This window comes from Bacillus sp. RC251 (assembly GCF_044908765.1).
GTDB lineage: Bacteria > Bacillota > Bacilli > Bacillales > Bacillaceae_G > Bacillus_A > Bacillus_A wiedmannii.
Map to the genome: position 1 here is coordinate 115,343 of NZ_JBIYDP010000002.1, position 57,671 is coordinate 173,013.

62 protein-coding genes, 1 pseudogene and 3 other annotated features (2 of these 66 running past the window's edge) are annotated in these 57,671 nt (G+C 36.0%); of the genes and pseudogenes, 48 read left to right on the forward strand and 15 right to left on the reverse strand.

What is annotated here, in order from left to right; all coding sequences use genetic code 11:
* Positions 1-107: the start of a replication-associated recombination protein A gene (locus ABH961_RS10435; RefSeq protein ID WP_098847181.1), read on the reverse strand. The gene continues 1,180 nt to the left of window position 1, outside the view; only the first 107 of its 1,287 coding nucleotides appear in the window; its start codon is at positions 105-107; its stop codon lies off the left edge, out of view.
* A 292-nt stretch (positions 108-399) separates the two neighbouring features.
* Between ABH961_RS10435 and cymR the strand changes: the two genes are divergently transcribed.
* The 7 genes from cymR to ABH961_RS10470 all read left to right on the forward strand — a co-directional run bounded on the left by cymR (position 400) and on the right by ABH961_RS10470 (position 6,795).
* Complete coding sequence (gene cymR, locus ABH961_RS10440) at positions 400-816, forward strand: cysteine metabolism transcriptional regulator CymR (protein WP_000704116.1); 417 nt, start codon at positions 400-402, stop codon at positions 814-816.
* 35 nt (positions 817-851) lie between these two features.
* On the forward strand, positions 852-1,997 hold the full coding sequence (locus ABH961_RS10445; protein ID WP_404519374.1) for a cysteine desulfurase family protein: 1,146 nt from the start codon (positions 852-854) through the stop codon (positions 1,995-1,997).
* A 16-nt stretch (positions 1,998-2,013) separates the two neighbouring features.
* The gene (mnmA, locus tag ABH961_RS10450) at positions 2,014-3,129 is read left to right on the forward strand and encodes a tRNA 2-thiouridine(34) synthase MnmA (RefSeq protein WP_001038022.1); all 1,116 of its coding nucleotides are present in this window, start codon (positions 2,014-2,016) and stop codon (positions 3,127-3,129) included.
* A gap of 110 nt (positions 3,130-3,239) precedes the next feature.
* The gene (locus ABH961_RS10455; protein WP_098079989.1) at positions 3,240-3,899 is read left to right on the forward strand and encodes a tetratricopeptide repeat protein; all 660 of its coding nucleotides are present in this window, start codon (positions 3,240-3,242) and stop codon (positions 3,897-3,899) included.
* Between the two features lie 96 nt (positions 3,900-3,995).
* Positions 3,996-6,332 carry an SF1B family DNA helicase RecD2 gene (gene recD2 / locus ABH961_RS10460; RefSeq protein WP_048541427.1) on the forward strand — a complete coding sequence of 779 codons (2,337 nt, stop codon included), beginning with the start codon at positions 3,996-3,998 and terminating at the stop codon, positions 6,330-6,332.
* Between the two features lie 127 nt (positions 6,333-6,459).
* Positions 6,460-6,648: a hypothetical protein gene (locus tag ABH961_RS10465; RefSeq protein ID WP_000469281.1), complete on the forward strand. Its 189-nt coding sequence runs from the start codon at positions 6,460-6,462 to the stop codon at positions 6,646-6,648.
* An 18-nt stretch (positions 6,649-6,666) separates the two neighbouring features.
* A complete protein-coding gene (locus ABH961_RS10470) occupies positions 6,667-6,795 on the forward strand; it encodes a YrzQ family protein (RefSeq protein ID WP_001053553.1) in 129 nt (42 codons plus the stop codon).
* 35 nt (positions 6,796-6,830) lie between these two features.
* Here ABH961_RS10470 and ABH961_RS10475 read toward each other — a convergent pair whose 3' ends face one another.
* Complete coding sequence (locus ABH961_RS10475; protein WP_000242555.1) at positions 6,831-7,043, reverse strand: hypothetical protein; 213 nt, start codon at positions 7,041-7,043, stop codon at positions 6,831-6,833.
* Positions 7,044-7,219: 176 nt separating this feature from the next.
* Here ABH961_RS10475 and ABH961_RS10480 point away from each other — a divergent pair, with 176 nt between their 5' ends.
* Positions 7,220-8,287, forward strand: coding sequence for an AI-2E family transporter (locus tag ABH961_RS10480; protein ID WP_048541428.1), 1,068 nt, complete (start codon positions 7,220-7,222; stop codon positions 8,285-8,287).
* A gap of 38 nt (positions 8,288-8,325) precedes the next feature.
* Here ABH961_RS10480 and ABH961_RS10485 read toward each other — a convergent pair whose 3' ends face one another.
* The gene (locus tag ABH961_RS10485) at positions 8,326-8,670 is read right to left on the reverse strand and encodes a PH domain-containing protein (RefSeq protein WP_048541430.1); all 345 of its coding nucleotides are present in this window, start codon (positions 8,668-8,670) and stop codon (positions 8,326-8,328) included.
* Positions 8,671-8,879: 209 nt separating this feature from the next.
* Positions 8,880-9,099, forward strand: a binding site (T-box leader).
* Positions 9,100-9,139: 40 nt separating this feature from the next.
* Here ABH961_RS10485 and alaS point away from each other — a divergent pair.
* From alaS to ABH961_RS10545, 12 genes are all read left to right on the forward strand, one after another.
* Entirely contained in the window at positions 9,140-11,782 is a 2,643-nt protein-coding gene (alaS, locus tag ABH961_RS10490) for an alanine--tRNA ligase (protein WP_404519376.1), read from the forward strand.
* Positions 11,783-11,858: 76 nt separating this feature from the next.
* Positions 11,859-12,125: an IreB family regulatory phosphoprotein gene (locus ABH961_RS10495; RefSeq protein WP_000348590.1), complete on the forward strand. Its 267-nt coding sequence runs from the start codon at positions 11,859-11,861 to the stop codon at positions 12,123-12,125.
* A gap of 3 nt (positions 12,126-12,128) precedes the next feature.
* Positions 12,129-12,542, forward strand: a complete 414-nt coding sequence (ruvX, locus tag ABH961_RS10500) for a Holliday junction resolvase RuvX (RefSeq protein ID WP_001221204.1) — start codon at positions 12,129-12,131, stop codon at positions 12,540-12,542.
* 12 nt (positions 12,543-12,554) lie between these two features.
* Complete coding sequence (locus ABH961_RS10505; protein WP_000392246.1) at positions 12,555-12,833, forward strand: DUF1292 domain-containing protein; 279 nt, start codon at positions 12,555-12,557, stop codon at positions 12,831-12,833.
* Between the two features lie 221 nt (positions 12,834-13,054).
* A complete protein-coding gene (gene mltG / locus ABH961_RS10510) occupies positions 13,055-14,125 on the forward strand; it encodes an endolytic transglycosylase MltG (RefSeq protein WP_087985288.1) in 1,071 nt (356 codons plus the stop codon).
* Between the two features lie 202 nt (positions 14,126-14,327).
* Positions 14,328-14,969 (forward strand): O-methyltransferase, encoded by a 642-nt coding sequence (locus ABH961_RS10515; RefSeq protein ID WP_046956307.1) that lies wholly within the window; start codon positions 14,328-14,330, stop codon positions 14,967-14,969.
* Between the two features lie 7 nt (positions 14,970-14,976).
* Positions 14,977-15,906, forward strand: a complete 930-nt coding sequence (locus tag ABH961_RS10520) for a peptidase U32 family protein (RefSeq protein ID WP_000742789.1) — start codon at positions 14,977-14,979, stop codon at positions 15,904-15,906.
* Positions 15,907-15,924: 18 nt separating this feature from the next.
* Positions 15,925-17,205: a peptidase U32 family protein gene (locus ABH961_RS10525; protein WP_000217969.1), complete on the forward strand. Its 1,281-nt coding sequence runs from the start codon at positions 15,925-15,927 to the stop codon at positions 17,203-17,205.
* 18 nt (positions 17,206-17,223) lie between these two features.
* Complete coding sequence (gene udk, locus ABH961_RS10530) at positions 17,224-17,862, forward strand: uridine kinase (protein WP_000537082.1); 639 nt, start codon at positions 17,224-17,226, stop codon at positions 17,860-17,862.
* Positions 17,863-18,141: 279 nt separating this feature from the next.
* Complete coding sequence (gene greA, locus ABH961_RS10535; protein ID WP_000179964.1) at positions 18,142-18,618, forward strand: transcription elongation factor GreA; 477 nt, start codon at positions 18,142-18,144, stop codon at positions 18,616-18,618.
* A 91-nt stretch (positions 18,619-18,709) separates the two neighbouring features.
* Positions 18,710-20,464 (forward strand): peptidoglycan D,D-transpeptidase FtsI family protein, encoded by a 1,755-nt coding sequence (locus tag ABH961_RS10540; RefSeq protein WP_098079987.1) that lies wholly within the window; start codon positions 18,710-18,712, stop codon positions 20,462-20,464.
* Positions 20,465-20,580: 116 nt separating this feature from the next.
* Positions 20,581-21,231 (forward strand): YrrS family protein, encoded by a 651-nt coding sequence (locus ABH961_RS10545; protein WP_000897090.1) that lies wholly within the window; start codon positions 20,581-20,583, stop codon positions 21,229-21,231.
* 35 nt (positions 21,232-21,266) lie between these two features.
* On the opposite strand, the gene ABH961_RS10550 is transcribed toward ABH961_RS10545, so the two are convergent.
* On the reverse strand, positions 21,267-21,482 hold the full coding sequence (locus ABH961_RS10550) for a YrzA family protein (protein WP_098079985.1): 216 nt from the start codon (positions 21,480-21,482) through the stop codon (positions 21,267-21,269).
* Between the two features lie 136 nt (positions 21,483-21,618).
* Here ABH961_RS10550 and ABH961_RS10555 point away from each other — a divergent pair, with 136 nt between their 5' ends.
* The 13 genes from ABH961_RS10555 (at position 21,619) to ABH961_RS10615 (ending at position 33,450) form a co-directional block, all read left to right on the forward strand.
* Complete coding sequence (locus ABH961_RS10555; RefSeq protein WP_098079983.1) at positions 21,619-22,257, forward strand: class I SAM-dependent DNA methyltransferase; 639 nt, start codon at positions 21,619-21,621, stop codon at positions 22,255-22,257.
* 14 nt (positions 22,258-22,271) lie between these two features.
* Complete coding sequence (gene mtnN, locus ABH961_RS10560; RefSeq protein ID WP_061677219.1) at positions 22,272-22,967, forward strand: 5'-methylthioadenosine/S-adenosylhomocysteine nucleosidase; 696 nt, start codon at positions 22,272-22,274, stop codon at positions 22,965-22,967.
* 82 nt (positions 22,968-23,049) lie between these two features.
* The gene (locus tag ABH961_RS10565; protein WP_404519378.1) at positions 23,050-23,973 is read left to right on the forward strand and encodes an O-acetylserine dependent cystathionine beta-synthase; all 924 of its coding nucleotides are present in this window, start codon (positions 23,050-23,052) and stop codon (positions 23,971-23,973) included.
* Between the two features lie 3 nt (positions 23,974-23,976).
* Complete coding sequence (locus ABH961_RS10570) at positions 23,977-25,110, forward strand: bifunctional cystathionine gamma-lyase/homocysteine desulfhydrase (RefSeq protein WP_098079979.1); 1,134 nt, start codon at positions 23,977-23,979, stop codon at positions 25,108-25,110.
* Between the two features lie 260 nt (positions 25,111-25,370).
* A complete protein-coding gene (adhE, locus tag ABH961_RS10575; RefSeq protein ID WP_098079977.1) occupies positions 25,371-27,974 on the forward strand; it encodes a bifunctional acetaldehyde-CoA/alcohol dehydrogenase in 2,604 nt (867 codons plus the stop codon).
* Between the two features lie 126 nt (positions 27,975-28,100).
* Positions 28,101-28,328, forward strand: coding sequence for a YrhC family protein (locus ABH961_RS10580; protein WP_000661459.1), 228 nt, complete (start codon positions 28,101-28,103; stop codon positions 28,326-28,328).
* A 155-nt stretch (positions 28,329-28,483) separates the two neighbouring features.
* Positions 28,484-29,431 (forward strand): ABC transporter substrate-binding protein, encoded by a 948-nt coding sequence (locus tag ABH961_RS10585; RefSeq protein ID WP_048541454.1) that lies wholly within the window; start codon positions 28,484-28,486, stop codon positions 29,429-29,431.
* 5 nt (positions 29,432-29,436) lie between these two features.
* Complete coding sequence (locus ABH961_RS10590) at positions 29,437-30,465, forward strand: FecCD family ABC transporter permease (RefSeq protein ID WP_048541456.1); 1,029 nt, start codon at positions 29,437-29,439, stop codon at positions 30,463-30,465.
* Positions 30,452-31,270, forward strand: a complete 819-nt coding sequence (locus ABH961_RS10595; RefSeq protein WP_098079975.1) for an ABC transporter ATP-binding protein — start codon at positions 30,452-30,454, stop codon at positions 31,268-31,270. Before ABH961_RS10590 ends, ABH961_RS10595 begins: the two co-directional genes overlap by 14 nt.
* The gene (locus ABH961_RS10600) at positions 31,237-31,632 is read left to right on the forward strand and encodes an ankyrin repeat domain-containing protein (RefSeq protein ID WP_087985284.1); all 396 of its coding nucleotides are present in this window, start codon (positions 31,237-31,239) and stop codon (positions 31,630-31,632) included. Before ABH961_RS10595 ends, ABH961_RS10600 begins: the two co-directional genes overlap by 34 nt.
* Before the next feature lie 309 nt (positions 31,633-31,941).
* Positions 31,942-32,448: a GNAT family N-acetyltransferase gene (locus ABH961_RS10605; protein WP_404519382.1), complete on the forward strand. Its 507-nt coding sequence runs from the start codon at positions 31,942-31,944 to the stop codon at positions 32,446-32,448.
* A gap of 56 nt (positions 32,449-32,504) precedes the next feature.
* Complete coding sequence (locus ABH961_RS10610) at positions 32,505-32,963, forward strand: GNAT family N-acetyltransferase (RefSeq protein ID WP_404519383.1); 459 nt, start codon at positions 32,505-32,507, stop codon at positions 32,961-32,963.
* A 109-nt stretch (positions 32,964-33,072) separates the two neighbouring features.
* A complete protein-coding gene (locus tag ABH961_RS10615; RefSeq protein ID WP_001101451.1) occupies positions 33,073-33,450 on the forward strand; it encodes a hotdog family protein in 378 nt (125 codons plus the stop codon).
* A gap of 33 nt (positions 33,451-33,483) precedes the next feature.
* On the opposite strand, the gene ABH961_RS10620 is transcribed toward ABH961_RS10615, so the two are convergent.
* Positions 33,484-34,029 carry a helix-turn-helix domain-containing protein gene (locus tag ABH961_RS10620; protein WP_001020697.1) on the reverse strand — a complete coding sequence of 182 codons (546 nt, stop codon included), beginning with the start codon at positions 34,027-34,029 and terminating at the stop codon, positions 33,484-33,486.
* 156 nt (positions 34,030-34,185) lie between these two features.
* Between ABH961_RS10620 and ABH961_RS10625 the strand changes: the two genes are divergently transcribed.
* Positions 34,186-34,590, forward strand: a complete 405-nt coding sequence (locus tag ABH961_RS10625; RefSeq protein WP_001071551.1) for a DoxX family protein — start codon at positions 34,186-34,188, stop codon at positions 34,588-34,590.
* A gap of 21 nt (positions 34,591-34,611) precedes the next feature.
* Complete coding sequence (locus ABH961_RS10630; protein ID WP_000009827.1) at positions 34,612-35,469, forward strand: VOC family protein; 858 nt, start codon at positions 34,612-34,614, stop codon at positions 35,467-35,469.
* 17 nt (positions 35,470-35,486) lie between these two features.
* Here the strand turns inward: ABH961_RS10630 and ABH961_RS10635 are convergent, their stop codons facing one another.
* The 3 genes from ABH961_RS10635 to ABH961_RS10645 all read right to left on the reverse strand — a co-directional run bounded on the left by ABH961_RS10635 (position 35,487) and on the right by ABH961_RS10645 (position 41,023).
* The gene (locus tag ABH961_RS10635) at positions 35,487-35,801 is read right to left on the reverse strand and encodes a 4a-hydroxytetrahydrobiopterin dehydratase (protein WP_046957588.1); all 315 of its coding nucleotides are present in this window, start codon (positions 35,799-35,801) and stop codon (positions 35,487-35,489) included.
* Positions 35,782-37,536: an aromatic amino acid hydroxylase gene (locus ABH961_RS10640; protein ID WP_098077922.1), complete on the reverse strand. Its 1,755-nt coding sequence runs from the start codon at positions 37,534-37,536 to the stop codon at positions 35,782-35,784. Before ABH961_RS10640 ends, ABH961_RS10635 begins: the two co-directional genes overlap by 20 nt.
* Before the next feature lie 162 nt (positions 37,537-37,698).
* Positions 37,699-37,926: a binding site (T-box leader), on the reverse strand.
* Positions 37,927-37,977: 51 nt separating this feature from the next.
* Positions 37,978-38,206: a binding site (T-box leader), on the reverse strand.
* A 69-nt stretch (positions 38,207-38,275) separates the two neighbouring features.
* Entirely contained in the window at positions 38,276-41,023 is a 2,748-nt protein-coding gene (locus tag ABH961_RS10645) for a S8 family serine peptidase (RefSeq protein ID WP_098642263.1), read from the reverse strand.
* 295 nt (positions 41,024-41,318) lie between these two features.
* On the opposite strand from ABH961_RS10645, the gene ABH961_RS10650 reads away from it, so the two are divergent.
* Positions 41,319-42,557, forward strand: a complete 1,239-nt coding sequence (locus tag ABH961_RS10650; protein ID WP_048541470.1) for a TolB family protein — start codon at positions 41,319-41,321, stop codon at positions 42,555-42,557.
* Positions 42,558-42,598: 41 nt separating this feature from the next.
* Here the strand turns inward: ABH961_RS10650 and ABH961_RS10655 are convergent, their stop codons facing one another.
* Together ABH961_RS10655 and ABH961_RS10660 are read right to left on the reverse strand one after the other, a co-directional pair.
* Positions 42,599-42,721 (reverse strand): DUF4023 domain-containing protein, encoded by a 123-nt coding sequence (locus ABH961_RS10655; RefSeq protein ID WP_000071861.1) that lies wholly within the window; start codon positions 42,719-42,721, stop codon positions 42,599-42,601.
* 69 nt (positions 42,722-42,790) lie between these two features.
* Positions 42,791-43,129, reverse strand: a complete 339-nt coding sequence (locus ABH961_RS10660; RefSeq protein WP_000871130.1) for a hypothetical protein — start codon at positions 43,127-43,129, stop codon at positions 42,791-42,793.
* Between the two features lie 171 nt (positions 43,130-43,300).
* Here ABH961_RS10660 and ABH961_RS10665 point away from each other — a divergent pair, with 171 nt between their 5' ends.
* From ABH961_RS10665 to ABH961_RS10675, 3 genes and pseudogenes are all read left to right on the forward strand, one after another.
* A complete protein-coding gene (locus tag ABH961_RS10665; RefSeq protein WP_240514593.1) occupies positions 43,301-43,903 on the forward strand; it encodes a histidine phosphatase family protein in 603 nt (200 codons plus the stop codon).
* A gap of 18 nt (positions 43,904-43,921) precedes the next feature.
* Positions 43,922-44,610: pseudogene (locus ABH961_RS10670) on the forward strand (delta-aminolevulinic acid dehydratase).
* 263 nt (positions 44,611-44,873) lie between these two features.
* Positions 44,874-45,374, forward strand: a complete 501-nt coding sequence (locus ABH961_RS10675; protein WP_048541475.1) for a DoxX family protein — start codon at positions 44,874-44,876, stop codon at positions 45,372-45,374.
* Between the two features lie 41 nt (positions 45,375-45,415).
* Here the strand turns inward: ABH961_RS10675 and ABH961_RS10680 are convergent, their stop codons facing one another.
* Positions 45,416-46,294, reverse strand: a complete 879-nt coding sequence (locus ABH961_RS10680; RefSeq protein WP_048541477.1) for an alpha/beta fold hydrolase — start codon at positions 46,292-46,294, stop codon at positions 45,416-45,418.
* A 15-nt stretch (positions 46,295-46,309) separates the two neighbouring features.
* A complete protein-coding gene (locus tag ABH961_RS10685; RefSeq protein WP_048541479.1) occupies positions 46,310-47,143 on the reverse strand; it encodes a GNAT family N-acetyltransferase in 834 nt (277 codons plus the stop codon).
* Positions 47,144-47,404: 261 nt separating this feature from the next.
* On the opposite strand from ABH961_RS10685, the gene ABH961_RS10690 reads away from it, so the two are divergent.
* Together ABH961_RS10690 and ABH961_RS10695 are read left to right on the forward strand one after the other, a co-directional pair.
* Positions 47,405-48,790: an alkaline phosphatase gene (locus ABH961_RS10690; RefSeq protein ID WP_000714921.1), complete on the forward strand. Its 1,386-nt coding sequence runs from the start codon at positions 47,405-47,407 to the stop codon at positions 48,788-48,790.
* A 55-nt stretch (positions 48,791-48,845) separates the two neighbouring features.
* Entirely contained in the window at positions 48,846-49,313 is a 468-nt protein-coding gene (locus tag ABH961_RS10695) for a hypothetical protein (protein ID WP_048541481.1), read from the forward strand.
* A gap of 75 nt (positions 49,314-49,388) precedes the next feature.
* On the opposite strand, the gene ABH961_RS10700 is transcribed toward ABH961_RS10695, so the two are convergent.
* Positions 49,389-50,039, reverse strand: a complete 651-nt coding sequence (locus ABH961_RS10700; protein WP_000456212.1) for a GTP pyrophosphokinase — start codon at positions 50,037-50,039, stop codon at positions 49,389-49,391.
* A gap of 348 nt (positions 50,040-50,387) precedes the next feature.
* Here ABH961_RS10700 and ABH961_RS10705 point away from each other — a divergent pair, with 348 nt between their 5' ends.
* The 3 genes from ABH961_RS10705 (at position 50,388) to ABH961_RS10715 (ending at position 52,888) form a co-directional block, all read left to right on the forward strand.
* On the forward strand, positions 50,388-51,011 hold the full coding sequence (locus ABH961_RS10705; RefSeq protein ID WP_098642267.1) for a nitroreductase family protein: 624 nt from the start codon (positions 50,388-50,390) through the stop codon (positions 51,009-51,011).
* A 144-nt stretch (positions 51,012-51,155) separates the two neighbouring features.
* Positions 51,156-51,305, forward strand: coding sequence for a 50S ribosomal protein L33 (rpmG, locus tag ABH961_RS10710; protein ID WP_001265617.1), 150 nt, complete (start codon positions 51,156-51,158; stop codon positions 51,303-51,305).
* 89 nt (positions 51,306-51,394) lie between these two features.
* Positions 51,395-52,888: a YcdB/YcdC domain-containing protein gene (locus tag ABH961_RS10715; protein WP_098642268.1), complete on the forward strand. Its 1,494-nt coding sequence runs from the start codon at positions 51,395-51,397 to the stop codon at positions 52,886-52,888.
* A 43-nt stretch (positions 52,889-52,931) separates the two neighbouring features.
* Here ABH961_RS10715 and ABH961_RS10720 read toward each other — a convergent pair whose 3' ends face one another.
* Entirely contained in the window at positions 52,932-53,819 is an 888-nt protein-coding gene (locus ABH961_RS10720; RefSeq protein WP_141519960.1) for a hypothetical protein, read from the reverse strand.
* A 181-nt stretch (positions 53,820-54,000) separates the two neighbouring features.
* On the opposite strand from ABH961_RS10720, the gene sigK reads away from it, so the two are divergent.
* Together sigK and ABH961_RS10730 are read left to right on the forward strand one after the other, a co-directional pair.
* The gene (gene sigK, locus ABH961_RS10725) at positions 54,001-54,714 is read left to right on the forward strand and encodes an RNA polymerase sporulation sigma factor SigK (protein WP_000051382.1); all 714 of its coding nucleotides are present in this window, start codon (positions 54,001-54,003) and stop codon (positions 54,712-54,714) included.
* A gap of 290 nt (positions 54,715-55,004) precedes the next feature.
* Entirely contained in the window at positions 55,005-55,793 is a 789-nt protein-coding gene (locus ABH961_RS10730) for a phosphatidylserine decarboxylase (protein WP_001255007.1), read from the forward strand.
* Positions 55,794-55,941: 148 nt separating this feature from the next.
* Here ABH961_RS10730 and sda read toward each other — a convergent pair whose 3' ends face one another.
* Entirely contained in the window at positions 55,942-56,097 is a 156-nt protein-coding gene (gene sda, locus ABH961_RS10735) for a sporulation histidine kinase inhibitor Sda (protein ID WP_000853283.1), read from the reverse strand.
* Positions 56,098-56,344: 247 nt separating this feature from the next.
* Between sda and ABH961_RS10740 the strand changes: the two genes are divergently transcribed.
* Entirely contained in the window at positions 56,345-56,857 is a 513-nt protein-coding gene (locus ABH961_RS10740) for a YqeG family HAD IIIA-type phosphatase (RefSeq protein WP_048541490.1), read from the forward strand.
* 3 nt (positions 56,858-56,860) lie between these two features.
* A protein-coding gene (yqeH, locus tag ABH961_RS10745) for a ribosome biogenesis GTPase YqeH (protein ID WP_048541493.1) crosses the window boundary here: on the forward strand, positions 56,861-57,671 show its 5' portion. It continues 296 nt past the right edge of the window; the window shows 811 of its 1,107 coding nt (coding positions 1-811); its start codon is at positions 56,861-56,863; its stop codon lies beyond the right edge, outside the window.

Below are 57,671 nucleotides of genomic sequence, written 5' to 3' on the forward strand. Positions count from 1 at the left end.
GCTTGGACCATTCGCCATAAAATTTTTCCTTCACCAACTAAATGTTGTTGTCCGATAATTTCTTGAATATTTGTAGGGCGCATTCGATGTGCGAGTGGCTGTTTCATTTTTACCGTCTCCCTTAATGTATAATCTCTTTCTATCGTATCATTTTTTTTAGTGGAATTTGAAATAGGATGCTGTTTTGTGGAAAAAATGAATATAAATATTTTCATTTTTCTTTCAATTGTAATAATTTCCGAGTTTTTCAATGTGATTTTATGTTATCATTTTGATACACAAGTTGAAATTTCTTATAATACTATATTATGCTATAATTTCATAGGATTTTAAATTGTGTTCTTTTATAAATAAGATATAACCAATAGAAGTGAAAATTTGAAAAGAGGTGCAAAATAGATGAAGATTTCAACGAAAGGCCGCTACGGCTTAACAATTATGATCGATCTTGCAAAAAAGTTTGGTGAAGGTCCAATTTCCTTAAAATCAATTGCGCAGGCACATGATTTATCGGAACATTACTTAGAGCAATTAATTTCACCACTTCGTAACGCTCGTCTAGTAAAGAGTACGCGCGGGGCATATGGCGGATATGTATTGTCTGATCAGCCAGCTAACATTACAGCTGGGGATGTAATCCGTGTATTAGAGGGTCCGATTAGTGTTGTAGAAATGATAGAAGAAGAGGAACCGGCACAACGCCAATTATGGATGCGTGTTCGTGATGCGGTGCAAGAAGTGTTAGATAGTACAACGTTAGAAGATTTAGTACGTTATGAGGAAGAAAATCACGGGGGCTATATGTTTTACATTTAATTCCTTGTGAAACGATTTGGAAAGAAGGAGATTTAATGGAACGCATTTACTTAGATCATGCTGCGACATCTCCGACTCACCCAGAAGTGGTCGAAAAGATGATTCCATATATGACAGAAACATTCGGAAATCCGTCTAGTATTCACTTTTATGGACGTCAAACGCGCCATGCAGTAGATGAGGCGAGACGCGCGTGTGCACGTAGCATTCATGCGAATCCGAATGAAATTATATTTACGAGCGGTGGTACAGAAGCTGATAATTTAGCACTTATCGGTGTAGCGCGTGCAAACCGTCATAAAGGTAACCATATTATAACGACGCAAATTGAACATCATGCAATTTTGCATACGTGTGAACTGTTAGAGCGTGAAGGGTTTGAAGTGACATATTTACCTGTCGATGAAACAGGACGCGTTCAAGTTTCTGACATAAAAAAGACATTAACAGAAGAGACAATTCTCGTATCTGTTATGTTTGGGAATAATGAAGTTGGGACGATGCAGCCAATTGCGGAAATAGGTAAGTTGTTAAAAGAGCATCAAGCTTATTTCCATACAGATGCGGTACAGGCATACGGTTTAGTAGAAATAGATGTGAAAGAGTTTGGTATTGATTTATTATCAATTTCAGCTCATAAAATTAACGGGCCAAAAGGTGTCGGGTTCCTATACGCTGGTGCAAATGTGAAATTTGAACCGTTATTAATAGGCGGGGAGCAAGAAAGAAAACGCCGTGCTGGTACTGAAAATGTACCGAGTATTGCCGGGCTTCAGCATGCGATTTTGTTAGCTGAAAAAACTCGTGAGCAAAAAAATGCCCAATATGAAGAGTTTAAAGATATAATGGTATCTGTCTTCAAAAATGAAGGCATTACTTTCGAGGTAAACGGAAACTTAGAATATCGCTTACCACATGTGTTTAATATTAGTTTTACAGGAATGAACATTGAACCGTTTCTTGTGAACTTAGATTTAGCTGGCATTGCAGTATCAAGTGGTTCGGCTTGTACAGCTGGTTCGATTGATCCATCACATGTATTAGTAGCGATGTTCGGAAAAGACTCCGATCAAATACGTTCATCCGTACGCTTTAGCTTCGGACTTGGAAATACGAAAGAGCAAATTGAGAAAGCGGCGTACGAAACAGTGAAAATCGTGAAGCGATTAACACAAAATTAGCATGGGAGGTGACATGATGAACAAACTACCTCAAGAAACACGCGTTGTCATCGGGATGTCCGGTGGCGTCGATTCATCTGTAGCAGCTCTTTTATTAAAAGAGCAAGGTTATGATGTAATCGGAATTTTTATGAAAAACTGGGATGATACAGATGAGAATGGTGTCTGCACAGCAACAGAAGATTACAATGATGTAATTGAAGTGTGTAACCAAATTGGCATTCCGTATTATGCAGTAAACTTTGAAAAACAATACTGGGATAAAGTATTTACGTACTTCTTAGATGAGTACCGAGCTGGTCGTACACCAAACCCAGATGTAATGTGTAACAAAGAAATTAAATTTAAAGCATTTTTAGAGCATGCGATTGCGCTTGGTGCTGATTATGTAGCGACAGGTCATTATGCACGCGTTGCTTATATGGACGGCGAATATAAAATGCTTCGCGGCGTTGATGATAATAAAGACCAAACGTATTTCTTGAATCAATTAAGCCAAGAGCAATTATCAAAAACAATGTTCCCATTAGGTGAATTAAAGAAACCGCAAATTCGTGAAATGGCGACAGAAGCTGGTTTAGCGACAGCGGCGAAGAAAGATAGTACTGGTATTTGCTTTATCGGTGAGCGTAACTTTAAAGATTTCTTAAGCAACTATTTACCAGCGCAACCAGGTGTGATGCAAACATTATCTGGTGAAGTGAAAGGAAAACATGACGGTTTAATGTACTATACAATTGGACAACGTCATGGTCTTGGTATTGGTGGTAACGGTGATCCGTGGTTTGCTGTTGGGAAAAACTTGAAAGAAAACATTTTATATGTTGATCAAGGATTCCATAACGAACTTCTATATGGTGATGAAGTTATTGCTACGAATATCGGCTGGGTAAGTAATGAAGCGAAAGAAAAAGAATTTAAGTGCACAGCGAAATTCCGTTATCGTCAAGAAGACAATAAAGTAACGGTTCAAATCGTTGATGAAAATACAGTTCGTATTCTTTGTGATGAGCCAATTCGTGCAATTACACCAGGACAAGCAGTTGTTTTCTATGATGGAGATGAGTGCTTAGGCGGTGCTACAATTGATGAAGTATATCGTAGTGGTAAGAAATTGGATTATTTAGGATAAAATGAGAAGCCTCTGCCGATTAGCGGTTAGAGGTTTCTTTTACATAAAGCGAATTTTCGTTCGCTTGGAAAATACATTCTTTGTTATAATTTGTTGTAGAGGTGAAGGACATGTCAAACAAACTTGAAACAGGTATTCAATATATGCAAGAAGGAAACTGGGAAGAAGCTGCTAAAAATTTCACAGAAGCAATCGAAGAAAATCCGAAAGATGCGCTTGGATACATTAATTTTGCGAACTTATTAGATGTACTAGGTGATAGTGAAAGAGCAATTTTATTTTATAAACGTGCAGTAGAATTAGATGATAAATCTGCAGCTGCTTATTATGGATTAGGAAATGTATATTACGGTCAAGAGCAATTTGCAGAGGCAAAGGCTGTATTTGAACAAGCGATGCAAGCGGGATTACAATCAGCTGATGTAACATTTATGTTAGGTATTACACATGTGCAGCTTGGAAATGATCGTCTTGCACTTCCATTTTTACAAAGAGCAACAGAATTAGATGAAAACGATGTAGAAGCTGTGTTCCAGTGCGGACTTTGCTTTGCACGTTTAGAACATATTCAAGAGGCGAAACCTTATTTTGAAAAGGTATTAGAAATGGATGAAGAGCATGCAGATGCGTATTATAATTTAGGTGTTGCGTACGTATTTGAAGAAAATAACGAGAAGGCTCTTACTTTATTTAAGAAAGCAACTGAAATTCAGCCAGATCACTTTTTAGCTGGTAATGGTGTTCGTTTATTGGAGCAAGAAGCTGAATAAGATGAAAATATAGTTTAATGGGTAGTTATCCCTCATCTAAATAGGTGGGGGATGTACTGCTCATTAAAGTGAAACGAACCGGAAAGGAGAGGAAAGATGGGAAATCAACATGCAATGGATTTGTTTGAGGAAGATAAAAAGTTTATAAAAGCGCAAGTTCTTCATACCATTTTCCACAACGAAGAAAACCTCTATTCCGTTGTCAGTATGAAAGTCATTGAGACGAATGAAACGTACGACGAAAAAAAAGTGATGATAAACGGTCATTTTCCCCGCATGCATGAAGATGAAGTGTTTACATTGACAGGGCATTTTAAAGACCATCCGAAGTATGGGAAACAATATTTAGTTGAAACATTTAAGAAAGAGTTACCGCAAACAAAAGCTGGTATGGTGCAATATTTAGCGAGTGATTTATTTAAAGGGATAGGAAAGCGTACAGCTGAAAAAATTGTGGATCATCTTGGGGAACATGCCATCTCTAAAATTATGGATGATCCGGATGCGTTAAATGGTGTTGTCAATAAGCAAAAAGCTCAAGAAATATATGAGACAATTGTTGAACATCAAGGACTAGAGAAAGTAATGAGTTTTTTAAATGGTTACGGTTTTGGAACGAAGCTTTCTATTAAGATTTACCAGCAATATAAAGAGATGACATTAGAAGTGATTCGTAATAATCCGTATAAGCTTATTGAAGAAGTGGACGGGATTGGATTTGGAAGAGCGGATGATATAGGACGTGCGTTAGGTATATCGGGTAATCATAATGACCGTGTACGTGCGGGTTGTTTTTATACGTTAGAGAATGTTTCATTGCAACTTGGTCATGTTTATATGGGGAAAAATCAACTTGTAAGAGAAACGATGTCACTTTTAAATAATCAAGAAGGAAGAGTGACCGAGGAAGACATTGTAGCTTGCGTTGAAATGATGCAAAGTGAAGGGAAAGTTATCATAGAAGAAGAACGAGTGTATTTAGCATCGTTATTCTACTCTGAAAAAGGTGTTGTAAAGTCTATTCGCAGGCTTATGAATCAGGAGGAAACACCTTCATTTCCTGAAGCAGAAGTGTTAAAGACGTTAGGTCAAATTGAAGAACAACTGAATGTACAGTATGCACCGTTTCAGCAAGAAGCGATTCAAACGGCACTTCATAAACCGATGATGTTATTGACAGGTGGACCAGGAACAGGGAAAACAACAGTTATTAAAGGAATTGTTGAAATGTATGCGTCACTTCACGGCCTATCGTTAAATCCGAATGAATACAGTGACGATAATCCATTTCCGATATTATTAACGGCCCCAACAGGAAGAGCAGCGAAGCGAATGAGTGAATCAACAGGGCTTCCAGCTTGTACAATTCACCGTTTACTTGGCTGGACCCCAGAAGGGTCTTTCCAGCGTAATGAAACGGATCCGGTACAAGGGAAATTGCTTATTATTGATGAATTTTCAATGGTTGATATTTGGCTTGCAAATCAGCTGTTTAAATCATTGCCGACTAACATTCAAGTTATCGTTGTAGGTGATGAAGATCAATTACCATCTGTAGGACCTGGACAAGTGTTGAAAGATTTATTGAATGCAGGTGCAGTTCCAACAGTGAAGCTTACTGAAATTTATCGTCAAGCGGAAGGCTCATCTGTTATTCAACTTGCCCATGCGATAAAAAATGGAACGCTCCCACCAGATTTAGCGCAAAATCAAAAAGATCGTTCATTTATCGGCTGTACAGGAGCTCAAATTGTTGAGGTTGTTAAGAAGGTTTGTGAAAATGCTAAGACAAAAGGGTTTAGCGCAAGAGATGTACAAGTACTGGCCCCGATGTATCGTGGCCCTGCCGGTATTAATGTACTAAACGAAGCGTTGCAAGAAGTGTTTAATCCGAAAAGGGAAAAGAGTAAAGAAATTGCTTACGGTGATGTTGTATACCGAAGAGGCGATAAAGTACTGCAACTCGTTAATCAACCGGAGAGCCAAGTGTTTAATGGTGATATCGGAGAAATTGTTTCGGTGTTTTATGCGAAAGAGAACGTTGAACAACAAGATATGATTATCGTTTCATTTGATGGAATTGAGGTAACGTATACAAAGCCAGACTTAAATCAAATTACACATGCCTATTGCTGCTCGATTCATAAATCGCAAGGTAGTGAGTTTCCGATTGTGATTATGCCGATAGTGAAAAGTTACAATCGTATGTTACGTCGTAATTTAATTTACACTGGTATTACAAGAAGTAAAAAGTTCCTCATTATTTGCGGTGAGGAAGCAGCTTTCCAATCTGGTGTAAATCGCCTTGATGATGCAATGCGTCAAACGACTTTAGCGAATCGTTTGCAAGAATCACAAGGAGAAGTACAGATGGTGACAGTTAATGGCGAAGAAATGGACGTGGAAAACATTTCACCGTATGATTTCATGTAACAAGGTGAAATTATATAGTGAAACTTTCAAACGTATAACGTTGAAAGGCTCCAGCAATGTATAAATGAATGCGGTTTGGACATAATGGCGAATAGAATCTGGGAGACTGTAAGGAGATGAAAGCCATATGTTCATTTGTCCAAATTGCAAAGGGAAAGACATTGGAAAAATAGGTGTCAACCAATTTTATTGCTGGAATTGTTATATCGAATTATCGGTTTCAAAAGGGAAAATCCATACGCATCAAGTAGAGGAAGATGGTTCATTAAGCTCTCTTGATGATTTATTTGATGAGAACGAAAGAACAATCGGATAACGAAAAGGGGGATTTACTTTGAATCTACGCAATTCATTAATCGCATTAGGTGTTGGAGCGGCAGCATATCAATATGCTCGCAAGCAAGATGTATTTTCAAAACGCAATATGAAAAAAGCACGTAAGATGATTAAATCTTATTTATAAGCGCAAAAAACTCCCTTCATGATAAGGGAGTTTTTTTATGCACTTGTATGTAAATATAAAAGTCCAATTTCAGAGAAGAGATAAGATAGGCCGTAACATCCAACGCCAAGCATTCCGTAATGAAATAACTGCTTCGCCCTTTCTTTTCGCGAGGAACGAATAAAGAAACCTTTCCAAATCCCAAACCCGATACAAACCCATTCAAGAATCATAAAAAGTGCTGATAATACGAGCATAAATAAAACCATTATTAGCCCTCCTGATTATATTGTTTCATGCTGCATTCTCAGGGGTGGTTGTCCTTGTTATGTTATGTATATGTATGTCTTTACAAAACAGTATGGTCTGCACGAAAAGATTTTAAAACTTTTGCACATAACCTACCCTGTTTATTTTCAAAATAAAGGTGGAGGAGGTTTTTCGTGTGAAGAATCTTAAAATCATTTGGATATATCGTTTAGGGTTATTGTTACTTGTATTTCTTTGTTTACTTGTCTTTTTAAAAATTAAGCCGCTATGGGCACCGATTATTTTTGTATTTAAAGTGGCAATTACACCGTTTCTTATTGCATGCTTTATTGCGTATTTATTACATCCTTTAATTGAAAAAATTCATAAAGAAGGGATGCCACGTACACTTGCTATCTTGCTTATTTACATCCTTTTCTTTGGCGGAATTGGTTATGGGATTTATAAAGGAACGCCAGTTGTTATTAAACAGTTACAAGAGATTAATGAACAATTTCCGCAGTTTACAAAAATGTATGATTCTTGGATGGATGGCGTCACAGAACAAACAGCAAATTTCCCATCATTTATTCATGAAAAGGTGAAACAAATTTTTGTTGGTGTAGAAACGAAGATACAATCACTTTTAAATAAAGTGATGAGTACGGCTCGTGGCGTACTGGATTCGTTGCTTATTATTTTCTTAATACCGTTCATTGTATTTTACATATTAAAAGATTACGGTGAATTTTATCACATCTTTTGGAAACTAGTCCCAAGTAAGTGGCGTAGTACAGGGCAAATGCTGGCGAAAGAAATTGATAAGTCACTCGGAAGTTATATTCGAGGACAGTTGTTTGTTTGCTTAGTATTAGGGGGAGTATCTGTTCTTTCCTTTTGGTTTATCGGTATGAAATATCCACTATTACTCGGCATTATTATTGGGGTAACGGATATAATCCCGTACTTCGGTCCTATTTTAGGGGCGATTCCGACATTGATGATTGCGGCAACGGTATCAACGAGTTTACTCATTAAGGCGGGAATTACGATTGCTATTTTGCAGTTTTTAGAAAGTAACATTTTATCACCTTACATCGTTGGTAAGTCACTTCGTATGCATCCTGTTATTATTATGCTTGCATTACTAGTTGGAGGAGAGATAGCTGGGATTGTAGGATTACTAATATCAGTTCCAATTTTAGCGGTTATTCGTACAGTGATTGTTCATGTAAGACCTCTTTGGAAAAAAGAAGATGTGTAATATGAAAGCCCTCAACTTATAAAAGTAGAGGGCTTTCATTATGTAGAGAGTTGCTCGTGTATTTGTTGAACGAGAGAGCTTACATCATTTGTTTGAATATGCTTTATTTTTTTCCATTCATTATCGTACATAAATATAATTTGATTGCTGAAAAGCCGCTTTTGCTCTTTTAGATTAGAAATGTTTGCAAAAGAGTACTCTTCAAATATTGGGTTCTTACTTACATCTGGTCCATAAAAGAAGAGCCGTTTGTTCGTTAAAATTAACAGTCCTGGTCTTGCAACGGAACGATAAATAAATATATCTAATGAACATGCAGTGTAAAATAATATCGTTTCGTCAGTCGTTAATATGTTTTTAGCCTTGTTCAATAAAGTTGTCATTTTGCTCACTCCTTTATTATTGATAATTTAATTATAACAAAAAAAATATTCTGAAAAAAATATAGAGGTAGTACAATTTATTAATAAATGCATAATATATTGAAAGGCTGTTAAGAATGAATAGTAGAATAACTATGGTTAATGCAATATAAATGATTATCTACATTGACAAACTTAAGAGAATTCTATTATATTTAGTCATATAATACATTAAATCAATGACGGAAAAAGTACGTTACAGTCCATTTATAGAGAGAAGCTTCCATATGGCTGAAAGAAGCTTTAAATGAAGGGTAACAGAAAGCTAATCCTGAGAGCAGCTAATCACTGCCGTCTTGCCACGTTACGGCACCATGAGGTGATGAATTGATTGTTATAATAATCAATTCATAATTAGGGTGGTATCGCGAGTTAACTCTCGTCCCTTTTATAGGGGCGGGAGTTTTTTATATTTAAGGAGGAAAATACAATGAAACAACTAACAGGCGCACAAATTCGTCAAATGTTTTTAGACTTTTTCCAAGAAAAAGGACATGCAGTAGAACCTAGTGCATCACTAGTTCCGCATGAAGATCCATCTCTGTTATGGATTAACAGTGGTGTAGCGACATTAAAAAAATATTTTGATGGACGTGTAATCCCGCAAAATCCACGTATTACAAATGCCCAAAAATCAATTCGTACAAACGATATTGAAAATGTAGGGAAAACAGCTCGTCACCATACATTCTTTGAAATGTTAGGAAACTTCTCAATCGGTGATTACTTTAAAGAAGAAGCAATTACTTGGGCTTGGGAATTCTTAACGAGCGACAAATGGATCGGATTCGATAAAGAATTACTATCAGTTACAATCCATCCAGAAGATGAAGAAGCATTCACAATTTGGAATGAAAAAATGGGTGTTCCAAAAGAGCGCATCATCCGTTTAGAAGAAAACTTCTGGGATATCGGTGAAGGACCAAGCGGACCGAATACAGAGATTTTCTATGACCGCGGAGAAGCTTATGGTAATGACTTTAGTGACCCAGAATTATATCCAGGCGGAGAAAACGAGCGTTACTTAGAAGTATGGAACCTTGTATTCTCTCAATTTAACCATAATCCAGACGGTTCATATACACCGCTTCCTAAGAAAAACATCGATACAGGGATGGGTCTAGAGCGTATGACATCTATCGTTCAAGATGTACCTACAAACTTTGATACAGACTTATTCATGCCGATGATTGGCGCAACAGAATCAATTTCTGGTGAGAAGTATCGTAATGGTGACTTAGAAAAAGATATGGCGTTTAAAGTAATTGCTGACCATATCCGTACAGTAACATTTGCTGTAGGTGACGGTGCTCTTCCATCTAACGAAGGCCGTGGTTATGTATTACGTCGTTTATTACGCCGCGCGGTTCGTTATTCGAAAAAATTAAACATCAACCGTCCATTCATGTTTGAATTAGTGCCGGTTGTTGGAGAGGTAATGAAAGACTTCTACCCAGAAGTACTTGAAAAGAAAGATTTCATAGCAAAAGTTGTGAAAAATGAAGAAGAGCGTTTCCATGAAACACTTCATGATGGGGAAGCAATTTTAGCTGAAGTTATCACAAAAGCAAAAGAAGAAAAAACAACTGTTATTTCTGGAGTAGATGCGTTCCGTCTATATGACACATATGGTTTCCCGATTGAATTAACAGAAGAATATGCAGAAGAAGCTGGTATGACAGTTGATCAGGAAGGCTTTGAAAGTGAAATGGAAAAACAACGTGAGCGCGCACGTGCTGCTCGTCAAGACGTTGATTCTATGCAAGTTCAAGGCGGTGTCCTTGGAGAAGTGAAAGTAGCGAGCGAGTTCGTTGGTTACGGTACAGTTGCAACAGAAAGTAACGTTGTTGCACTTGTGAAAAACGGCGAATACACAGATAGCTTACAAGCTGGTGAAGAAGGGCAATTAATGCTTGATGTAACACCATTCTATGCTGAGAGCGGTGGGCAAATTGCAGACCGTGGTTACCTTCTTGCTGACGGCGTGAAAGTACTTGTAAAAGACGTACAAAAAGCACCAAATGGTCAAAACTTACACAAAGTTGTTGTTGAAGAAGGTACATTAACGAAAGATGCGGCTGTGAAAGCTATTATCGACACGAAAAACCGTAGTAGCGTTGTGAAAAACCATACAGCAACTCACTTACTACACCAAGCATTAAAAGACGTACTTGGAACGCATGTTAACCAAGCAGGTTCTCTTGTAACTTCTGAACGTTTACGCTTTGATTTCTCTCACTTCGGTCAAGTACAAGCTGACGAATTAGAAAAAATTGAGCGTATCGTAAACGAGAAAATTTGGGAAAGTATTGATGTTGAGATTTCTCAAAAAGCAATTGAAAAAGCGAAAGAAATGGGCGCAATGGCATTATTCGGTGAAAAATACGGTGATGTTGTACGCGTTGTACAAGTAGGCGATTATAGCTTAGAGCTTTGCGGTGGTTGTCACGTTGATAACACAGCTTCAATTGGTATTTTCAAAATCGTTGCTGAGTCTGGTATCGGTGCAGGAACGCGTCGTATTGAAGCAGTAACTGGTAAATCTGCATACGAATTAATGAACGATCAAGTAGGTTTATTAAAAGAAGCAGCAGGAAAAATGAAAACAAACCCGAAAGATATTTTAACAAGAGTGGATGGTTTATTTGCTGAAGTAAAACAACTTCAAAAAGAAAACGAATCTCTTGCTGCAAAATTAAGCAATATTGAAGCTGGAAACTTAACTGATTCAGTAATGACAGTTGATGGCGTAAACGTATTAGCAGCGAAGGTAAACGTTGCAGATATGAACAACTTACGTACGATGATGGATGACCTGAAAAATAAATTAGAGTCTGCAGTTGTCGTATTAGCGTCTGTAAATGATGATAAAGTAAACATCTTAGCTGGCGTAACGAAAGATTTAATTAGCCAAGGTTACCATGCTGGTAAACTTGTGAAAGAAGTAGCTTCTCGTTGTGGCGGCGGTGGTGGTGGCCGTCCTGACATGGCTCAAGCAGGCGGTAAAAACCCAGCGCAAGTTGAGGAAGCTTTAGCATTTGTACAAGAGTACGTTAAATCTGTTTCAAAATAAAGAGATAGTAGTGTACAATGGTAGGGAGAGGAGAAGTTCTTCTCCCTATACTTACTATATAAGTGAGGTGCTTGAAATGGACGGTTTTGATAAAACAATGAAGTTTAGCATTCAAGATGAAAAACAGAGTGTCCATGTAAATGATGTACTTTTAACTGTGTATGATGCACTTCAAGAAAAAGGCTATAATCCGATTAACCAAATCGTCGGTTATTTATTAAGTGGAGACCCAGCATACATACCTCGCCATAAAGATGCACGAAGCATTATTCGCAAGCTTGAACGTGATGAGTTAATTGAAGAGCTTGTGAAATCGTACTTGAAACATCATCGTGAGGAGTAGTTTATGCGGATATTAGGTTTAGATGTAGGTACAAAAACAGTCGGAGTTGCAATGAGCGACGAAATGGGCTGGACAGCGCAAGGGCTGGAAACAATCAGGATTAACGAAGAACGAGGTCACTTTGGTTTTGATCGTATTTCTGAGTTAGTAAAGCAGTACAATGTGGACAAAATAGTAGTAGGTTTACCTAAAAATATGAATGGTACAATTGGCCCACGTGGTGAAGCGTGCCAGCAATTTGCAGAAAACCTGCGAAATCTGTTACAATTAGAAGTTGTAATGTGGGACGAGCGTTTGTCAACGATGGCAGCGGAACGTCTGCTCATTTCAGCTGATGTGAGTCGTAAGAAGCGAAAACAGGTAATTGATAAGATGGCTGCAGTCGTAATCTTACAAGGATTTTTAGATAGTAAATAAGAGGTGACCAAAATGGAAGAAAATCAAATTACAATTGTAGACGAAAAAGGTAACGAACATTTATGTGAAATTATTTTCACTTTTGATGCTGAAAAATTTGGCAAAAAATCATACGTAGTCTTCTCTCCAATCGGTGAAGTAGACGAAGATGGAGACCAAATTTATGATGCAATGGCTTATGAGCAAAATGAAGAAGAGGGCGGAAGTTTACTTCCAATCGAATCTGAAGAAGAGTGGGAAATGGTACAAGAAATGTTCAACACTCTAGCTGATGAGCAAGAAGCTGAATAATAAGTACTGAAAAGGTGGACGACATATAGTCCACCTTTTTTTATATGTAAAATGAAAGATTTTTTGTCGAAACCGTGTAATCCTTTGTAGTATAATGAGACGGATTGTAGAAAAATAAAATGTCTATCTAAAAAAAAGATAAATAAATTTATTGTGTTTTTATATCGTGTTGTATAGAAAGATATACATACGGTCTACAATTTAATTAAGGAGGAAGAGTGTTGATAGAGAATCAAGTGAAAAAAAAGCGTAGACGTCTTTTTTTATTTTCGATTATTGCACTGCTTTTAGTTTGTGGTTCAGTCTATGCGTATATTTCATCCGCATTAGGACCAGTTGATAGCGGGAATAAAAAAGAGATTGAAGTAGAAATTCCAAAAGGATCATCTACTAGTAAAATTGGTGAGATTTTAGAAGAAAAAGGTGCTGTGAAAAACGGTACAGTTTTTAGTTTTTATACAAAGGCTAAATCTAAAAATTTACAAGCGGGTACATATTTATTAAATCCTTCAATGAGTGCCTCAGATGTTATTGAACAAATGTCATCTGGTAATGTACATCGTCCAGCTCTTTATAAAGTGACGATAAAAGAAGGTGCACAAGTAACTGAAATTGCAGAAACGGTTGCAAACGAATTAAAGTGGAATAAAGATGATGTCGTACGTCAATTAAACGATAAAGCATTTATTCAAAAAATGCAGCAAAAGTATCCGAAGTTGTTAACGGATAAAATCTTTGATAGCAATATTAAATATCCATTAGAAGGTTATTTATATCCTGCGACGTACTCTTTCTATAAAAAAGATACGACGTTAGAAGAAATTGTAATTCCAATGCTTGAGAAAACGAATGCAATCATTGTTCAAAACGAGGCAAAAATGAAAGCGAAAAACTGGGATGTTCATCAGCTTTTAACATTGTCTTCACTTATTGAAGAAGAGGCAACAGGCTTTACAGATCGTCAAAAAATCTCTAGTGTCTTTTATAATCGTTTGGAAAAAGGTATGCCCCTGCAAACTGATCCAACGGTATTATATGCACTTGGAAAGCATAAACAACGTGTATTATACGAAGATTTAAAGGTAAACTCACCGTACAATACGTATGTTGTGAAAGGATTGCCGGTTGGTCCGATCGCAAACTCTGGTAAACATTCAGTGGAAGCGGCGTTAGAGCCTGCACAAACAGATTATTATTATTTCTTAGCTGCACCAACTGGTGAAGTGTACTATGCGAAAACATTGGAAGAGCATAATGCATTAAAGCAAAAATATATTACGAAAAAACAGTGAAATGGGGAGGGATAGCGAAAAATGTCGCACATCCCTCTTTTTTGTGGTAAAATATATCGGGTTAAAAACTGGCAGAAGAATCGTTTTTAATATCAAAACGGGACGTACAAGCTAAGGATGAAGCTGGCTTGTATTTTTATTGCATTCTATGTGTGAAAAGACGTCATAGAGGCACTTCTCCATGTAAATAAGGAGGACCATTATGGAGGATGCAGTTAACGAGTACCTATTATCATTTATTGATCCGAAAGATAAATTAATTCTTGAAATGGAAGATTATGCAAAAGAAAATCATGTGCCGATTATGGATCGACTTGGAATGGAATTTATGTTGCAATTTTTACGTTTAATTGGACCAAAAAGCATTTTAGAGCTTGGTACAGCAATTGGTTATTCTAGTATTCGTATGATGCAAGCTATTCCAAATTCTCGTATTGTGACAGTTGAACGCAATCGCGAGCGATATGAAAAAGCACTTGAATATATAGAACGTTCATCAGTTAAAGAGCGTATTTCTGTTATTTACGGTGATGCGTTAGAAACAGGTGAGCAAGTAGAAGAACATGGAACGTTTGACGTTATTTTTATTGATGCAGCAAAAGGACAATATCGTCGCTTTTTTGACTTATATGAACCGTTATTAAACCCTGGTGGCGTAATTATTTCAGATAATGTTATGTACCATGGCCTTGTAACGACAAAAGAGAAAATTGAAAACAGACGTACACGTGGTTTAATCCGTCGTATTAAGACGTACAATGAATGGCTTATGAACCATGAAGGATATGATACAACGATTTTCCCAATTGGTGATGGAGTAGCTGTTAGTAAAAAGAGAGGGTGACCAAGGTATGAAGAAACCTGAATTGTTAGTAACGCCAAAAGCAGTAGTGGATATCGAACCTCTTGCGAAAGCAGGAGCAGATGCGGTAATGATCGGTGAGCAAAAGTTCGGTTTACGTTTAGCAGGGGAATTTTCACGTGAAGATGTGAAACAAGCTGTGAAGATTGCGCATGAAAATGGTGTGAAAGTATACGTAGCAATGAACGCTATGTTCCACAATGATAAAGTAGACGAATTAACAGATTATGTTGCATTTTTAAACGAAGTAAGTGTAGATGCAATTGTTTTCGGAGACCCAGCAGTATTAATGGCGGTCCGAGAGGTAGCGCCAAATATGCAATTGCACTGGAATACAGAAACAACAGCAACAAACTGGTTTACTTGTAACTACTGGGGACAAAGAGGAGCAAAACGCGCTGTATTAGCTCGTGAGCTTAGCTTAGATGAGATTGTTGAATTAAAAGAAAATGCTGAAGTGGAACTTGAAGTACAAATTCACGGTATGACTTGTATGTTCCAATCGAAGCGTTCCTTAGTAGGAAACTACTTTGAGTATCAAGGACGTAATCTTGACATTGAAAAGAAAAAATATGAAGAGAATATGTTCTTATATGACCCAGAGCGTAACAATAAATATCCAATTTATGAAGATGAAAATGGTACTCACATTATGAGTCCAAACGATATTTGTTTCATCGATGAGTTAGAAGAACTAATTGACGCTGAAGTCGCTAGCTTAAAAGTTGATGGTGTACTAAAAAGCTCTGCATACATTATTGAGGTAACGAAGAAATATCGTAAAGCAATTGATTTATGTGTAGAAGATCGTGATGCGTATTATGACGTGAAAGACGATTTATATAAAGAGATAGAAGAAATGCAACCAGTAAATCGTCCGTTAGATACAGGATTCTTCTTTAAAGAGACGGTTTACTAAACGAGGAGGGTGTAGGAAATGACTGTACAAGAAATTTCACGAGTAATCGATGGCAAACGCGTTATTGTGAAGAAACCTGAACTGTTAATCCCTGCGGGTAACTTAGAAAAATTAAAAGTAGCTATCCATTATGGGGCAGATGCTGTATATTTAGGTGGACAAGAATTTGGTCTTCGTTCGAATGCAGGTAACTTTACACTGGAAGAAATGGCAGAAGGTGTTGAATTTGCAAAGAAATATGGAGCAAAAATATATGTAACAACAAATATCTTTGCACATAATGAAAATATGGACGGGCTAGAGGAATATTTAAAAGGGATTGAAAAAGCTGGCGTAACGGGAATTATCGTTGCTGATCCGCTTATTATTGAGACTTGTAAACGTGTAGCGCCTTCTGTTGAAGTGCATTTAAGTACACAACAATCACTATCCAACTGGAAAGCAGCACAGTATTGGAAAGAAGAAGGTTTACATCGTCTTGTATTAGCTCGTGAAGCAAGCTATGAAGAAATGAAAGAAATTAAAGAAAAAGTGGATATTGAAATTGAAGCATTCGTCCATGGTGCAATGTGTATCGCATATTCAGGCCGATGTACGTTAAGTAACCATATGACAGCACGTGACTCTAACCGTGGTGGTTGTTGTCAATCTTGCCGTTGGGACTATGATTTAGTTCAAACAGTATCACAACATAAAGATGCAAAAGAGCTTCCTCTATTCCAAGAAGAAGATGCTCACTTTGCAATGAGTCCAAAAGATTTAAATTTAATTTTATCAATTCCGAAAATGATTGAAATTGGAATTGATAGCTTAAAAGTTGAAGGACGTATGAAATCAATCCATTACGTAGCAACTGTAGCAACGGTATACCGTAAAGTAATTGATGCGTATTGTGCGGATCCGGATAATTTTGAGTTTAAACAAGAATGGTTAGATGAGCTTGATAAATGTGCAAATCGTGATACAGCTCCCGCATTCTTTGAAGGGGTTCCAGGACATCAAGAGCAAATGTTTGGAAATCATAGTAAGAAAACAACGTATGATTTCGCTGGTTTAGTGTTAGATTATAATGAAGAAACAGGCATCGTAACGATTGAGCAACGTAATCATTTCAAACCAGGACATGAAGTGGAGTTCTTTGGGCCAGAAATAGAAAACTTTACGCAGACGGTGGAGAAAATTTGGGATGAGGATGGAAACGAATTAGATGCAGCGAGACATCCGCTGCAAATCGTGAAATTCAAAGTGGATCAACCAGTGTATGTGAATAATATGATGCGCAAAAGCATACTTCAATAAGAAAGAGTTGATAGTCGAATGGGGACGAATAAGCCTGTTGTAATTGGAATTGCTGGTGGTTCGGGATCAGGTAAAACGAGTGTAACGAAAGCGATTTTTGACCATTTTAAAGGTCATTCTATTTTAATCTTAGAGCAAGATTATTATTACAAAGATCAAAGCCATTTACCAATGGAAGAGCGTTTAAAAACAAATTATGATCATCCGCTTGCGTTTGATAATGATCTGTTAATTGAACATTTGCAGCAGTTACTTGCATATGAGCAAATTGATAAGCCTGTATATGACTATACATTGCATACGCGTTCAGAAGAAGTTATTCCAGTTGAGCCGAAAGATGTAATCATTTTAGAAGGAATTCTTATTTTAGAAGACCCACGTCTTTGTGAGTTAATGGACATTAAGCTATTCGTTGATACAGATGCAGATCTTCGTATTTTACGCCGCATGCAGCGTGATATTAAGGAACGCGGCCGTACGATGGATTCAGTTATTGATCAATACGTAAGTGTTGTACGTCCAATGCACAATCAATTTATTGAGCCTTCTAAGAAATTTGCGGATATTATTATCCCTGAAGGTGGACAAAACCATGTTGCAATTGATATTATGGTGACAAAAATTGCAACAATTCTTGAACAAAAAGTAAATTTGTAATAGCATAGTAAAAGATATACGATAGGAAGGGATTTTTTCCCTTCCTATCGAATACAATGAAACATGCAACCTCATCTATATATAGGTGAGGGCATATTTATATCAACTTTCCATACATATCTTCTTTATATAAAGAGGAATTGGGAATACGGGGTTGTATGTGACAACTCCGCTAGTACAGGCGTGCTAGAAACCTCCGCTATACATATAAGTGGGGGAGTTTTCATATGGAACTCCTCTTTTTTTTCGGGGGATTGGTATATAAAAGGAGTGGAAAATATGGCAACAGAAAAAACATACCCTATGACGCAAGAGGGTAAGCAAAAGCTAGAGAACGAACTTGAAGATTTAAAAACGGTAAAACGTAAAGAGGTTGTAGAGCGAATTAAGATTGCACGTAGCTTCGGAGATCTTTCTGAGAACTCTGAGTACGATGCAGCGAAAGATGAGCAAGCGTTCGTAGAAGGACGTATTACACAATTAGAAAACATGATTCGTAACGCAGTTATCATCACAGATAACGGCGAAGAGTCTACAGTTGTTACATTAGGTAAAACAGTAACATTTAAAGAGTTACCAGGTGGAGATGAAGAATCTTACACAATCGTAGGTAGCGCAGAAGCAGATCCATTTGAAGGAAGAATTTCTAACGATTCTCCAATTGCAAAAAGCTTATTAGGTAAGCAAATTGGTGAGAAGGTAGCAATCCAAACTCCAGGTGGAGAAATGCAAGTAGAGATTATCTCTGTAAAATAATAAAAAATCACTCGTGTAAAAGCGAGTGATTTTTTTATTTGTATAAAAGATGAAACACTCCGTCCAAACTATAATAGACGAGGTGTTTTTTATGAAAATAAAACGGAGAATTACAATTGTTTTAATTTGTTTTATATGTATCATGTTTATTTTACTTTGTCGTTTAATTCAAATACAAATTATAGATACAGAATCATTTACAGATCGTAAGATAAATTTAATTGAAAAAAGTGTTACACAACGGACGCAGTCCATTACGGTAGATGATGGACGAGGCCATTTTATAGATCGGAACGGTAAGGAAATAGGTGAGAAAAAGTATCCTGTTTTAATTATTTTTCCATTTCTACAAATAAAAAATGACATGTTAGAGAAAATTGCGCATATCATTGGTGTGTCGAGACAAGAGATTGAAAGTCAAATGAAAGACAAGAAAAGTGCATTTATCATGCAAAGGGGAAATGGTCCATTTCGCTTGGCACGAGAGCAGATGGAGAAGATAAATCAATTAAATGTATTAGGTATTGTAGCAGCTGAAGTTCGTTTACGACAAACTGGCAGGGTGAATCATTTAATTGGCGATGTGGGGGAGAATGAACGAGAATTTCAAAAACGATACGGAGAAGTAAGAAAAATTTCAAGGCAAACGCCAATTGGTATTTCAGGATTGCAGCAATCATTTGATGAATTTCTTTTGACCGATGGAGAGGCAAAAGTATTGTATCAAGTGGACCGACAAGGGGAACCGATTTTTGGAAAACAAGCAAAATATACTGCTCCTGGAAATCCGTTTTATCCAGTGACGATTCAAACAACTTTACATAACAGGTTACAGCAAAAAGCAGAAGAAGTGCTTGAAGCAAGCGAAATAAAGAAGGGGGGATTAGTATTACTTGATGTAAAGACAAATGAAATTTTAGCGATGGTCAGTAAACCATCTGTGCAGGTGAAGGATGAGCGTTTATATACAACTACACTTGAAAATCAAATGTTGACACCACATTTTCCTGGTTCTGTTTTTAAAACAATAGTTGCAGCGGCAGTGATTGATCAAAATGAAAATGTGTTTAATCGTACATTTAATTGTAATCAAGATTTATATGGTGAAGACCACCCACAGGTTATGATGGGTACACTTAGTTTTAAAGAGAGCTTTGCTAGAAGCTGTAACAGGACATTTTCAGAGTTAGGTAATGAGCTAATACAAAAGGATAAGATGGTGTTAGAAACTTACGTAGCGGCGTTAGGAGCCGCTAGTAAGGTTGGATGGAAAGATTCTGTATTTCATACAACTCATTTTGAGCAAATGCCAGAGGAGAAGAGGGTTACGATTTGGGGTAGTGAAGGAAATAAGAATAGTAAAAAGGCGGTAGCGCAAACAGCAATTGGACAGAAAGATGTACGTATGTCACCTCTAGCGATTGCAAATATGATGGCGACGATTGCTAGAGGTGGAGAAAAGATGGAAGTGAAAGCTGTGGAAAAAATAATGTATAAAAATGGAACGGACTTCTATACATTTGAAGACCATACATTAGGTGGAAAACAGCTTTCCTATGAAACGGTGAAAACATTACAAGAGTTATTAAGGGGCGTTGTAACAACGGAGAAAGGAACAGGAGCAGCATTCAGGTCGTTACCACTAAGTGTTGCCGGAAAATCTGGGACAGCGCAAACAGGAAAAGGGATGAAAGTGAATCGTTGGTTTGCAGGTTATTTTCCATATGAAAATCCAAGATATGCTTTAGTTGTCGTGGATATAGAAACGAATAGCAATGTAAATAAAGTTACACCTATTTTCAAAGCTATCGTAGAATCAATCTATCGATTAGAGAATGAAAAGTAATCTTGCAATTCATAGTGAAATGTTTTCATTTCGTGAAAATATTATTGTAAATGTTCAACCTTTCTAGATTTAATGTTACAATAGCAAGTATGAAAAACTGCATGGAGGTTTGAAGAATGGCAGGAGGATCTAGATTCCAACAGAAACAACAAAAACGTCGTCAAAACGGTGTTTTAAATATTGCAATTGCAATTGTATTAATATTAGTAGCTATTGTATCATATCAATTGTTTGTTCCTGAAAGAAAAGAGCAAGCGTCTTCTAGTGATAAAAAAGTAGCTCAGCAAACAACAAAAGAGAATAAAGCTGAGAAAGCTAAAGGCAAAGAAGAGACGAAGAAGAACGAGCAAGATAAGACAGAGGCTAAGAAGCAGGAAGAAGAAGAGAAGCAAAAGGCTGAGGAAGAACAGAAAAAAGCTGAAGAAGAAGCGAAAGCTAACGAGAAAGCACCAGCTGAAAAAACACAGTCACAGGCAACAGATGCTTATACGAAATCTTCTTGGAAGCCAGTAGGTACAGAGCAAGGTGCAACACCTGCGATGACGTTTAAAAAAGGTACAGCAGATTGGAATGAGATGAATCAAGCGATTTCAGCTGCAATTGACGTTCCAGTAAATCAATTAGTTATCCATAGAATTGGAAATAACGGTAAGAATAAAGCTTACGGTAACGTACAAGATAAACAATCAGGTAAAAAATATTATGTGAATATTGATTGGGTAGAAAATGAGGGCTGGAAACCAGTACTTGTTCAAACTCTAAACTAAAAAAGAGAGGCTCCTTAAGAGCTTCTCTTTTTTAGTTAGCGTAATTTCTTTAATTTAAAATGAACAACCGCGCTATAATATGGTCTTTTGCTTTCGGGATCCATAACCGTTTGATGCGAGATGTGATGAACTTCAAGCATAAGTGCTTTATTATTATCGATTTGTTCGCTAATTTTTCGTTCCAAAGAAGCTAAGTCTCCTGCTTCGAAAAACTCTACTTTATCTTCTAACATTTCAAAGGTAAATGACACGAAGACGACCCCTCTCCTATGTAATCAACTATAGTGTAACAAAGAAAAGAAGGAAATACCATGTACATTTCAATTGACATTTTTAGCAAGAGGGCATATCATACTGATAAAACCGATAAGAAAAAGGGGAATTTTTATGGGGACAGAATTTAATGGTTTATTTGATGAGTGGGCTCATACGTACGACTCATTCGTACAAGGCGAAGATATACAATATAAAGAAGTTTTCGCTCGTTATGAGGATATTCTAGAGGATGTAGTTAACAAGTCATTTGGTAATGTATTAGAATTTGGTGTTGGTACTGGAAATTTAACAAGTAAATTATTACTTGCTGGCCACATAGTTTACGGTATAGAACCGTCACGTGAAATGCGCATGATTGCAAAAGAGAAATTGCCGCAAGAGTTTTCGATTACAGAAGGTGATTTTCTTTCGTTTGAAGTTCCAAATTCAATTGATACCATTGTAAGCACCTATGCATTTCATCATTTAACAGATGATGAAAAAAATGTAGCGATTGCGAACTATAGTCAATTGCTAAACAAAGGTGGTAAAATAGTGTTTGCTGATACGATATTTGCAGATCAAGATGCATATGATAAAACTGTTGAAACAGCAAAACAAAGAGGTTTCCATCAGTTAGCGAACGATTTGCAAACGGAATATTATACACGTATTCCAATCATGCAGTCTATTTTTGAAAACAATGGCTTCCATGTAACGTTTACGAGATTAAATCATTTCGTTTGGGTAATGGAGGCAACTAAGCAATAGAAAGAGGGATTAGATTGAGAATTGCTGTAATTGGAGCAATGGAAGAAGAAGTACGTATTTTACGTGACAAATTAGAACAAGCAGAAACAGAAACGGTTGCGGGTTGTGAATTTACGAAAGGACAATTAGCAGGACATGAAGTAATCTTGTTAAAGTCTGGTATTGGTAAAGTAAATGCAGCGATGTCAACGACAATTTTATTAGAAAGATATAAGCCTGAAAAAGTAATTAATACTGGTTCAGCTGGTGGCTTCCATCATTCTCTAAACGTTGGAGATGTAGTTATTTCAACAGAAGTTCGTCATCATGACGTAGATGTAACAGTATTTAACTATGAGTATGGTCAAGTACCAGGAATGCCGCCTGGATTTAAAGCTGATGAAGCATTAGTTGCATTAGCTGAGAAATGTATGCAGGCAGAAGAAAATATTCAAGTTGTAAAAGGTATGATTGCAACAGGTGATTCATTTATGAGTGATCCGAACCGCGTTGCAGCAATCCGTGATAAATTTGAAGACCTTTATGCAGTAGAAATGGAAGCAGCAGCTGTTGCACAAGTATGCCACCAATATGAAGTTCCGTTTGTTATTATTCGTGCACTTTCTGATATTGCTGGTAAAGAATCAAATGTTTCATTTGATCAATTTTTAGATCAAGCAGCTCTTCATTCTACAAACTTTATCGTAAAAGTATTAGAAGAGTTAAAGTAATGTAACAAAAAGGCAACTGTCTCATATAAAGAAAATACATACAGTTGCCTTTTCTTTATTGGCAAATAAGGGGGAGAACACGATGAATGTATATCGTGGAGTTCATGAGTTGATTGGTCATACACCAATTGTAGAAATTACTCGTTTTTCACTTCCAGAAGGGGTCCGTTTATTTGCAAAGCTTGAATTTTATAACCCAGGTGGAAGCGTTAAGGACCGTTTAGGAAGAGAATTAATCGAAGATGCGCTAGAAAAAGGGCTTGTTACCCAGGGTGGAACAATTATTGAACCAACTGCTGGAAATACTGGTATTGGACTGGCACTTGCAGCGTTACAACATGATTTACGCGTTATTGTTTGTGTACCAGAGAAATTTAGTATTGAAAAACAAGAATTAATGAAAGCACTAGGCGCAACGGTCGTGCATACACCGACTGAGCAAGGAATGACCGGCGCAATTGCAAAAGCAAAAGAATTAGTAAATGAAATACCGAATTCATACTCTCCAAGTCAGTTTGCGAATGAAGCAAACCCGCGTGCTTATTTCAAAACACTAGGTCCTGAACTTTGGTCGGCACTTAACGGAGAGATTAACATATTTGTTGCAGGAGCAGGAACTGGTGGTACATTCATGGGGACTGCATCTTATTTGAAAGAAAAAAATGTAGATATAAAAACGGTTATTGTGGAACCAGAAGGATCCATTTTAAATGGTGGTAAAGCTGGTTCGCATGAAACAGAAGGGATCGGCCTTGAATTCATCCCGCCATTTTTGAAAACATCTTATTTTGATGGAATTCATACAATTTCTGATCGAAATGCATTTTTACGAGTAAAGGAATTAGCGCAAAAAGAAGGACTGCTTGTTGGGAGCTCTTCAGGAGCAGCATTTCATGCAAGTTTACTTGAAGCAGAGCAAGCGGCACCAGGTACAAATATTGTAACGATTTTTCCTGATAGTAGTGAGCGTTATTTAAGTAAAGACATATACAAAGGATGGGAATAAAAAATGAGAGCAAAGACAAAGTTAATTCATGGTATTCGCATAGGAGAACCTTCAACTGGATCTGTAAATGTACCGATTTATCAAACAAGTACGTACAAACAAGAAGCAGTTGGTAAGCATCAAGGATATGAATATTCACGTACAGGCAACCCAACACGTGCAGCTTTAGAAGAAATGATTGCAGTATTAGAAAACGGTCATGCTGGTTTTGCATTTGGTTCAGGAATGGCTGCTATTACAGCTACAATTATGTTGTTCTCAAAAGGTGACCACGTTATTTTAACAGATGATGTGTATGGTGGAACGTACCGCGTTATCACGAAAGTATTAAATCGCTTCGGTATTGAGCATACATTTGTAGATACAACCAACTTAGAGGAAGTTATAGAAGCAATTCGTCCGAATACGAAAGCGATTTATGTGGAAACACCAACGAACCCATTACTGAAAATTACTGATATTAAGAAAATATCTACTCTTGCTAAAGAGAAAGATTTATTAACAATTATCGATAACACATTCATGACGCCATATTGGCAGTCGCCGATTACTTTAGGAGCAGACATTGTACTTCATAGTGCAACGAAATATTTAGGAGGTCATAGTGACGTAGTTGCAGGCCTAGTAGTTGTAAATAGCCCGCAATTAGCAGAAGACCTTCACTTTGTACAAAACTCAACAGGAGGCATTCTTGGCCCACAAGATAGCTTCTTACTACTTCGTGGTTTAAAAACATTAGGAATTCGAATGGAAGAGCATGAAACGAATTCACGCGCAATTGCCGAGTTTTTAAATAACCATCCAAAAGTAAATAAAGTATATTACCCAGGTCTTGCATCACATCAAAACCATGAACTAGCGACAGAACAAGCAAATGGATTTGGTGCTATTATCTCATTTGATGTAGATAGCGAAGAAACATTAAATAAAGTACTTGAGAAATTACAATACTTTACACTTGCTGAAAGTTTAGGAGCAGTAGAAAGTTTAATTTCTATTCCATCTCAAATGACACATGCATCAATCCCAGCAGATCGTCGTAAAGAGCTAGGAATTACAGATACATTAATTCGAATTTCTGTCGGTATTGAAGATGGTGAAGATTTAATTGAAGATTTAGCACAAGCACTAGCATAATAAAAATGCACTGCTCATATAGGCAGTGCATTTTTATTACATCACTTTTGTGAAATGTTTCACAAAATAGACATACACAAATGAAATTATTTCATGTATATTAAATTCATGAAATGTTAATCACGAACAAACTTGTGAAACGTTTCACAAACAATGAGGTTCATGTAGGAAAGCAACTCTATTTTTTTTGCGCTAATCGGGACTTATTATGACCTATAGGGTCTTATTTAGTCCATAATAGCAGAATAGGAGGAATTTACATGGTAGTCAAAGAGAAAGTTGTAAATGAAATGCAGGAAGTAAAAGAGATGATTGATACGTTAGTGAATAACGGTCGAAAGGCTTTACAAGCATTAGAAAGTTTTACACAAGAGCAAATTGACAACATTGTTCACGAAATGGCATTAGCAGGTGTGGATCAACATATGCCACTTGCAAAGTTGGCTGTTGAAGAAACAGGTCGTGGTGTATATGAAGATAAATGTATTAAAAATATTTTTGCTACTGAATATATTTGGCATAGCATAAAAAAAGATAAAACAGTAGGGATTATCCACGAAGATCCTCATGAAGAAATAATAGAAATTGCGGAACCTGTCGGTGTAGTAGCTGGGGTAACGCCAGTAACGAATCCAACGTCGACAACAATGTTTAAAGCATTGATCGCGATAAAAACGAGAAATCCAATTATTTTCGCATTTCATCCTTCAGCACAAAGCTGTTCCATTGCAGCAGCGAAAACAGTATATGACGCTGCGGTGAAGGCCGGGGCACCAAAACATTGTATTCAGTGGATTGAAAGACCTTCTGTCGAAGCAACGAAACAATTAATGAACCATGAAGGGGTTGCACTTGTTTTGGCCACTGGAGGAGCAGGTATGGTGAAATCAGCTTATTCTACTGGAAAACCAGCGCTAGGTGTAGGTCCTGGTAATGTACCATGCTATATAGAGAAATCAGCGCATATAAAACGAGCTGTTAATGATTTAATTTTATCAAAAACATTTGATAACGGTATGATTTGTGCATCAGAACAAGCAATCATTGTAGATAAGGAAATTTATGATGATGTGAAAAAAGAAATGATTGCAAACAATTGTTACTTTGTAACAGAAGAAGAGAGAAGAAAATTAGAAAAGCTTGTTATTAATGAAAATACATGTGCAGTCAATAGTGATATTGTAGGGAAATCAGCACAGTACATTGCCGCATTAGTTGGAATTACTGTGCCTGAAAATACAAAAATGCTTGTAGCTGAAATACAAGGTATCGGAGCAGCATATCCACTATCTCGTGAGAAACTGAGTCCAGTATTAGCTTGTGTAAAAGCAAATTCACTAGAAGAGGGACTTACATATTGCGAAGACATGTTAGACCTCGGTGGTTTAGGACATTCAGCAGTCATTCATTCTACAAATAAAGAAGTACAAAAACAATTTGGATTACGTATGAAAGCTTGCCGTCTTATTGTAAACGCCCCTTCATCACAAGGTGGAATCGGTGACATATATAATGGATTTATTCCATCACTTACGCTTGGTTGCGGCTCGTATGGGAAAAACTCAGTTTCTCAAAACGTAACAGCGACGCATTTATTAAATATAAAAAGGTTGGCAAATAGAAAAAAGAATATGCAGTGGTTTAAATTACCACCAAAAATTTATTTTGAAAAACATGCGACAGCATATTTAGCAAATATGCCTAACATTTCACACGCATTTATTGTAACGGATCCAGGAATGGTTGAGCACGGATATGTAGATACGGTTACGCATTATTTACGTAAACATGCAAATGATGTAAAAGTCGAAGTTTTCTTTGAGGTCGAGCCAGATCCATCAGATGAAACTGTGTTTAAAGGTGCGGAAATGATGAGAAGTTTTAAGCCAGATGTAATTATCGCACTTGGTGGTGGTTCAGCTATGGATGCAGCGAAAGGGATGTGGCTTTTCTATGAGCACCCAGAAACAACATTCTATGGAATTAAACAGAAGTTTTTAGATATAAGAAAACGTACATGTAAATATCCGGAATTAGGAAGTAAGGCGCAGTTTGTTGCCATTCCAACAACATCAGGAACAGGATCAGAAGTGACACCATTTGCGGTTATTACAGATAAGAAAAATAATATAAAGTATCCGCTCGCGGATTATGAATTAACACCAGATGTAGCAATTGTTGATCCACAGTTTGTAATGACAGTACCACCACATGTAACAGCAGACACTGGGATGGACGTATTAACGCATGCAATCGAGGCGTATGTGTCTGTTCTAGCAAATGACTATACAGATGGATTAGCATTAAAGGCCATTGATCTCGTATTTAAATATTTACCAAGAGCATTTAAAGATGGAAATGACGAAGAAGCACGAGAAAAAATGCATAATGCTTCTGCAATCGCAGGGATGGCATTTGCAAATGCTTTCCTAGGCATTAATCACAGCTTAGCACATAAAATTGGACCAGAATTTCACATTCCGCATGGGCGTGCGAATGCAATTCTTATGCCGCACGTAGTTCGCTATAATGCTATTAAGCCAAGAAAACACGCATTGTTCCCAAAATATGAGCACTTTGTAGCTGATGAACGCTATGCACATATCGCGAGAATGCTCGGGCTTCCAGCAGGCTCGACAGCAGAAGGTGTGGAATCACTCGTCCAAGCAATTATTGAGCTTGGAAAAAGCTTAAATATAAATATGAGTATTGCAGGACAAGGAGTTGCTAAAGACCAATTTGAAGAGGTTGTTGGATTATTAGCAGAAAGAGCTTTTGAAGATCAATGTACAACAGCTAATCCAAAATTACCTCTCATTTCAGAGCTGAAAGAAATTTATATGGAAGCATATAAAGGTGAGTAATGGTTATGAAAGGGTCGCAATAAAGCGGCTCTTTTTCTTTTGGAAAACATCTCCCAGAATGGCTGTATTTACTGGTCTTTAAGTTTAATAGAATATGATACAGTGAAATGGAGGAGTGAGAATATAATGAAAGAATTACAAGGGAAAATAGAAGATTATACTCGGTTCGGACAAATTCTTCTCGCTGTAAGTACATTGTTAATGGTTGGCTTATTGATTCCGAATGGAGCAAAAGAAACAATACAATCTTTTGTTATGATGGGGAGCACCATTATATTTTTAAGTTTATCATTCTTTTTCTTTCAGCGTGTGAAAGTGATGCGAGATCAGTTAGAGGGAAATGAATGTGAGTAATATTATGAAATAGAGCACTACAAAAAGAACGAATCTTTTTGTAGTGCTTTTTGTTTTTGTAAAAAATGTATGCGGTTTATATTGACAATGATAATCCTTATCAATTAAAGTAGAATAGTAGTTAATGATTATCATTATCAGTTAGAGGTGAAAGAATGAAAAAATCTATTACGCTATTCACAGCGATTTTATCTATTTTTTTCTTGTTAATAGGTTGCAATGCAAAGGGAGACGAAAAAGCATCTGCAACAAAAACAGAAAAAGGAAAAGAGAAAATCGAAGTTACCGACCTATCAGGAAGAAAGGTAACATTCGATAAAGTGCCAGAGAGTTTTGCAACATTAAGTATGGGAGACATGAATATTATTCATGCTTTAGGCGGAAAAATAGTAGGTCGTCCGGATGCAAAAATAACTCTTCCAGAGGATGTAAAGAAAGTACAAGTAATCGGGAATGCACATCAACCGAATTTTGAGCAAATCGCTAGTTTAAAACCGGATGTACTTATTGCTAACAATGGGTTTCAAAAGAATGTTCCAACGGTTGAAGGACAAGGAACGAAAGTAATGATTTCTTCTGCGAATTCTGTACAAGATATTCAAAAGAATATTGAACTATATGGAACGATAATGAAGAAAGAAGATAAAGCAAAAGAACTTAATCAAAAAATTAATGATCAAATGAAGACATATGAGAAAAAGAGTGATGTGAAAGCACTGTTAGTATACGGAGCACCAGGTACTTATTTAGCAGCATTACCAACATCTTTATCAGGTAATATTTTAGAAAAAACAGGCGGAAAAAATATTGCAGCTGATTTTCCGGAAATGAAGGAATATCCGCAATATGCGCAGCTAAGTGTAGAACGTATTATTGAGGCAAATCCAGATGTGATTTATTTAATTACACATGGAGATCCAAATAGCGTTAAAAAAGCATTTGAAGGTGAAATGATGAAAAATGAAGCGTGGAAAAATTTAGATGCAGTAAAACAAAATCGTGTAGTTATTTTGCCACCAGACTTATTTGGATCAAATCCTGGAACAAAAGTTACAGAAGCAATGGACTTTATGTATAAAAGTATACAAGATGTAAGGAAATGATAAGTATGGAAAGTAGTGAAGTAGTAAGGGAAAAGGAACATCCTTTTGCGAAAAAAAGATGGATAATAGCAGTTACTTTAGTTGTATTAACGATTCTAGGTCTTTTTTATGGTCTTTTCGCAGGAAGCCTATCCTTTTCTTTACGAGAAATTCTAACAGGGATACAAGATGAAGGTTCGACGGTTCATCGAATTGTATGGGACCTTCGTATACCGAGAGTGCTCGTTGGATTTATAGTAGGAACATGTTTAGCAGCATCTGGTGCACTGCTGCAAGGGGTTATGAGAAATCCTCTTGCAGACCCTGGTATTATCGGGGTTTCATCTGGAGCAGGCCTTGTAGCAATTGTAATTATGATTTTATTCCCTCAGCATATGGCATTTTTACCGCTCGGGGCGTTTATAGGAGCTTTCATAACGGCGATGGTCATTTATGCTTTATCATGGCAAAAAGGGGCGCCGCCTTCAAGGATTGTCTTAGTAGGTGTATCAATCAATGCATTAATTGGTGCAGCGACGTCAGCGTTAATGTTATTACATAGTGACAAAGTACAATCGGTGTTACCCTGGTTAGCAGGTGGCATTGGTGGTGTAAGTTGGGCGCATTTAAACATGATTATTTATTATGCAATATTCGCTATTATATTAGCCTTCTTTGGTATAAAGCATATTCGAGTATTAATGCTTGGAGATGAAATGGCGAAATTATTAGGTCATAACGTGGAGAAAAGCCGGTTTTATTTAATAGTAGTAAGTACACTATTAGCTGGAATTGCAGTTAGTGTTTCTGGTCTTATTGGATTTGTCGGACTTGTTGTACCACATATGTTACGTTTATTAGTTGGAAATGACTATAAATATTTACTGCCATTATCATGCCTTGGCGGAGGTATATTACTTGTTTTCGCGGATGCGATAGCTCGAAGTTGGTTCGATCCAATTGAATTGCCTGTTGGTATTTTATTATCCTTCTTAGGCGGTCCGTTCTTCTTATATTTAATTCATAGAGGAGGAAGGCAACGTGATTTCCGTTAATAAAGTGTTTTACGCACATTCTGAAAGATTTCAAATGCAAAATATGAATGTACATATTAAAGCTGGAGAGGTCGTTAGTTTAATTGGACCGAATGGATCGGGGAAATCTACTTTGCTTCGTTTAATGGCAAGACTACTTAAACAAAGCGAAGGGGATATCATTTTAGATGGAAAAAGTATTCATACGATGAAAAGTGCCGATGTAGCGAAGCAATTAGCGATGTTACCACAAATGCATGATCATAAATTAGATTTAACAGTGAAAGAATTAATCGAATTTGGAAGGGGACCTCATAAATCATGGAGAGATCGCTTAAATAAAGACGATGAAGAAATTGTTGATTGGGCATTGTCTGTTACAAATCTTGAAGGATATGAATATCGTCTTTTACAATCTTTATCAGGAGGAGAAAGACAACGTGCCTGGATTGCAATGACGCTAGCACAACGTACAAATGTCTTATTATTAGATGAGCCAACAACCTTTTTAGATATCGTTCATCAGTTGGAAGTAATGGAACTTGTGAAACGGTTAAACGAGGAGTTTGGCATGACAATTGTAATGGTTTTACATGATATTAATCAAGCGGCTCAATATAGTGATCGTTTACTCGTATTAAAGCGAGGGCAGCTTCAGTATGACGGTATACCAGAAGAAGTGTTATGTCATGAAATGTTTCAACGTGTGTTCGGCATAGAGGTAGATATTTTTCAAGGAAGTGACAAGCCATTTTTTACACCAAAACGAATTTCTAAAAAAGGAGGAGCAAGATGCGAACAGAAGAATGTATTACCACTGAGTTAGTAAGAGAATTTGTTATGGCAGCTCACGGAGATTTAGAAAAAGTACAAGAACTGTTGGCTGAATCGCCAAGCTTACTTCATGCCTCTTACAATTGGGGCGGATCAGATTGGGAAAGTGCGTTAGGAGCGGCGGCACATGTAGGTCGTAAAGATATTGCTCTCTATTTACTAGAAAAGGGTGCTCGAATGGACATTTTTGCGGCCGCGATGCTTGGAGAATTAGAAGTTGTACAAGCTATTTTAGTAGCACAACCAGAGGCATTGCGTGCATCGGGTCCACATGGTATTTCCCTTCTTCAACATGCACGAATGGGTGGAGAACAAGCACAGCGTGTATTTGAGTACTTAACGGTGATCTCTTAATGACCGCAAAGGTTCTTATGTGCGGTAAACTTTTCACTTTCATATAATTGAAAAGTTTACCGCCCGTTAGAACGGGATAAGTATCTAGTATATTTGAAAATCCTACACCCCCTCAATTGTAGTTTTCTTTATGCTAGTTATGATATGGATGCAGTAGACAATATTTGTCTACTGCCTTTTTTAGATTCTTGGGAGATTGAATATTCTGTATTTTATTCTTGGTTCATTTATAATAGATAGTAACATTTTAGTATACATACAAAACATGATCGTGTAGTTAAGTACAAATTCGTGGGAAGGAGTGCAGAGATGTTTCATACAGATCATTTACAAATTCGCAAATATACAATGGATGACTTGCAGTTCTATGCTTCGCTATGGGGAAATGAGAAGGTAATGCGCTATATTGGAAATGGGACGTTAAAAACATATATGCAATGTAAAAAAAGTTTGGAGGAGTGGGTGATTCCTAGCTATAAAAACGGTCTTGGTTTATTTGTATTGATTGAAAAGGAAACGGGAATACGAATTGGTCATGCAGGGTTAGTAAAGCAGCAGATAGATGGAAAAGAAGAAATTGAAATTGGTTATTGGTTATTACCTCAGTATTGGGGAAAAGGGTATGCGAAAGAAGCAGCGGCAGCATTTCGAGACTATGGTTTCCGAGCGTTACGAATGAATAAATTAATTTCTCTTATTAATCCGGATCACCCCGCCTCAATCTTTGTTGCTAGAAAAACAGGGCTTAGTTATGAGAAAACAACTTCATTTCATGGGATGGACGTTCTTGTTTATTCCATTAAACGCGTTGGATGAAAAAAGGTAAATTTCATCTTTTGAAGAATGGTATATAAAAATAAAGGGGGGATTACATGTATATTTATCATAATGGCCTTATTATTCGTGAGGGAACGAATGGTGTGCCAGCATATGCAATTAAAACTTTATTCGAAGATGCTGGTTGGGGTAATGATAATATCCCTTCTTGGCAAATTGAAAAATTCACGATAGCATTTGAAAATTCAACATGGGCATTCACAATTTGGGATGAAGAAGAGATGATTGCGATGGTTAGAGTCATTTCTGATGGAATCATGATCGCGAACATAGTAAATTTAGTTGTGAAATGTGAATATAGAGGGAAGGGGTTAGGTAAGAAACTTGTCGCTCTTTGTTTGCAAAAGTTGCCACATGGAGACTGGTTTGCACATACATCTGCGAGTAATTTTGATTTTTATAGAAGTTGTGGTTTTGAGGTGAGAGAGTTATCGAGAAATGGAACATGTGCGTACTACGGGTATCAAGTAGCAAAAAAAGATGGGCACCGATAAAAGTAAGATGGTGTAGAAAAAGGATCGCTATTTTAATAATAGAAACTGAACTGAGACTCATTTTATGATAAAATAAAAGAAAATTCTGTTTATTAAACGGGGGATAAAAATGAATGTAAAAGTTGGGGATGTATTTAAATACGAAAGAAGATTTACTGAGGAAGAGGTTTTTGAATTTGCAAATATTACAGGAGATAAAGGTAGGCATCATATGGAATATGATGAAAAAGGACGTTTAATGGTTCATGGTTTATTAACCGCTAGTATTGGAACAAAAGTAGGAGAAGAATTACATTACATAGCAAGAGAATTAGTAAGTGAGTTTATTAGACCGGTTTTTACAGGAGATACGATCACTTGTGAACTAACTTTGACAAATATTGAACAGATGGAAGGATATAAAAAGGTTTCAATCGAGTCAGTTTATCGCAATCAACATGAAAAAACTGTACTAGTTGGGACAAGTTATGGCGTTATAAGGGGATAAAAAAGAAGCCTGATTTACAGGCTTCTTTTTTATTTAATAAACACGTTTTCGATTTTCTGCATGACTAGAGATGAGTAATAATGCAGTTTCTTCTCCTATATTACGAACGATATGAGGAACACATGCATTCCAAGAGAAAGAATCACCCTCTTCTACAATTGCAATATCTTCTCCATGTTGAACTTCTAGTTTTCCGCGTAATACAAGGTGACATTCTTCCCCTTCATGGGCATTTGGTATATTTTCTTTCGGAAACCCAGCAGGAATTTCCACGAGGTTTAGGCGGAGGCCACCTTGCTCTGCAACATGTTCAATTCTTTGTTCATCTTTTCCGTATACACTGTATTTACGCTCTACCTTTTTAACAACTTTCAACCGATCTTTTTGTTCTAATAATAAATAGGGAAGGGGAACGTTTAAAAAATTGGAGATTGTTTCTAAAGTTGAGATAGATGGTGATGTTTTATTATTTTCAACCTGACTCATAAATCCTTTAGAAAGACCTGTTCCCTCACAAATTTGTGCGATTGTTATGCCTCTACGTTGACGAATTTCACGTATTGCAGAACCAATATTCATAAAATCAAGCTCCTTTTTGTAAACAACTATTTGTATCATAGCAAAAAAAATATATTTTTTCCCAGTGAAAATGAATTGACGAATAAAAAAAATTAGTGTATGTTTTGTAATGTAAATAAAAGTTTTGTATAAGAAAACTATAAAGGAGAGAATGAAATGAATCAACATATCGGTAACTTAATTATTCGTATCGTGTTAGGGGTAACATTCTTTATGCACGGTTTAACAAAATTCCAATCGGGGATTGACAATATTGCAGGGTGGTTTACAAGCATTGGTTTACCAGGAGGTCTTGCATACGGTGTAGCAACAGCGGAAGTAGTTGGTGGTATATTGTTAATTCTAGGTTTAGGTGTAAGATATATTGGATTATTATTTGCACTTGTAATGGTTGGAGCAATTGTAAAAGTAAAATGGTCAGCTGGTTTATTAGGAGATGGAAAAAATCCTGGCTTCGAATTAGAACTTGCATTGTTAGCAATGGGTGCGTACTTATTTGTTGCGAAAGCAGACGGTTTTGTAGATAATTTCTTAAAAGAGAGAATGTTAAAGAAGAACTAAATTAAATGGGGGGCTAACAAGATGAGTTTTCAACTTCATCCCGACACAACACTTGATGTTGTTCATTTATATGTATCAAATATAAAGAAATCACTAGAGTTTTATACAGAAGTACTAAGTATGAAAGTACTAAAAGAAGATGAAATGGTTGTTACATTTGGCAATGAAAATAACGAACCACTCCTTATCATTGAAGAAAAGAAAGAAGCTCTACCAAAGCAAAGAGGGAGAACGGGGTTATATCATTACGCAATCTTATTACCAAGCAGACAGGATTTAGCGAATATTCTTCGTCATCTTGTAGAAATGGTATATCCACTGCACGGCGGAGCCGACCATTACTTTAGTGAGGCCCTTTATTTAGCTGATCCAGATGGAAACGGGATTGAAATTTATCATGATCGCCAAAAAGAAGTTTGGCGTGATGAGAATGGAGAACTACCATTTGTTAGTAACCCGTTAGCTGGTGAAGAACTATTACAGCAAGGAAGTACATGGAATGGATTTCCGGCGGGTACTGTGATGGGACATATTCATCTCCATGTAGCTGATTTGGAAGAAGCGAAACGTTTCTATGTGGATGGTCTTGGTTTTGAAGTAACAATCCCAGCTCGTAATGGAGCGTTGTTCGTATCGGCAGGTGGCTATCATCACCATATCGGTTTAAATACGTGGCAAGGTGAAGAAATACCGCCGCAAATGCCAAATTCCGTCGGCTTGAAATATTTCACAATTGTACTAGCGGATGAAAAACAAAAAGAGCAAGTATGTGAAAGCTTAAAAAATATTGGCAAAGTCGCTACGTACAAAGATGGAATATTACAAGCCCAGGATCCATTTGGACATTGTATTCATTTCAAAATAAAAGGAGAAGCCTAAAAAAGGCTTCTCTTTTTTTACTTTCTTATAATTGCTTTTTCGTTTTGTAAAAATAGTTCATCAAACTGCTTTGCAAGCTCAAAATCTAGTTTCGTTAAACCTTTTGCATTCCAAGATGACAAAGTAATAATGACTGCTTTATACTGGATAAGGATAAATGGATGGTGATTACGTTCTTCTGATAGTTTGGCGGCTTCAGAGACAAATTCGACTCCTTTTAAATAGTCGGAAAACATATATTTTCGTTCAATCCATTTTTCATCTTTTATCATCCATTTATCCACCTTTAATAATTCCCCTTGAACTTCTTCTTCAGTTAATCGTAGCATCATTTTTCACATCCTTTACATGCAGTAGTGCAAGACCATTGTTAATAAGGCGTGTTACAGCTTCGTCAGTTGTGAAAGTAGAAAGTTGTTGTAATAATGCTGCTGATGTTTCGTGTCCTTTGTTATGCTCTAAAAGTAATTCTAATATTTCAAGGCGAAGCAGCCATTCTTTCGGATAAAATTTATTTAATACCTCTTGAATTGCTACTAATTGATCGACATGTGCGTCGTGTAAAATACCTCCACCTCGAATATCACGAACTGTTTGATACATACGATCCAGCTCAGTTAATGCAAGAGGTGCTGGAGTTTCCTCTGTTTCTTCATCAATTGGGAAAAATGATGCTGCATCTGCGGCACCTGGGAATACGGAAGTAATTGTTGAACCAACAGCCATATCAAATGCGCCCCATGAAGCATCAAATAAAACACGGTCGTTATAAGTAACTGTGCAATTGATAAAGGAAATAAGCGCAATTTTCTTATTGTTTTTTACAATATCTGTTACTTTTCCTTTTACATGAATACCACTTGCAAAAGTGAATGCTGCTTCATTTCCGATTGTAATTCCTAATGATTGTAGTTGTTCATCTGTACAATTTTCTAATGCAATATTTTCAGTGAGTAATCCAATTGGTGTTCCAAAGCCGTCACTGTGTACAGACGTAGAATGATTCGCTAGCTGTTTATTGTGAATTGCTAATGCTGTTGGTGAATTTGTTCGCATGTAAATCACTTTACCTGCATCGTTTTCAATTGTCTCGCTGAATGTACCTGTAATCTGTAATCCACTAGTTAGTTCAGCAGTTGCATAGTTTTCAGAGCGAATCGCTTTTTCTAAACCTTCCTTTCCACCTGTTTTAAAGGCCATCGTTTCAGCAAATGTCTCAAGTGCTTCAGTCAGCTCTTCAAATGATTCACAAACAAATAGTTGAGGTTGCATTTTTGTTACGTCATAAGTTGTTCCAGTACATGCTTCTATAGAAAATGGAACCTTTTCTACAGCGTCTGTTAAGCAATGTTTGCTTTCGCCAACAGAGGAAAGGAGACCAGCGCCATATATTTTTGGAGCGTCTATACTTCCGATTAAGCCATATTCTACTGTCCACCAGAAAAGACGCGAAATTTGTTCCGCTTCTGATAAGCCAGAAACTAAGTTTTGTTTTTCAATTACATTATTTTCAGCAGCTGTAACTTCATCAGGCGTAGAAGTAGGGCTTTCTTTTACAATCGTTAATGTACGAACAGCTTCGAATGCATCATGTTCTTCTTTTGTAGAGAAAGCTTTTGCACCAATTTGCCCAAATCGTTTCACATATTTTGCATATGTAGGATCAAGTAAAATAGGTGCGTGTCCTGCTGCTTCGTGTACGATATCTGGAGCAGGTGTATACTCGATGTTTTCTACTTTGCGAATATCTGTTGCGATTGGTAATAATCCGTGTCCTTGAAAATCAAAGAAGGCTACGCCAGGAATAAGCCCGTCAATCGTTACAGCACCCCAGCCGCTTGGTGCTAAACACTCATTCATTTCTTCTACCTTTGGAATTGCATCTATATTAATACCAGATGATTGTAATCCGTTCACATAGGCTGGATGAGCAACGTCTTTTAAGAAACTATGATTTTGTCTCATAATGTAACGCCACACAGCGTGATTCACCGGTGTGTATTGATCATAATGCTGCGTGGATACGAATGGTTTTAAATGTGATGGAATTTCTGTTTTCTTTGTCATTTAGACATCCTCCTTTTTTTAAATAAAATTAAGTATCGGTTTTGTATAGCTTGTATCACCCCCTTTCAAAATTGTAAGCGCTTATAAAATTTTATCATAAGATTCGGAATTATTTAACATTTGTTTCTGTGAGAAATAGAAAAAGCCCCTATCGGAAAATCCGATAGGGGCGAAAGAATCGCGGTACCACCCTATTTGTAAGTGAAAATATACTTACATCTCAATTAATGATAACGGAAAAACTCCGTCTTTTCCTTCATGCCTATAAGCACTACGAAAAAGAAGCTCCAGAATTGTAATTCATACTTATATATGTGCTAATTTCCACCGACCATTAGCTCTCTGTAACAGGGATATAAGATACTACTGCGATTCTTTCAACGCGTATATTATGAAATTATGTAAAAGGATGGACGCAAAAAAGTCCCTATCGGAAAATCCGATAGGGACGATAAAAATCGCGGTACCACCCTATTTGTAAACAAGTAATTGTTTACCACTCACTTTAAGATAACGGAAAAATCCGTCTTTCTCTTCATGCATAAAAAGCATTACGGGAAAGAAGCTCCAGAATTGTAATTCACGCTTGTATATGTACTGATTCGCACCAACCATCAGTTCTCTGAGACAGGGATATAAGTCGCTACTAGTATTCCTTCAAAGCCGATATATAATTCGTTCAACTAAACTATGTTTTGTATTATAAAACTATATTTAAAAAATTGTCAACAATAATTTTTTATTTTACATTTAAATCAACATTTAAATTAGATGTATTTCCAGCTGCATCTGTTGCTACAATGTGAATTGTATTCTTTCCTTGTTGTAATTGATTACGATCGAAATAAATTTCGTAGTTTTTCTCCCATGTGTTTAAGAATGCACTCTCCCATACACCATTTCCGTTAATCTCATATTGTATTCCCACTGGAATACCAGGTGCAATCCAACCAGATTCTGTCATCCAATCTAGTAGAATATCATCAACGTTTCCTCTAATAATAAGATTTTCTTGATCAATTTCGTGAGTTAACTTAGGTGCTGTTCGATCGATAAATACAGCTCCTGTTTGCTTTGTTTCTCCACCAGAGTTAGAAGCAACGGCTTCGATTTGGTATAAGCCATCAGGCAACGGAGATCCGTCTGCTCTTGTACCATTCCATTTGAAAGATTTATAACCTGGTGTTTCGTTTTTACCTTGATATACCTTACCTTGATATGTCACACGGTCTTTCGTGATTAAATTGGCATGAAACGCTATATCTTCAACTGGTGTAACTAAATAGTAATTGATTAGGTTGTCATCTAATATTTTGTCATTATTTGGACTGAAAGTAGAATTAACGATTTCAAGGCCATCAATACGCTTGTATTCTTTCGGATCGATGCTAAATGTAAATGGAATACGCATTTCTTCCGTTTTCCCTTGCTCTTTTACATACAGATTCCCTGTATATACGCCTTGCGGTAAGGAGCTATCTACAGTAATAGTAAAAGGTTTTTCAATGTTACTATTCGGTTTCATACTAATAGAAGAAGGGAAAGAAGTTTGGATTTTTGTTTTTGTATCTAGTAATTCAATACGAGTTGAAAAGTTTTTCTTTTTGTTAGAAAGATTTTGTAACGTAATATTTTGTGTTAGTTTCACTTTACCGCTATTTGGTTTAATAAGACCGAAACTTACATTGTTCGGTTTCACTAACGCATCCGTTTGAGCTGCTTTCGGAATGTTAATTAAACCTGATCCTTGTGCCATAACAGGATATGTATTTTCATTGACATCCTTTAATGTTTTTGCAGTGTTGGCAAGAGCAGATTTCAATTGTTCTGTCGTCCAATCAGGATGCATTTGACGTAGTAAGGCAACGGCTCCTGCTACTTGTGGCGCAGCCATACTTGTTCCGTTGTGAGATTCATAGCCACCCCTTGGTACCGTACTAGTAATTTGTACTCCAGGTGCAACAACATCAGGTTTTATGAGCCAACTTCCTTGTGATGGTCCTCTGGAACTAAAGTTACCAATAAGTTCTGTTTTGTTCGGTTGTCCAATTTTTATATTTTTCTTTCTTTTTGTAATTAAATTTTTCAACTCTTCACCATTTGTATTTGATAGTTGCATAACTGGAAGAGCTATCTCTTCACGGCCAAAATATTCAGGCATAATATTAATTTCTTTTTCATTAGAAATTAGTAGCACCCCGATAGCTCCAGCTTGTTTCGCTTGTTCTGCCTTTACTAACGTGCTTGAAGTTCCTTGTAAAACAAGGACGAACTTCCCTTTCACATCTTGTTTAGCGTAATCACTTGAATTACCGTAGCCAACATAGACAAGCTGAGCATCGTTTCCTACTTGGAAATCTGCTTTTGATAACGGTAATCCTTGGTAAGATTTATTAGAACCAGCTACTTGGAATGCTGGGAACGGAATAGAAACAGTTGATGCGCCAACAGAGATGACACTACGTGCGTTACCAGGAGCATCAACAGACCAAGGTTTTGGTCCATCATTTCCATTTGAAACAACTGCAGTAACACCAAGTTTTGCTGCGCGTTCTAACGTCATTGTTACAGGTTGATCAGGGACATTCAAATCTTGACCGAGAGATAAATTTAAAACGTCAGCACCATCTTGAATAGCGCGCTCAATACCTTGAATAATATCATCGGTCGTACCAGTTCCACCATCGTTCATGACACGGTAAGCGAGTATAGAAGCATTCGGAGCAACGCCTTTAATTTTTCCGTTACCAGCAATAATACCAGCTACATGAGTACCGTGTACGTTACCATCCATCGGATCGTTATCCTCATCGACTGTATCGTATCCACCGATATAGTTTGCTTGTAAGTCGGGGTGTGTGTAGTCTACGCCAGAATCAATAATAGCGACTTTCATACCTTTTCCATCAAGCGGTTTGCCAGATGGATCTTTTAAATTCCATGCTTCAGGTGCACCGATTGTCGGTCCGCCAATATTTGGCGCTTCTTCTTTAGTAGCGCTTTTTGCTGTTTCATGCAATTTATATGTTAAGTTCGGATAAACAGCTTTTACTTCGGGTAAAGAAGCTAAAGCAGCAACTTGATCTCCTGGGATAGAAATAGAGAATCCAGAAAATAATGTGCTATACGTTTCTTTTATCTTTGCTTTTGGTGCTTTTTCTCTAATTTTCTTTGTTGTATCCTCTTGCGCCTTTTTTAGTTGTGCATGGTATGATTGCACATTTCCATTTTTTAAATCTGGAGCATGCTGAATGTTACTTTGTGAAGCGAGCGGAGCATGTTGCAATTCTACAATGACTGAAATTTCTTTTGATGTTTTTGTTTCAACATTTTGCGCGATTTTGTTTTCTCCCCATTGCTCAATATTCGCTTTTAACTGTGGACTAAATTGCTTCTCCTTTTGCAGCGATTCAGCATGCGCGCTTAAAGCTCCAAAACTAGAAAAGACAAGCGCCATACTTAATAGTGCAGATGTAGTTTTTTTCATTGAAACTCCCCCTAATAAAAAGTGCCAATATTCCGAAAAGTTATCTTACATTTTTGTTCTGAAATATAAAATCGAATGTTGGATAAACTATACTTTCGACATAATTCATACCAATCCTCTTTGAATTAAAAATTTTTCGGGAAATTTTTTGGGATTATGTCGAATGGCTAATATTCAGCGAGGAAAGCCCATTCTTATTGGGGATAAATCCACAATAATTCTGCAATTAATAAGGAGTGAAATTCGCATATAGTAAGTGGAATATGAGGAATGCTATAAGAAAATGGAGGAACGTATGAAAAAAATTATCGTGAGTAGTAGTGTGGTTTTTTTTATTTTTTTATCTTCAATTTTTAGTACTAGTGCGGAACATAATGGGGTGAAGGTTGCTTTTATTCGTCATCATGATCTTTGGGTTAAAATTGATGGAAAAGAAAAACAAATAACAAAAGGCGAGTACATAACAGGGCCGAAATGGTCTCATGATGGAGAATGGATTTCTTATGCTAAAGGAAAGAAGCAAAACACCTTGGAGTTGTACCGACTGGAAGATGGAAAAAAAGTTAGGCCATTGCAATCTGAGGTATCGAATTATCAATGGTCACCGAAAGAGAATATAATTGCATTTGTATTTGCAAATACATTAAATACGTTTGATGTCAAAAATAAGAATACAGATTTTGAAAATGTGTCAGCTGGTGTAGGTGATTATGCATGGTACCCTGATGGAAAGAAGTTTCTCGTATCTTCTGAAGCACACTTACTTCCAACAGGATGGACAGGAGCTCAGCTATATGAAGTGCAAAAAGATGCACATATGAATCCTCACAAAATGAAGCATTTGTATGCATTACCAAATGAACATGATGATTTTCTAGCGCTAGTTGCAAGTGGATTTGAGTGGTCACCGGATCAAAGGTGGATTTCATTTTTAGCGGTACCGACAGCTTCGTGGTCAGCTGATAGTAATACGCTTTGCTTAGTTCGAGCAGATGGCAGTCGCTTTGAAAAGGTAGATCAAATGTTATTAAACACGCAATGGTTCAAATGGGCGCCATCCAAGAATATTTTAGCTTATATTGAAGGAAGCGGAAGAGTTGCGTTAGAGAATAAACATTTAAAAGTAAAAGAGTTGCCGGCACTTCAGCAGAACACCTTTACGCCGAAAGGATATGTCGATTGGGATTTTGTATGGAAGAACGATAAAGTAATGATCGTTTCACGAGCAAAAGAGGCAGGGATAGAAACTCCGCCAGAAAAAAGGCCACTGCCATCCTTATATGAGATCGATAGTACAAGCGACGAACAACATCAAATCACAAAGCCACCCCATAAGCAAGGTGACTATCATCCCATCTTTATGAAGAAGAACAATCAATTAATATGGATACGTTCAGACCGTAAGAAAGCCAATGTATGGCTTTCCAGTAGTGATGGAAAACAGGAAAAGAAGTGGATTGAAAATATAGATGTACCAGAATGGTATTATGAGAAATGGAACTGGGAAAATGTCATATCGGTAAAAGAAGAATAAAAAACCTGCCTAAAAGATAATTTTAGGCAGGTTTTTTATTGTTATTTATGTGTTTTATTTGGCTTTTTTTTCGCGGGGTTTCCGTTTCCCTGACGCTTTCTATTTTGTTCATCTTTTGCTTGTTTTTCATGTAGTGTATCTAAAAAGTCATTCGAGTTACTCATTTTTATATCGCTCCTTTCATTTCGTCCTAATTACTATAACCATTTAGGAGGATAATCATGAGATAAAAGTTAAGCGCTTAATTTTCTTCGATAGTATACGTAAAATATGCCATACGTAATAAATAGCATAAGTAAAACTTGTAACTCTACATTTTCTTTTAAAATAGTTGCGACAGAAGATGGTAAGTAAGGTGATGTATTACTCGTTCCTAAACCTAACCATTTGTTTAAGAGGTTAATGATACAAAACATGAAAACACCAGACCAGCTTGCAATAATTGCCTTCTGCTTAATTTTTGTTTCACGTTCATCATCTGTAATCCAAGGATTAGCAGTTTTATCACTATTAAAAAATCCATTTATGTATCCCCATATGATCATTCCGATAAAGGCGATAATCCATTTCATATTTGTGATTCACCTCTCTCTTGTAAAAAGTATTTTACATATTATAATTGTAATGTTTTTCAATTAATTGTGTCAAATGTTTTTTACATACCAGTTTTTCATATAGCAGGAATAAAGAATGAGATAGGGAAGAAATATGTAAGAGGATTTCATAGAGAGAGGAGGCTGGGTATGAAGCTTGTCTTTGTTCGGCACGGAGAAGGTGAACATACAAAGGATTTGCCTTCAAGTTTACAAGTGCTTCATCCTCCATTAACGGATGAGGGAAAGAATCAGGCTAAATTACTTCAATGCAATGTGCCATTACAAGAAACGGATATATTAATTGTTAGTCCTACACGTAGAACTTTACAAACAGCGGCAATATGGAGTGCGAAAGTAGTTTGTCAAAAAATCGTCCATCCATATGTATCCCCACGTATTTTTCCTTATCGAGAAGGAGCGAAAACATTACCATGTGATGACATAATAGATCAGGAAATGATAGCAAATTTATTTCCACATTTTTCGATAGAGAAAAGTACAAATAAGAAGTTATGGACGGAAGGTATAAATACTATTTCAGAAAATCGTTTTCAGCAAATAGTAGATGAATTTCTTCTTTGGTGTTATGAGCTAGGCGCTGAAAGAATTTGCATTGTATCTCACGACGGGACAATTACAGCGTATAGGCAATATGTACAGAAAGTCGTTTTAACTAGATCTGATTTTTTGCAAGAAACGGGTATATATGAAATGGATGTATCTTTTAAAAGTCTGATTGATGAAATCTAATTATAGGATGGAAGGTGTATGTTGAATGTTGCATTAGTAGTTGGTTTCAATTCGGATTTAGAGGCGCAATCAATCCGAGCATCGCTTGAATATTTTGGGGCAAAAGTTGTAACATACTGGATTGGTAGACCGAGAGAGTTCATTAATATTCTTTCTGGAAAGGGTTTATATAATGATATCAATTATGTTATTTTTTGCTTTCATGGTGAGGAAGGAAAGTTTGTCATGGAAGAGTTAGGTGAAGATATATATGAGCAAGATGAACCGAGGGGATACTTTGGTGCAGCAGAAATTTATCCCGCGTTAACGGACAGTAAAACTCCCACCTCAAAATTCAGTTGGAGCAAAGAAGTTAGGTGGGAGATCAACTGTCCGTAAACGTCCGATTGGTTCAACTAATAATCAGTGGGGGATGAACAAAACCCCCACTGATTAAAGTTTCACTTTATAAATATGCAAAATTGCATAATACACATATTGTAAATAGCGGGTGTACGTTAGGGGAGCGAAAACTAGCAGAATCTTTCTTACATAGTGGGGCGAAATCGTATATTGGATCGATAGATTATGTAGATGGGAATGCAGCACTTATGTTTACAATACGCTTATTTTATGGGCTTATTAGCCATGAAAAAACGTTAGAAGATGCTTTTCAAGAGGCGAAATTAATCGATGAGGAGACACGTACATTTCAATTCTATAAATAGTGAAAATGCATTTATTCTATATTTGAATAAATGCGTTTCACATTTAACTCACATTTTTTTTACATTTTCTTCAATGAAAATGATTATCACCTATGGTATGATATGTTCAAGTTTTTACAGGTAATAAAAGTTACTATATAAACGTTAGTTTTTAATGTTTCATACACATGTCACGAATTATTCATAATTAACGTTTGAAAAATAAGTAACTAATGTTATTATATTATCTGTAACTAACTTAATTACAACTTTAGGAGGAAGATATGGTTATTCAATTTTTAAGAGAAAACAAAGCAGTTTCTTTTGTGTTAGCAGTAATTCGAGTGTATCTTGGTTATACATGGTTAATGGCTGGAATCGGTAAACTACAAGGAAAAGGGTTCGATGCAACTGGTTATTTACAAGGTGCAATTGAAAAAGCTAAAGGAGCACAACCGGCTGTTCAATCTTGGTGGGCATCATTTTTACAAGATTTTGCAATTCCAAACGTTGATCTATTTAATACACTTGTAACGTGGGGAGAAATTTTAGTCGGAATTGGTTTAATTGTAGGCTGTTTAACAAAAACAGCGGTCTTTTTCGGTCTTGTAATGAACTTTTCCTATATGCTTAGTGGGTCAATTGGTGTAAATCCTGAAATGGTTATCCTATCAATGTTCGTTCTAGTCTCTGGTATGAATGCTGGTAAATTTGGAATAGATGGTTTCGTTATTCCGAAAGTATTAGGATCAAAAACTCAAAAGCGCCAAAAGCAAGCTGCTTAATATATGAAAGCGGGTATCTCAAAATGAGATACCCGCTTATGTTATTTTTCAACTTTATTGTTCTTAAAGAATTCTTTTACATAACCTACAAATTCTTGTGGCTCTTGACGAAATGGTGCATGATAACCTTTTTCGATAATATGGAAAGTACTATTTTTTAAGAATTGATGATACGTTTCTCCTTCTTTCCAAGAAACGCTACTATCATTTCTTCCCCATATAATTAAGGTTGGTTGTTTAATTTCATTTGCATTGATTTGAAGACGTCTAGGCCATAATTTCATTTTATTGTAATGCTCTTCATCATTACGCTTGGATTTAACTTTGTTTTCATCATAATCTGCAATAGTAGAAACAGTATTTAAATCAGTCGACAACTGTGGTTTTGGTGAACCTTGTTTATTAACGAATGTATGAGGACCGCCTGTAGCATCAGTTAAAATAAGGTGGGTAACGGCTTCAGGATATAAATACGTTAAATTAAGAGAAATTTCTCCGCCCATTGAGTGTCCTAGTATTGCAAACGAATCATAACCTAGTTTTTTCATTAATTTATAATACAAATTTGCATGGTTTGGGAAAGAATAGTAAAAATCCATTGGCTTAGATGAGCGCCCGAATCCTAAAGCATCTACAGAAATAATTGTATGATCTTTTGCTAAGTCTGAGTAAATCTTTTGAAAACCATCTGACGATCCTCCAAATCCATGGATCATAAGTAAAGGTGGTTTTTCATTACCAATCTTTTTAAAGTAAATGGTTTGACCATCTATTTCTACCATTTTTTCCTCGGTAGCTAGTTTCGCTGTAAGTGTATTTTTCACTTGTTTTACTTGCTCTACTGGCTTTTCTGCTGCACTACATCCTACTAATAGTGTAAGAGTAAGACAACCTACCATAAAATAGCTAAATCGCGTCAATTAGGTGTCCCCTTTCTAACATAAGGCTGTGTCTATCATAGCAAATAGCATATTACGATTTCCAGGAAGTTGGCTACCATTTTTCATCATAAGAGGTGAAAGGAGCGTTTCTTGGAAATTTTCTGTTTGAAGAAATTTACGAAATGAAAATTGTGAATGTGGGACATCAATCCTTACTGTGCCATTCCAACATTCACAGATTCTCTTGAATAATTGAATAGCATCCTTCTCTTGTTTTGCGATAAGTGGAGTGACGCATAATATATTCCCTTTTTGTATACATAAGGAAAAAGCTTCTATACAGTTATTTCTCTCAATTTTAAAAGAGTGGCTCGTTCTTGGTAATAGTAATGAATAAAGTAAAGAACGATCGGCACCAGTTGTAATTTGATCGAGAGAAATAAGTGAGATAAGGTCTTTTTCTTTTACTTGTTGTGTATGAGTGATATTTGTCTTAGTAGTTTGTTTTTCAAAACGATGAATCGTCGTTACTGTTTGAAATTTGCATGATGTATAAAGAGGCTCGCCAGCTTTTGTTGCAATAAGTGCAATTGGTTGCTTTGGATGAGTGTGTTCTAAGCAACAATTTAGCAAAATACGTCCGATGCCTTGGCCTTGAAAATTAGGATGGACGATTAACATGCCAATAGTAGAAAAACTATCTTTAAAAGGAAATACTCCTCCAGCTGCAATCAGTTTATTTTCATGCATATAACCGATAAGTGTGCCGAGAGAAAGATACATTTCGAATTGTTTTTTCATAAATTCTTTATCTTGTAACCATCCAATAGCTTTACAAAGGTCGAGTAAATCAAAAATAAAAGATTCATCTAGCTTTATTGTTTTCATAAATACGCCCCACATTTCTATTAATTTTCATAAAAGTAGATTGAAAATGTTAAATAAGAGATTTACGTTACATGAAATCCAACTTGTTTATATTTTAATTGTAAAGGGGAAGAAGGTTGATACGAACAGACAAACTTATACAAATTATAACTGATATTTACATAAGTTAACAAAAAATTTACATATAACTAATTTTCTCTTAATAGTCTTCTATTAAATTTGATAGTGGGAAATGAATAACCTAATTAGGGGGACAAGACAGTGAAAAAGTTTGTGAAAAAAGCATGGCCATTTGCAGTTGTGGCGTCGTTAGCAGTTACTTCGGTGGCAACATGGAATTTTACACGTTCTAGTGAAGTAAATGCAGATGAGAGCGGAAGCAATGCAAAGATTAAAAATGTTATTGTGTTAATTGGAGATGGTATGGGTCCTTCATACATGACGGCTCATCGTTATATGAAAGATAATCCAAAAACATTCGAGATGGAATCTACAGAGTTTGATAAGCATCTTGTAGGAACACAAAAAACATATCCGGAAGATGAACATGAAAATATCACAGACTCTGCATCAGCAGCAACAGCTATGTCAGCGGGAATTAAAACATATAACGCGGCAATTGCAGTTGATAATGATAAAGCAGAAGTGAAAACTGTTCTTGAACAAGCGAAAGAAAAAGGGAAATCAACGGGACTCGTTGCTACTTCTGAAATTACACATGCAACACCAGCTGCTTTCGGTGCGCATGACATTAGTCGTAAAAATATGGATGCAATTGCAAATGATTATTTTGATGAAAAAATTAAAGGGAAGCATAAAGTAGATGTTATGCTTGGCGGCGGTGTAAAAAACTTTGTTAGAAAAGATCGTAATCTTACAGAAGAGTTTAAGAAATCTGGTTATAGCTACGTAACAGATCGAGATCAATTGTTAAATGATAAAAACGATCAAATTTTAGGTTTATTTGCACCAGGCGGTTTAGATAAAATGATTGACCGTAATGAGAAGACACCTTCATTAGAAGAAATGACAAATGCAGCAATTGAGCGTTTGAACAAAAATAAAAATGGTTTCTTCTTAATGGTTGAAGGAAGTCAAATCGACTGGGCTGGACACGATAATGATATCGTAGGTGCAATGAGTGAAATGGAAGACTTTGAAAAAGCATTTAAAGCAGCGATTGAGTTTGCGAAAAAAGATAAAAATACGTTAGTCGTTGCAACGGCAGACCACGCTACTGGCGGATTATCTTTAGGTGCGAATGGTGAGTATAACTTTAAAGTAGATCCAATTAAAGCTGCAAAACGCACACCAGACTTCATGGCAAATGAGATTGCAAAAGGTGCAAATGTAGAAGAGACATTAAAAAAATATATTGATTTACAATTAACACCAGAAGAAATTAAAGCGGTAAATGATATTGCTCCTTCAAAAGATGTAACAAAGATTGATAATGCGATTGAGGATATTTTCAATAAGCGTTCGGTTACAGGATGGACAACAGGTGGACATACGGGGGAAGATGTAAACGTATATGCATTTGGCCCTGGTAAATACTTGTTCTCTGGCGTTCAAGAGAATACAAATATCGCTAAACGTGTCTTTGATATTGTTGGCGGTGGCGATCCGAATAAAGGAAGACGCTAATTATCAAGAAAAGTGAGGCGAAATGCCTCACTTTTCTTTTTAGGAGATGGGAATGATGAGGACTTTTTTCAGAGGGATAGGAGCCCTTCTAATAGGTGTATTATTGCTAGTTGGATGTCAATCCAAGGAGAATTATATAGAACAAAAATCTACTACTAAAAAAATTGAGGAGAAGGTACAAATAACGAAAGAAGAAGAAAAATCGATTCAAGATGTTATGGAGAAATTTGTACGGACGACAAATGAAAAAAATCTTGCTGAACATATGGAGTTATTCTCAAAGAAGCTGCCTAGTGCTGAAGACTTAAAAACACAAAAAGAAGCCGCTTTTCAAAAGGGAAATAAGAAAATTGAATTGGAACATATAGACATGAAAGCTAGTAAAGCAGGGTATGTTGTAGTTGAAACAAAGGAAAAGGAAATAGATGGGGAGGTCACTCTTCAGAAAAATGTACAGTATGCACTTGGAAAAGAAGAGGATGGATGGAAAATTGAAGAGGTTCGCACGATAGGGAAGAAATAAAGTGAAACTTTAATCAGGGAGTCTTACTGCCCGTAAATAGCGAAATAAAAAAGGTTCTCATTGGAGAGAACCTTTTTATAGTGGTAATAGAATTTGATTTGAACATGCTTCGATATCATCAATATCTTGGCGAATTGTTGCCATTTTATTATCAAGATCTTCAGCCTTCATTGCCGCATCATGTAGTTCATCTTTTAAATACTCAGGTATTTTCCCTTCATATTTATAATAAAGTTTATGTTCTAAACTTGCCCAAAAGTCCATAGCAAGTGTACGTAACTGGATTTCTGCAAATACATCTTTTGTACCAGAATTCAGTGATAAAGGATACTTAATGATCATGTGTAAACTTTTATATCCGTTTCCCTTTGGATTAGCGATATAATCTTTTACTTCTATGATTTCCATATCCTCACGCTTTTGAATGACTTCTTTTAAATGATAAATATCTTCTACGAAGCAACATGTAATACGAATGCCGATGATATCTTGTAAATGTGTTTGTGCATTCTCAACTGTCGGTAATAAATTTTTACGTTCAAGCTTTTTAATAATACTTTCAGGTTGTTTTAATCTTGTTTTTATATGTTCAAACGGGTTGTAATCCTCTAAAAATTGAGCTTCCCGGTTCATAATTTCAAATTTAGTTTTTAACTCTTCTAAAGCAAATGTATATGGTAGTACAAAAGCTTTCCAGTAGTTAACTGTTGATTGGTTATATTCCATTTATATACACACCTTTTCCTATTTACAAGTGAGGTTGTTATTATACTAAATACCAAAGCATATAAGCGCAAGCAGCAAATGAGGAGATCATAAAACGATATTTAGTTTTCATACTTTCAACTCCTTTCGAGTAAGATTCTATATGAATAAACGTGATTGTTAATAAATTCACTATGTACAATTCTTATAGTAATAGATTCGTGTGAATTTCGTATGAACTAATTGTTTCAGATTTTTGTCTTTTTTTGTAAAGCATCATTATCTATAATTTAAAGTGTTTTCATTTTATTTATTTAATTGTATAAATTAATGTATATTTGAATTTACGGTTATTAAGGAGGCTATACGGTGAACTTTGAAGAATTAGCAATTGCTAGACGTTCCGCAATGAAATTTGTACAAGGAATAGAAATCCCTGATGAGGATTTTAAAAAAATATTTGAGCTAACAAAGCTTTCGCCATCTTGTTACAATTTGCAACATACACATTATGTTGTAATTCGTGATCAAGAGCGAAAAGAAAGATTAAAAGAGTTAGCTTTCAGACAATATAAAGTTTCGAGTGCATCTGCGGTAATACTTGTTTGTGGTGATAAGAGAGCATACCAAAATGTCGAAAATATTTATTTTGGTATGAAGGTTTTAAAGATGATTGATGAATGTGAATATAAAGATACAATTAAGCAAACGAAAGGGCTATATGAAGGAAAAGGAGAACGCTTCATGGAAGAGGAAGCGATTAGAAATGCATCGTTAAGTGCGATGACTTTTATGTATGCAGCTAAATATTACGGCTATGATACGTGCCCAATGATCGGTTTCGATGAAAAAGCAGTGCAAAGTGAATTAAATATGCCGGAGCATGTAGCACCTGTTTTAATGATTACGATCGGAAAAAGCGATACTACTAAAATTCGCCCACGAGGATATCGAAAGCCGATTAGTGAGTTTGTTACATATGAAACATTTTAAAAAAAGGTATAGATTACTTAAACAAAAGGGTTCTATTTAGATCCCTTTTGTTTTGTAATTGACAAATAGAATGAAGTTATATAATATATAAATCGTAATCATTACGTTTTAGTTTGCGATCTTTGAAGGAAAGGAGAATTACATATGCGTGTAAATATTACATTAGCTTGTACAGAGTGCGGTGATCGTAATTATATTTCTAAAAAAAATAAACGAAACAATCCAGAGCGCATCGAACTAAAAAAATATTGTCCACGATTAAAGCGAGTAACGCTACATCGTGAGACGAAGTAGAAGACTAGAGATATCTCTAGTCTTTTTGTTTATAGCCATTTAGTTTTATTTGTTATAATTACCTTAAATTGTAATGAGGGAGAGGTATGATGAATCAAAAAGATAAAGAAAGAAAAGAGCAAGTGGCTCATATGATTGATATTCCAGATGATTTTAGGCTTGTTGTAGATGATCAAGAAGGTGTGGATGACCCATATCATCTATTATGGTGGGAGCATAAAGATGATGAGGAGAGAACGATACAAATTACGCTGAATAGACATACTGGTAATTTAATCGAATTTAGTATAGATGATAAAAAATATTTTTCGAGTGGTAAGGAAGCGCTAGAGGAGAATAAAGCAAGAGAGATTGCAAATGTATTTTTAAAAAAATATACAAAAGAAGGTTATGAATGTTATACATATGTAACGGTTAAGGACGACAGAAGTGGTTGGAAAGAAGTAAATTATATGCAAGAAGTGAATGGCTATCCACTGCCGAATACAGGATGTGTCGTGCAAGTTTGTCCTTCAGGTAATGTTGTGCATTTTCGTTATAATGGACAAAAAGCTATCGAGAAAAAAACGGTATGGCCAAGTGAAATTGTTGAGGAGAACGTCGTCTTAGAAAATTTGAAAGCTAGACAAGATATGAGACTTGTATTTGTGGATTTAACACACTCTTCATGTGAGTATGAAAATGGAGAGGAAGTAAAAGGGTACCATCTTGTATATGAATCAGAACCTAGCCATGCGTTTATTAATGCAAGTACAGGTAAAGATTTGTTTGGACCAGATCACTATAAATTGCCTCCAACTGTAGCTGTTGAAATAATGGAAAAAGGTAGCCAGCAAGATGATATATTCGATTTGCTTGACTGGGATAAAGACAGTTTTACAAAAGTAGCTGAGACGGAAGATGATGATGAAATAAGGATGAAATTTGTTCCAAAAGAGGAATTACAGAAACAAAAAGAAGAAAAAAATCCATATTTAATGAATGAATTTTTTAAGAAGCATTTACCGATGTTAAAATATAATAATTTTGTGTGCATTATGATTGATAAATCTACGAATGAATTAACTGGTTTTATAAAACTTACAGACGATAAAGAAGTAAAGCAAATACTGTCTAGAGAGGAATGTTTACAAAAAGCACTTCAATTTTTGGAACAAGTTATTCCAGATGTCACACAATATCTTCGTCTTTGGGAAGAACGTGAAGAAGCAGAAGATGGAATTGAAAGGTTTATCTTTTCCGTATATGTGAATGGCATTCCGGCAGAGTATAAGCAATTTATGGTTAATATCAATGCGGAAAATGGGGCTGTGGTGCATTATTCCGGAGAGTCTAGCAACCTTATAAAAGAATTGCTTACATACGAAACAACACCAAAAGTAAAAAAGGAAAAAGCGTTAGCAATATACAGAGGGGCCATGCGAGTTAATTTAGAATGGTTTTTAGAAAATGACGTAGAGGAAACGAACTACGAACTACTGTATAGACAAACGACGGATGAAAATTATAAAGAATCCTTCGATTGTAGTCGAGAAATTCGTTATATTGATGCGCATACTGGGGAGAAAATTTGGAGCAAGTAAAATAAAAAGAGTTATTTTTCAAAGAAAATAACTCTTTTTATTTTTATAATTTGCCTGTTCGTTTTTCAAATGTAAATGTGATAGGAAGGTTGCAAGGAGAACTATCACTTTTAAATGTTACTTTCCATTCTTTAGAATGAGCTTTAATTTCGAAATCAAGAAGGTTCATTGCTCTACGTTTATCTATTTCTAAAAACATATTATGAATTTCTGGTTCTTGCTGTAAATTAAGAGCCTTTAGTGTGACTGTTAATGTGAAAAAATTTCGCCCTTCATATACTATTTTTGATATTTTTGTTTTTTGTGTATTTAACAGTATATAAAAACGGTCTGATGGAGTTAATTGTACAGAGTCATCAGTAATTTCATCCTCCATATTATGAAGTTCAACTAAGAAAGATGTACTATGGGAAGAATCTTTTTTGCTTGTAATCTGTAATTCAGTGGGAATCATCGGTATTTCATAAAAATCATTCCTTATTATATTGTTGTAATCCTCGGAAAATTTACGGACTTCTTTTGGGAAAGAGTCTTCTTCTTTTGTACTTAAAAAAGTTTTATGTTGCTTTGGAATTTTTTCACTAAACTTTAATGTTTCTTTAAAGTAATAATTGGATCCAGTTAAAAATAAAAAACTACAAATTAATAAAAAAATTCGATAGTGATTTTGAAAGAACAATAGTATACATGTAATAAATCCAATTACATAGAAAATAAAGATAAGTAGTTCTAGTTTTGAGTGAAAGGAGAAACCATAGTTATGAAGAAATTTCATTCCAATTATAATTTGAGCTCCAAAAAACAAAGAAATTCCAAATTGAAAAAATAATAAATCAGGTCCTCTCTTAATAACAAAAGTAATGAACGAAATGAAAAGTAAAAATACCCCTAAATAAATTGTTACATTTAATAATCGATCTAATGTAAGCATGAATAGTGTCCCCTTTAATAGCATATTCATATATAACTAATAATTTATATAATTATAATATAACAATAAAATATTTTAAATATTGGAAGTGTTGAGTTTTATAAATAAACTGTACAGACACAAACAACCTCACGCCCACATACACATAATAAAGACCACTATTTTGGCGGAGGTGAAAGGTTTGAGTCTATTCGCCGCAATTGGATATATGGTTCGAGAAGTGTTTGTCTTTGTTTCTTATGTAAAGAATAATGCGTTTCCGCAGCCGTTATCATCAGACGATGAGAGAAAGTACTTAGAGTTAATGGAGCAAGGTGATGCTCAAGCGAGGAATTTGTTAATTGAACATAATTTACGGCTTGTAGCTCATATCGTTAAGAAATTTGAAAACACAGGGGAAGATGCAGAAGATTTAATTTCAATTGGTACAATCGGGCTTATTAAAGCGATCGAGAGCTATTCGGCAGGAAAAGGCACAAAACTTGCGACGTATGCAGCACGCTGTATTGAAAATGAAATTTTGATGCATTTACGTGTACTGAAAAAAACGAAAAAGGACGTTTCACTTCATGACCCGATCGGGCAAGATAAAGAGGGGAATGAAATATCGCTTATTGATATATTAAAATCAGAGTCTGAAGATGTAATTGATATGATTCAGCTTAGTATGGAGTTAGAAAAGATTAAAGAGTATATCGATATTTTAGACGAACGGGAGAAAGAAGTAATCGTGAAGCGTTTTGGACTGGGGCTTGATAAGGAGAAAACGCAACGAGAGATTGCAAAGGCACTTGGTATTTCCAGAAGCTACGTATCAAGAATTGAAAAGCGCGCTCTAATGAAAATGTTCCATGAATTTGTAAGAGCTGAGAAAGAGAAAAAAGCGAAAGAATAATGTACATTGCAAGCAGCCATATTTTAAAATGGGCTGCTTTTCTTTTTGTAAATAAGGAAAGAAAAAGAGTTGTGTTCAGAAGAAATCTATGTTCACTGTTGAAAATGACGGATTCTATCTGTAATATTAGAGGGTGCTAAACAATTTAAGAATAATACCATACTTAGTTTTCCGCATGTATAATGAAACAGTTCTATATGATATGTGGGAATAAGAACCAATTTTACATATGATATAGAAGGAAAAGAAGGGGAAGCTAAAGTTATAGACTGATTAGGAGGTTTCGCAATTTGCGACGTACATTATATCGACTTATGATCGAACTTACAAATGGTCGTTTTACTTCTTATATATTACGTAAATTTGCACAATCTCGTTTGAGCTCTATCATTATTCCATCGTATGCGAAAGTTTTTCAAATTAACCAAGATGAGATGGAAAAGGGTTTGAAGGAATATAGAACATTGCATGAATTATTTACGCGTAAGCTAAAAGAAGGAAAGCGTAGTGTTGATACAGATGCATCGAGTATCGTTAGTCCTGTTGATGGTGTTTTTGCTGATCACGGTCCTATTGAGGACACAAAAACATTTGATATTAAAGGTAAGCGTTATTCAATCGTGGATATGCTAGGTAATGAAGAACGTGCAAAGCGATATGCAGGTGGTACATACATGGTTATTTATTTAAGCCCAAGTCATTATCATCGTATTCATAGTCCGCTTTCTGGTTCTGTGACTGAAAGGTTTGTACTTGGTAGAAAGTCATATCCGGTAAATGCAGCTGGTATGGAATATGGGAAAGAGCCATTGTCAAAAAATTATCGCTCTGTTACAGAAGTAAATAGTGACGGTGAACATATGGCACTTGTAAAAGTAGGAGCTATGTTTGTTAATAGTATTGAGCTGTTGCATGAAAGAGACACTGTTCAAAAAGGTGAAGAAATGGCATACTTTACATTTGGCTCAACAGTTGTGTTATTGTTTGAAAAAGATATGATAGAAGTAGTGCAGGAATTGAAGAGTGGACAAGAGCTTCGTCTTGGTGAAAAAATTGCTACTCGTTCGGCTCATAAGTAAAGAAAACATTTTATAACTGTAAGCAAGAGTTATGGACAAAGATGCTTAATGACGAAATTCCCTAGATGGGAGTACTTGTTTATTCGAGAGCCATCGCAGGATGGCTCTTTTTACAAGTTAGCTCATTAAAATTTCACTTTATATGTAATCAAGACGATTTGACAAGCTTGTCCTCTAATGAGCGTCTAATCATTTCTTGTTTTATAAGTAAAATGAAGTCGGGATTTAATTTTAGTTCTTTTGCTTTATAATAAGACTCAGTGAGTAACTCAGTAGACAACTGTTCCATATATTTTGTTTTCAAGGTGAGTCACCTCCTAATAATTTAAGGATTGATTCGTTGTTGCATTTAATGTACCAAAAAAATATGACAGTCACAAACGAGTGGTTATCCACATACCTAGGTGGATAAAATGTGTATAGATTGTTAGTAAATTCCAAATTAGCTGAAAAATTAATGTGGAAAATGTGTACAATTTTATCCACAGGTCATATATCGAAATATGTTGTCGAAAAATTTTTATGAAAACTCCTCAAAGAGGTGAAAGAAATTGAAGCTATTTTTACCAAATGAATATGTGAAAAATGTATATCATGTTCAACCAGAAGATTTGAAAAAACGTGGAATTAAAGGTGTCATTACTGATTTAGATAACACGTTAATTGAATGGGATCGTCCAAATGCAACGCCACAACTTGAAGAATGGTTTTTGAAAATGAAAGAGCAAGGTATTCAAGTAACGGTCGTTTCAAATAATAATGAGCAACGTGTGAAAGACTTTGCTGATCCATTAGGTATTCCATTTATTCATAGTGCGCGTAAACCATTTGTTCGCGCGTTTAAGCGTGCGATACAAGAGATGCACCTGCAACCAGATGAAGTTGTAGTAATTGGAGATCAGTTACTAACGGATGTTTTAGGTGGAAACCGAGTGGGACTTCATACAATTTTAGTTGTACCGGTAGCACAAACCGACGGATTAGTAACGCGCTTTAATCGGAAAATTGAACGAAAAATTATGAGAAATATGAAGAAAAAAGGTTTAATTAACTGGGAGGAATAAAGTTTGACTGAAACAATTAAATGTATTGGTTGCGGTGTAGAAATTCAAACAGAAGATAAAAACGAAGTGGGATATGCTCCTACCTCATCTTTAGAGAAAGAACAAGTAATTTGTCAACGCTGTTTTCGCTTGAAACATTATAACGAAATTCAAGATGTATCATTAACAGATGATGACTTCCTACGCATTTTAAATGGAATTGGAAAATCGGATGCGTTAGTAGTTAAAATTGTAGATATTTTTGATTTTAATGGTAGCTGGTTACCTGGCCTACATCGTTTCGTGGGAAATAATAAAGTATTACTTGTTGGAAATAAAGCTGATTTAATTCCTAAGTCAGTAAAACATGATAAAGTAAAGCATTGGATGCGCTATAGTGCAAAGCAGCTAGGATTAAAGCCAGAAGATGTCTTTTTAATTAGTGCAGCAAAGGGACAAGGGATTGCTGAGTTGGCAGATGCTATTGAGTATTACCGCGGCGGAAAAGATGTTTACGTTGTTGGATGTACGAATGTAGGAAAATCAACATTTATTAATCGTATGATTAAAGAATTTAGTGATGAGACTGAAAATGTAATTACAACATCTCATTTCCCAGGAACAACACTTGATTTAATTGATATTCCGTTAGACGAAGAATCTTCTTTATATGATACGCCAGGTATTATTAACCACCATCAAATGGCTCATTATGTTGGAAAAGAAAGCTTAAAGCTTATTACACCAACAAAAGAAATTAAGCCAATGGTGTTCCAATTAAATGAAGAACAAACATTATTCTTCAGTGGATTGGCACGTTTTGATTATGTAAGTG

Excerpts from the sequence above, each read along its gene's own strand:
- cymR (WP_000704116.1), top strand. The coding sequence starts at position 400 with ATGAAGATTTCAACGAAAGGCCGCTACGGCTTAACAATTATGATCGAT.
- ABH961_RS10445 (WP_404519374.1), top strand. The coding sequence starts at position 852 with ATGGAACGCATTTACTTAGATCATGCTGCGACATCTCCGACTCACCCA.
- mnmA (WP_001038022.1), top strand. The coding sequence starts at position 2,014 with ATGAACAAACTACCTCAAGAAACACGCGTTGTCATCGGGATGTCCGGT.
- ABH961_RS10455 (WP_098079989.1), top strand. The coding sequence starts at position 3,240 with ATGTCAAACAAACTTGAAACAGGTATTCAATATATGCAAGAAGGAAAC.
- recD2 (WP_048541427.1), top strand. The coding sequence starts at position 3,996 with ATGGGAAATCAACATGCAATGGATTTGTTTGAGGAAGATAAAAAGTTT.
- ABH961_RS10465 (WP_000469281.1), top strand. The coding sequence starts at position 6,460 with ATGTTCATTTGTCCAAATTGCAAAGGGAAAGACATTGGAAAAATAGGT.
- ABH961_RS10475 (WP_000242555.1), bottom strand. The coding sequence starts at position 7,043 with ATGGTTTTATTTATGCTCGTATTATCAGCACTTTTTATGATTCTTGAA.
- ABH961_RS10485 (WP_048541430.1), bottom strand. The coding sequence starts at position 8,670 with ATGACAACTTTATTGAACAAGGCTAAAAACATATTAACGACTGACGAA.
- alaS (WP_404519376.1), top strand. The coding sequence starts at position 9,140 with ATGAAACAACTAACAGGCGCACAAATTCGTCAAATGTTTTTAGACTTT.
- ABH961_RS10495 (WP_000348590.1), top strand. The coding sequence starts at position 11,859 with ATGGACGGTTTTGATAAAACAATGAAGTTTAGCATTCAAGATGAAAAA.
- ruvX (WP_001221204.1), top strand. The coding sequence starts at position 12,129 with ATGCGGATATTAGGTTTAGATGTAGGTACAAAAACAGTCGGAGTTGCA.
- ABH961_RS10505 (WP_000392246.1), top strand. The coding sequence starts at position 12,555 with ATGGAAGAAAATCAAATTACAATTGTAGACGAAAAAGGTAACGAACAT.
- ABH961_RS10515 (WP_046956307.1), top strand. The coding sequence starts at position 14,328 with ATGGAGGATGCAGTTAACGAGTACCTATTATCATTTATTGATCCGAAA.
- ABH961_RS10520 (WP_000742789.1), top strand. The coding sequence starts at position 14,977 with ATGAAGAAACCTGAATTGTTAGTAACGCCAAAAGCAGTAGTGGATATC.
- ABH961_RS10525 (WP_000217969.1), top strand. The coding sequence starts at position 15,925 with ATGACTGTACAAGAAATTTCACGAGTAATCGATGGCAAACGCGTTATT.
- udk (WP_000537082.1), top strand. The coding sequence starts at position 17,224 with ATGGGGACGAATAAGCCTGTTGTAATTGGAATTGCTGGTGGTTCGGGA.
- greA (WP_000179964.1), top strand. The coding sequence starts at position 18,142 with ATGGCAACAGAAAAAACATACCCTATGACGCAAGAGGGTAAGCAAAAG.
- ABH961_RS10540 (WP_098079987.1), top strand. The coding sequence starts at position 18,710 with ATGAAAATAAAACGGAGAATTACAATTGTTTTAATTTGTTTTATATGT.
- ABH961_RS10545 (WP_000897090.1), top strand. The coding sequence starts at position 20,581 with ATGGCAGGAGGATCTAGATTCCAACAGAAACAACAAAAACGTCGTCAA.
- ABH961_RS10555 (WP_098079983.1), top strand. The coding sequence starts at position 21,619 with ATGGGGACAGAATTTAATGGTTTATTTGATGAGTGGGCTCATACGTAC.
- ABH961_RS10565 (WP_404519378.1), top strand. The coding sequence starts at position 23,050 with ATGAATGTATATCGTGGAGTTCATGAGTTGATTGGTCATACACCAATT.
- ABH961_RS10570 (WP_098079979.1), top strand. The coding sequence starts at position 23,977 with ATGAGAGCAAAGACAAAGTTAATTCATGGTATTCGCATAGGAGAACCT.
- adhE (WP_098079977.1), top strand. The coding sequence starts at position 25,371 with ATGGTAGTCAAAGAGAAAGTTGTAAATGAAATGCAGGAAGTAAAAGAG.
- ABH961_RS10580 (WP_000661459.1), top strand. The coding sequence starts at position 28,101 with ATGAAAGAATTACAAGGGAAAATAGAAGATTATACTCGGTTCGGACAA.
- ABH961_RS10585 (WP_048541454.1), top strand. The coding sequence starts at position 28,484 with ATGAAAAAATCTATTACGCTATTCACAGCGATTTTATCTATTTTTTTC.
- ABH961_RS10590 (WP_048541456.1), top strand. The coding sequence starts at position 29,437 with ATGGAAAGTAGTGAAGTAGTAAGGGAAAAGGAACATCCTTTTGCGAAA.
- ABH961_RS10600 (WP_087985284.1), top strand. The coding sequence starts at position 31,237 with ATGCGAACAGAAGAATGTATTACCACTGAGTTAGTAAGAGAATTTGTT.
- ABH961_RS10605 (WP_404519382.1), top strand. The coding sequence starts at position 31,942 with ATGTTTCATACAGATCATTTACAAATTCGCAAATATACAATGGATGAC.
- ABH961_RS10610 (WP_404519383.1), top strand. The coding sequence starts at position 32,505 with ATGTATATTTATCATAATGGCCTTATTATTCGTGAGGGAACGAATGGT.
- ABH961_RS10615 (WP_001101451.1), top strand. The coding sequence starts at position 33,073 with ATGAATGTAAAAGTTGGGGATGTATTTAAATACGAAAGAAGATTTACT.
- ABH961_RS10620 (WP_001020697.1), bottom strand. The coding sequence starts at position 34,029 with ATGAATATTGGTTCTGCAATACGTGAAATTCGTCAACGTAGAGGCATA.
- ABH961_RS10625 (WP_001071551.1), top strand. The coding sequence starts at position 34,186 with ATGAATCAACATATCGGTAACTTAATTATTCGTATCGTGTTAGGGGTA.
- ABH961_RS10630 (WP_000009827.1), top strand. The coding sequence starts at position 34,612 with ATGAGTTTTCAACTTCATCCCGACACAACACTTGATGTTGTTCATTTA.
- ABH961_RS10635 (WP_046957588.1), bottom strand. The coding sequence starts at position 35,801 with ATGATGCTACGATTAACTGAAGAAGAAGTTCAAGGGGAATTATTAAAG.
- ABH961_RS10640 (WP_098077922.1), bottom strand. The coding sequence starts at position 37,536 with ATGACAAAGAAAACAGAAATTCCATCACATTTAAAACCATTCGTATCC.
- ABH961_RS10645 (WP_098642263.1), bottom strand. The coding sequence starts at position 41,023 with ATGAAAAAAACTACATCTGCACTATTAAGTATGGCGCTTGTCTTTTCT.
- ABH961_RS10650 (WP_048541470.1), top strand. The coding sequence starts at position 41,319 with ATGAAAAAAATTATCGTGAGTAGTAGTGTGGTTTTTTTTATTTTTTTA.
- ABH961_RS10655 (WP_000071861.1), bottom strand. The coding sequence starts at position 42,721 with ATGAGTAACTCGAATGACTTTTTAGATACACTACATGAAAAACAAGCA.
- ABH961_RS10660 (WP_000871130.1), bottom strand. The coding sequence starts at position 43,129 with ATGAAATGGATTATCGCCTTTATCGGAATGATCATATGGGGATACATA.
- ABH961_RS10665 (WP_240514593.1), top strand. The coding sequence starts at position 43,301 with ATGAAGCTTGTCTTTGTTCGGCACGGAGAAGGTGAACATACAAAGGAT.
- ABH961_RS10675 (WP_048541475.1), top strand. The coding sequence starts at position 44,874 with ATGGTTATTCAATTTTTAAGAGAAAACAAAGCAGTTTCTTTTGTGTTA.
- ABH961_RS10685 (WP_048541479.1), bottom strand. The coding sequence starts at position 47,143 with ATGAAAACAATAAAGCTAGATGAATCTTTTATTTTTGATTTACTCGAC.
- ABH961_RS10695 (WP_048541481.1), top strand. The coding sequence starts at position 48,846 with ATGAGGACTTTTTTCAGAGGGATAGGAGCCCTTCTAATAGGTGTATTA.
- ABH961_RS10700 (WP_000456212.1), bottom strand. The coding sequence starts at position 50,039 with ATGGAATATAACCAATCAACAGTTAACTACTGGAAAGCTTTTGTACTA.
- rpmG (WP_001265617.1), top strand. The coding sequence starts at position 51,156 with ATGCGTGTAAATATTACATTAGCTTGTACAGAGTGCGGTGATCGTAAT.
- ABH961_RS10715 (WP_098642268.1), top strand. The coding sequence starts at position 51,395 with ATGAATCAAAAAGATAAAGAAAGAAAAGAGCAAGTGGCTCATATGATT.
- ABH961_RS10720 (WP_141519960.1), bottom strand. The coding sequence starts at position 53,819 with ATGCTTACATTAGATCGATTATTAAATGTAACAATTTATTTAGGGGTA.